56 protein-coding genes and 2 tRNA genes (1 of these 58 running past the window's edge) are annotated in these 56,420 nt (G+C 62.8%); 6 read left to right on the top strand and 52 right to left on the bottom strand.

Going from position 1 to position 56,420, the window contains the following annotated elements; translation table 11 throughout:
• Positions 1-43: 43 nt before the first annotated feature.
• The 3 genes from PMM47T1_RS26180 to gltX all read right to left on the bottom strand — a co-directional run bounded on the left by PMM47T1_RS26180 (position 44) and on the right by gltX (position 2,020).
• Positions 44-119 (bottom strand) — tRNA-Glu (locus tag PMM47T1_RS26180).
• A gap of 71 nt (positions 120-190) precedes the next feature.
• Positions 191-266 (bottom strand) — tRNA-Ala (locus PMM47T1_RS26185).
• A gap of 275 nt (positions 267-541) precedes the next feature.
• On the bottom strand, positions 542-2,020 hold the full coding sequence (gene gltX / locus PMM47T1_RS26190) for a glutamate--tRNA ligase (protein WP_008374815.1): 1,479 nt from the start codon (positions 2,018-2,020) through the stop codon (positions 542-544).
• A gap of 175 nt (positions 2,021-2,195) precedes the next feature.
• Between gltX and PMM47T1_RS26195 the strand changes: the two genes are divergently transcribed.
• Both PMM47T1_RS26195 and PMM47T1_RS26200 read left to right on the top strand, forming a co-directional pair.
• Positions 2,196-3,233 (top strand): HlyD family secretion protein, encoded by a 1,038-nt coding sequence (locus PMM47T1_RS26195; protein WP_008374817.1) that lies wholly within the window; start codon positions 2,196-2,198, stop codon positions 3,231-3,233.
• A gap of 49 nt (positions 3,234-3,282) precedes the next feature.
• On the top strand, positions 3,283-4,773 hold the full coding sequence (locus PMM47T1_RS26200) for an MDR family MFS transporter (protein ID WP_177323408.1): 1,491 nt from the start codon (positions 3,283-3,285) through the stop codon (positions 4,771-4,773).
• Positions 4,774-4,842: 69 nt separating this feature from the next.
• On the opposite strand, the gene PMM47T1_RS26205 is transcribed toward PMM47T1_RS26200, so the two are convergent.
• The 49 genes from PMM47T1_RS26205 to pseB all read right to left on the bottom strand — a co-directional run bounded on the left by PMM47T1_RS26205 (position 4,843) and on the right by pseB (position 52,834).
• Positions 4,843-5,235, bottom strand: a complete 393-nt coding sequence (locus PMM47T1_RS26205; RefSeq protein ID WP_008374823.1) for a DUF2802 domain-containing protein — start codon at positions 5,233-5,235, stop codon at positions 4,843-4,845.
• Positions 5,236-5,715, bottom strand: coding sequence for a chemotaxis protein CheW (locus tag PMM47T1_RS26210; protein ID WP_008374825.1), 480 nt, complete (start codon positions 5,713-5,715; stop codon positions 5,236-5,238).
• A 70-nt stretch (positions 5,716-5,785) separates the two neighbouring features.
• Positions 5,786-6,643, bottom strand: coding sequence for a CheW domain-containing protein (locus PMM47T1_RS26215; protein WP_008374829.1), 858 nt, complete (start codon positions 6,641-6,643; stop codon positions 5,786-5,788).
• Complete coding sequence (locus tag PMM47T1_RS26220) at positions 6,643-7,434, bottom strand: ParA family protein (protein WP_008374830.1); 792 nt, start codon at positions 7,432-7,434, stop codon at positions 6,643-6,645. Before PMM47T1_RS26220 ends, PMM47T1_RS26215 begins: the two co-directional genes overlap by 1 nt.
• 55 nt (positions 7,435-7,489) lie before the next feature.
• Positions 7,490-8,377 carry a flagellar motor protein MotD gene (motD, locus tag PMM47T1_RS26225; protein WP_008374832.1) on the bottom strand — a complete coding sequence of 296 codons (888 nt, stop codon included), beginning with the start codon at positions 8,375-8,377 and terminating at the stop codon, positions 7,490-7,492.
• Between the two features lie 10 nt (positions 8,378-8,387).
• Positions 8,388-9,128 (bottom strand): flagellar motor protein, encoded by a 741-nt coding sequence (locus tag PMM47T1_RS26230; RefSeq protein WP_008374834.1) that lies wholly within the window; start codon positions 9,126-9,128, stop codon positions 8,388-8,390.
• Positions 9,128-10,279 (bottom strand): protein-glutamate methylesterase/protein-glutamine glutaminase, encoded by a 1,152-nt coding sequence (locus PMM47T1_RS26235; protein WP_008374836.1) that lies wholly within the window; start codon positions 10,277-10,279, stop codon positions 9,128-9,130. Before PMM47T1_RS26235 ends, PMM47T1_RS26230 begins: the two co-directional genes overlap by 1 nt.
• Positions 10,280-10,326: 47 nt before the next feature.
• Positions 10,327-12,552 (bottom strand): chemotaxis protein CheA, encoded by a 2,226-nt coding sequence (locus tag PMM47T1_RS26240; RefSeq protein ID WP_008374838.1) that lies wholly within the window; start codon positions 12,550-12,552, stop codon positions 10,327-10,329.
• A 12-nt stretch (positions 12,553-12,564) separates the two neighbouring features.
• Positions 12,565-13,353 (bottom strand): protein phosphatase CheZ, encoded by a 789-nt coding sequence (locus PMM47T1_RS26245; protein ID WP_008374840.1) that lies wholly within the window; start codon positions 13,351-13,353, stop codon positions 12,565-12,567.
• A 19-nt stretch (positions 13,354-13,372) separates the two neighbouring features.
• Positions 13,373-13,747: a chemotaxis response regulator CheY gene (locus PMM47T1_RS26250; RefSeq protein WP_177323407.1), complete on the bottom strand. Its 375-nt coding sequence runs from the start codon at positions 13,745-13,747 to the stop codon at positions 13,373-13,375.
• 264 nt (positions 13,748-14,011) lie between these two features.
• Complete coding sequence (gene fliA, locus PMM47T1_RS26255) at positions 14,012-14,761, bottom strand: RNA polymerase sigma factor FliA (protein ID WP_238536662.1); 750 nt, start codon at positions 14,759-14,761, stop codon at positions 14,012-14,014.
• Complete coding sequence (fleN, locus tag PMM47T1_RS26260) at positions 14,755-15,588, bottom strand: flagellar synthesis regulator FleN (RefSeq protein WP_008374846.1); 834 nt, start codon at positions 15,586-15,588, stop codon at positions 14,755-14,757. Before fleN ends, fliA begins: the two co-directional genes overlap by 7 nt.
• Positions 15,589-15,710: 122 nt before the next feature.
• Complete coding sequence (flhF, locus tag PMM47T1_RS26265) at positions 15,711-17,027, bottom strand: flagellar biosynthesis protein FlhF (protein ID WP_008374848.1); 1,317 nt, start codon at positions 17,025-17,027, stop codon at positions 15,711-15,713.
• An 11-nt stretch (positions 17,028-17,038) separates the two neighbouring features.
• On the bottom strand, positions 17,039-19,168 hold the full coding sequence (gene flhA / locus PMM47T1_RS26270; RefSeq protein ID WP_008374851.1) for a flagellar biosynthesis protein FlhA: 2,130 nt from the start codon (positions 19,166-19,168) through the stop codon (positions 17,039-17,041).
• Between the two features lie 258 nt (positions 19,169-19,426).
• On the bottom strand, positions 19,427-20,563 hold the full coding sequence (flhB, locus tag PMM47T1_RS26275; RefSeq protein ID WP_008374853.1) for a flagellar biosynthesis protein FlhB: 1,137 nt from the start codon (positions 20,561-20,563) through the stop codon (positions 19,427-19,429).
• A gap of 1 nt (position 20,564) precedes the next feature.
• Positions 20,565-21,350, bottom strand: coding sequence for a flagellar biosynthetic protein FliR (fliR, locus tag PMM47T1_RS26280; protein ID WP_008374855.1), 786 nt, complete (start codon positions 21,348-21,350; stop codon positions 20,565-20,567).
• Complete coding sequence (fliQ, locus tag PMM47T1_RS26285; RefSeq protein ID WP_008374857.1) at positions 21,347-21,616, bottom strand: flagellar biosynthesis protein FliQ; 270 nt, start codon at positions 21,614-21,616, stop codon at positions 21,347-21,349. Before fliQ ends, fliR begins: the two co-directional genes overlap by 4 nt.
• Before the next feature lie 21 nt (positions 21,617-21,637).
• Positions 21,638-22,390: a flagellar type III secretion system pore protein FliP gene (gene fliP, locus PMM47T1_RS26290; protein WP_008374859.1), complete on the bottom strand. Its 753-nt coding sequence runs from the start codon at positions 22,388-22,390 to the stop codon at positions 21,638-21,640.
• Positions 22,390-22,860 (bottom strand): flagellar biosynthetic protein FliO, encoded by a 471-nt coding sequence (gene fliO / locus PMM47T1_RS26295; RefSeq protein ID WP_008374863.1) that lies wholly within the window; start codon positions 22,858-22,860, stop codon positions 22,390-22,392. Before fliO ends, fliP begins: the two co-directional genes overlap by 1 nt.
• On the bottom strand, positions 22,861-23,322 hold the full coding sequence (gene fliN, locus PMM47T1_RS26300; protein ID WP_008374866.1) for a flagellar motor switch protein FliN: 462 nt from the start codon (positions 23,320-23,322) through the stop codon (positions 22,861-22,863).
• Positions 23,323-23,375: 53 nt separating this feature from the next.
• On the bottom strand, positions 23,376-24,344 hold the full coding sequence (fliM, locus tag PMM47T1_RS26305) for a flagellar motor switch protein FliM (RefSeq protein WP_008374868.1): 969 nt from the start codon (positions 24,342-24,344) through the stop codon (positions 23,376-23,378).
• Positions 24,345-24,353: 9 nt separating this feature from the next.
• Complete coding sequence (fliL, locus tag PMM47T1_RS26310) at positions 24,354-24,860, bottom strand: flagellar basal body-associated protein FliL (protein ID WP_008374871.1); 507 nt, start codon at positions 24,858-24,860, stop codon at positions 24,354-24,356.
• Between the two features lie 165 nt (positions 24,861-25,025).
• The gene (locus PMM47T1_RS26315; RefSeq protein WP_008374873.1) at positions 25,026-26,471 is read right to left on the bottom strand and encodes a flagellar hook-length control protein FliK; all 1,446 of its coding nucleotides are present in this window, start codon (positions 26,469-26,471) and stop codon (positions 25,026-25,028) included.
• Between the two features lie 161 nt (positions 26,472-26,632).
• Positions 26,633-26,977: an Hpt domain-containing protein gene (locus tag PMM47T1_RS26320; RefSeq protein WP_008374875.1), complete on the bottom strand. Its 345-nt coding sequence runs from the start codon at positions 26,975-26,977 to the stop codon at positions 26,633-26,635.
• A gap of 26 nt (positions 26,978-27,003) precedes the next feature.
• A complete protein-coding gene (locus PMM47T1_RS26325) occupies positions 27,004-28,716 on the bottom strand; it encodes a fused response regulator/phosphatase (RefSeq protein WP_008374877.1) in 1,713 nt (570 codons plus the stop codon).
• A complete protein-coding gene (locus tag PMM47T1_RS26330) occupies positions 28,713-29,018 on the bottom strand; it encodes an STAS domain-containing protein (RefSeq protein ID WP_008374879.1) in 306 nt (101 codons plus the stop codon). The genes PMM47T1_RS26325 and PMM47T1_RS26330 overlap by 4 nt, the downstream gene beginning before the upstream one ends.
• 88 nt (positions 29,019-29,106) lie before the next feature.
• Complete coding sequence (fliJ, locus tag PMM47T1_RS26335; RefSeq protein ID WP_008374881.1) at positions 29,107-29,556, bottom strand: flagellar export protein FliJ; 450 nt, start codon at positions 29,554-29,556, stop codon at positions 29,107-29,109.
• Between the two features lie 6 nt (positions 29,557-29,562).
• Complete coding sequence (gene fliI / locus PMM47T1_RS26340; protein ID WP_008374883.1) at positions 29,563-30,921, bottom strand: flagellar protein export ATPase FliI; 1,359 nt, start codon at positions 30,919-30,921, stop codon at positions 29,563-29,565.
• Positions 30,911-31,675 (bottom strand): flagellar assembly protein FliH, encoded by a 765-nt coding sequence (gene fliH, locus PMM47T1_RS26345; RefSeq protein WP_008374885.1) that lies wholly within the window; start codon positions 31,673-31,675, stop codon positions 30,911-30,913. Before fliH ends, fliI begins: the two co-directional genes overlap by 11 nt.
• Before the next feature lie 159 nt (positions 31,676-31,834).
• Positions 31,835-32,854, bottom strand: a complete 1,020-nt coding sequence (gene fliG, locus PMM47T1_RS26350; RefSeq protein WP_008374887.1) for a flagellar motor switch protein FliG — start codon at positions 32,852-32,854, stop codon at positions 31,835-31,837.
• Positions 32,847-34,634, bottom strand: a complete 1,788-nt coding sequence (gene fliF, locus PMM47T1_RS26355; protein WP_008374888.1) for a flagellar basal-body MS-ring/collar protein FliF — start codon at positions 34,632-34,634, stop codon at positions 32,847-32,849. Before fliF ends, fliG begins: the two co-directional genes overlap by 8 nt.
• Before the next feature lie 15 nt (positions 34,635-34,649).
• Positions 34,650-34,979 carry a flagellar hook-basal body complex protein FliE gene (gene fliE, locus PMM47T1_RS26360; protein WP_008374890.1) on the bottom strand — a complete coding sequence of 110 codons (330 nt, stop codon included), beginning with the start codon at positions 34,977-34,979 and terminating at the stop codon, positions 34,650-34,652.
• Positions 34,980-35,192: 213 nt separating this feature from the next.
• On the bottom strand, positions 35,193-36,596 hold the full coding sequence (locus tag PMM47T1_RS26365; protein WP_008374892.1) for a sigma-54-dependent transcriptional regulator: 1,404 nt from the start codon (positions 36,594-36,596) through the stop codon (positions 35,193-35,195).
• A gap of 5 nt (positions 36,597-36,601) precedes the next feature.
• Complete coding sequence (locus PMM47T1_RS26370; protein WP_238536661.1) at positions 36,602-37,792, bottom strand: sensor histidine kinase; 1,191 nt, start codon at positions 37,790-37,792, stop codon at positions 36,602-36,604.
• A 251-nt stretch (positions 37,793-38,043) separates the two neighbouring features.
• Positions 38,044-39,519, bottom strand: a complete 1,476-nt coding sequence (locus PMM47T1_RS26375; protein ID WP_008374897.1) for a sigma-54 dependent transcriptional regulator — start codon at positions 39,517-39,519, stop codon at positions 38,044-38,046.
• A 168-nt stretch (positions 39,520-39,687) separates the two neighbouring features.
• Positions 39,688-39,981, bottom strand: coding sequence for a flagellar protein FliT (gene fliT / locus PMM47T1_RS26380; protein ID WP_043301558.1), 294 nt, complete (start codon positions 39,979-39,981; stop codon positions 39,688-39,690).
• A 25-nt stretch (positions 39,982-40,006) separates the two neighbouring features.
• Positions 40,007-40,402, bottom strand: a complete 396-nt coding sequence (fliS, locus tag PMM47T1_RS26385; RefSeq protein ID WP_008374902.1) for a flagellar export chaperone FliS — start codon at positions 40,400-40,402, stop codon at positions 40,007-40,009.
• A gap of 156 nt (positions 40,403-40,558) precedes the next feature.
• Complete coding sequence (gene fliD / locus PMM47T1_RS26390) at positions 40,559-42,043, bottom strand: flagellar filament capping protein FliD (RefSeq protein WP_008374905.1); 1,485 nt, start codon at positions 42,041-42,043, stop codon at positions 40,559-40,561.
• A 95-nt stretch (positions 42,044-42,138) separates the two neighbouring features.
• The gene (locus PMM47T1_RS26395) at positions 42,139-42,519 is read right to left on the bottom strand and encodes a flagellar protein FlaG (protein ID WP_008374907.1); all 381 of its coding nucleotides are present in this window, start codon (positions 42,517-42,519) and stop codon (positions 42,139-42,141) included.
• A gap of 73 nt (positions 42,520-42,592) precedes the next feature.
• On the bottom strand, positions 42,593-43,441 hold the full coding sequence (locus tag PMM47T1_RS26400) for a flagellin domain-containing protein (RefSeq protein WP_008374909.1): 849 nt from the start codon (positions 43,439-43,441) through the stop codon (positions 42,593-42,595).
• Positions 43,442-43,686: 245 nt separating this feature from the next.
• Complete coding sequence (locus PMM47T1_RS26405) at positions 43,687-43,956, bottom strand: hypothetical protein (protein WP_008374911.1); 270 nt, start codon at positions 43,954-43,956, stop codon at positions 43,687-43,689.
• The gene (locus PMM47T1_RS26410; RefSeq protein ID WP_008374913.1) at positions 43,953-45,245 is read right to left on the bottom strand and encodes a motility associated factor glycosyltransferase family protein; all 1,293 of its coding nucleotides are present in this window, start codon (positions 45,243-45,245) and stop codon (positions 43,953-43,955) included. Before PMM47T1_RS26410 ends, PMM47T1_RS26405 begins: the two co-directional genes overlap by 4 nt.
• Positions 45,246-45,304: 59 nt before the next feature.
• Positions 45,305-46,501, bottom strand: a complete 1,197-nt coding sequence (locus tag PMM47T1_RS26415; protein ID WP_050990464.1) for a CgeB family protein — start codon at positions 46,499-46,501, stop codon at positions 45,305-45,307.
• 202 nt (positions 46,502-46,703) lie between these two features.
• Positions 46,704-47,627: a ketoacyl-ACP synthase III gene (locus tag PMM47T1_RS26420; RefSeq protein WP_008374917.1), complete on the bottom strand. Its 924-nt coding sequence runs from the start codon at positions 47,625-47,627 to the stop codon at positions 46,704-46,706.
• A 249-nt stretch (positions 47,628-47,876) separates the two neighbouring features.
• Complete coding sequence (gene pseI / locus PMM47T1_RS26425; protein ID WP_008374919.1) at positions 47,877-48,929, bottom strand: pseudaminic acid synthase; 1,053 nt, start codon at positions 48,927-48,929, stop codon at positions 47,877-47,879.
• 5 nt (positions 48,930-48,934) lie between these two features.
• On the bottom strand, positions 48,935-49,981 hold the full coding sequence (gene pseG / locus PMM47T1_RS26430; protein ID WP_008374921.1) for a UDP-2,4-diacetamido-2,4,6-trideoxy-beta-L-altropyranose hydrolase: 1,047 nt from the start codon (positions 49,979-49,981) through the stop codon (positions 48,935-48,937).
• Entirely contained in the window at positions 49,978-50,679 is a 702-nt protein-coding gene (gene pseF / locus PMM47T1_RS26435) for a pseudaminic acid cytidylyltransferase (RefSeq protein ID WP_008374923.1), read from the bottom strand. The genes pseG and pseF overlap by 4 nt, the downstream gene beginning before the upstream one ends.
• The gene (pseC, locus tag PMM47T1_RS26440) at positions 50,676-51,836 is read right to left on the bottom strand and encodes a UDP-4-amino-4,6-dideoxy-N-acetyl-beta-L-altrosamine transaminase (protein ID WP_008374926.1); all 1,161 of its coding nucleotides are present in this window, start codon (positions 51,834-51,836) and stop codon (positions 50,676-50,678) included. Before pseC ends, pseF begins: the two co-directional genes overlap by 4 nt.
• Positions 51,833-52,834 (bottom strand): UDP-N-acetylglucosamine 4,6-dehydratase (inverting), encoded by a 1,002-nt coding sequence (pseB, locus tag PMM47T1_RS26445; RefSeq protein WP_008374929.1) that lies wholly within the window; start codon positions 52,832-52,834, stop codon positions 51,833-51,835. The genes pseC and pseB overlap by 4 nt, the downstream gene beginning before the upstream one ends.
• 317 nt (positions 52,835-53,151) lie before the next feature.
• Between pseB and vioA the strand changes: the two genes are divergently transcribed.
• The 4 genes in view from vioA to PMM47T1_RS26465 are tightly spaced (at most 33 nt apart) and all read left to right on the top strand, a layout consistent with a single transcriptional unit that may run on beyond the window.
• Positions 53,152-54,282, top strand: a complete 1,131-nt coding sequence (gene vioA / locus PMM47T1_RS26450) for a dTDP-4-amino-4,6-dideoxy-D-glucose aminotransferase VioA (protein ID WP_008374931.1) — start codon at positions 53,152-53,154, stop codon at positions 54,280-54,282.
• A complete protein-coding gene (locus PMM47T1_RS26455) occupies positions 54,279-55,562 on the top strand; it encodes an ATP-grasp domain-containing protein (protein WP_008374934.1) in 1,284 nt (427 codons plus the stop codon). The genes vioA and PMM47T1_RS26455 overlap by 4 nt, the downstream gene beginning before the upstream one ends.
• Before the next feature lie 10 nt (positions 55,563-55,572).
• Positions 55,573-56,037, top strand: a complete 465-nt coding sequence (locus PMM47T1_RS26460; RefSeq protein WP_008374936.1) for an adenylyltransferase/cytidyltransferase family protein — start codon at positions 55,573-55,575, stop codon at positions 56,035-56,037.
• A 33-nt stretch (positions 56,038-56,070) separates the two neighbouring features.
• On the top strand, positions 56,071-56,420 hold the 5' end (the start) of the coding sequence (locus PMM47T1_RS26465) for a CDP-glycerol glycerophosphotransferase family protein (protein ID WP_008374939.1). The gene runs 898 nt beyond the window's last position; 350 of the gene's 1,248 nt are visible here — the first part of the coding sequence; its start codon is at positions 56,071-56,073; its stop codon lies off the right edge, out of view.

The following is a 56,420-nucleotide window of genomic DNA, read 5'->3' on the forward strand; positions in this document are numbered from 1 at the left end:
CGTCTTGCGACGGAGCAACCGGTGAAAGCTGCTTCTGCGATACTGGCGTCCCCTAGGGGACTCGAACCCCTGTTACCGCCGTGAAAGGGCGGTGTCCTAGGCCACTAGACGAAGGGGACAAAACCTTCTTACCTTGATCAGTCTGGATCTGATCTGACCGAAGTCAAACAACGACTTCAGGCCTGGAAATTGGTGGAGCTAAACGGGATCGAACCGTTGACCTCTTGCATGCCATGCAAGCGCTCTCCCAGCTGAGCTATAGCCCCACAATCTTCAGCGCTTCGCATTTCTGCGTGTTGCTGTGTGGACGGGGCGCATATTAAGACCGGATCAAAAGGCTGTCAAACTTATTTTTGAAAAAATTCAAAAGATTTTTCCAGCAATACAACCACTTACCGACGAAACGGGCGCCCTGCCCCGAATTTGCTGGGCCAATCAACTCAATACCACGACAAACATCGTTGTGGGAGCGGGCTCTACCCGCGAAGCAGACACCGCGGTGTTCTTTTCACGGGCAGAGCGCGCTCCCACAAAAGCCCGGTCAGGCGATTGTGGCCAGCAGCTTTTCCCATTCCTTGTTTTCTTTCTTCGACACGCCACCCAGCAGGTCCAGCGCCTGGCGCAGGCGGAAGCGGGTCAGGTCAGGGCCAAGGATTTCCATGGCGTCTAGCACCGACACCGAACTGGCCTGGCCGGTGATGGCGGCGAACATCAGCGGCATGGCGTCGCGCAGCTTCAGCTCCAGCGACTCGACCACGGCCTGGATGGTGGCGGTGATGCGGTCTTTTTCCCAGGCACGCAGCGACTCCAGTTTCCACAGGATCAACTGCATCACCTGGCGCACCTGGTCAGCGCTGAGCTTCTTGTGCTCGAACAGCTTGGCGTCCAGTTGCAGGCCACCGGCGAAGAAGAAACCGCCCAGGGGGGCGATCTGGCTGAAGGTCTCGACGCGACCTTGCACGTGTGGCGCGATCTTCATCATGTAGTCGGCGTTGAACGCCCACTTCTGCACGCGGGTGGCAAAGTCTTCCACCGGCAATTCGCGCAGCCATTGGCCGTTGAGCCAGGAGAGCTTCTCGATGTCGAAGATCGGACCGCCCAGGGACACGCGCGACAGGTCGAAATGCTCGACCATCTCCGCCAGGGAGAACTTTTCGCGCTCGTCCGGCATGGACCAGCCCATGCGGCCCAGGTAGTTGAGCATGGCCTCGGGCATGAAGCCCATGCGCTCGTAGAACGTCACCGAGGTAGGGTTCTTGCGCTTGGACAGTTTGCTCTTGTCGGGGTTGCGCAGCAGCGGCATGTAGCACAGCTTGGGCTGTTCCCACCCGAAGTATTCGTACAGTTTCATCAGCTTGGGCGCGGACGGCAGCCACTCTTCGCCACGCAGCACGTGGGTGATGCCCATCAGGTGGTCGTCCACCACGTTGGCCAGGAAGTAGGTAGGCAGGCCGTCGGTTTTCATCAGGACTTGCATGTCCATGCGGTCCCAAGGGATTTCCACGTCGCCACGCAGCATGTCCGGCACCACGCACACGCCTTCACTCGGCACCTTCATGCGGATCACGTGCGGCTCGCCGGCGGCGAGGCGGCTGGCCACTTCTTCAGCCGACAGCAGCAGGGCGCGGCCGTCATAGCGTGGGGTTTCGCCGCGTGCCTGCTGTTCGGCACGCATCTGGTCCAGCTCTTCGGCGGTGCAGAAGCACGGGAAGGCGTGGCCCAGGTCGACCAGTTGCTGGGCGTACTGCTTGTAGATGTCGCCGCGCTCGCTCTGCCGGTACGGGCCGTGCGGGCCGCCTACATCCGGGCCTTCGCTCCACTCGATGCCCAGCCAGCGCAGGGCGTCGAAAATCTGCTGTTCGGACTCGCGGGTCGAACGCAACTGGTCGGTGTCTTCGATGCGCAGGATGAACTCGCCGCCATGCTGCTTGGCAAAGCAATAGTTGAACAGGGCAATGTAGGCCGTGCCGACATGGGGGTCGCCGGTGGGCGATGGCGCGATACGCGTACGAACGGTCATGAAAGGTCTCGAGCAGAGTGAATCAAAGGGCGGATGTTAGCAGGCCCACCACGTCATTCTCCAGCAATGCGCCACATTACCAGCCATCAACGGCATGATTGCCGCTTGCCGGTGGGCCGCCAAGGCCAGATCATCCAGGCCTGGCACCCTGCCCCACCCTTTCGACGGATCGACCATGCCTGCGCCGCTCAAACGCCGACTGCTTGTTTTTGCCACCCTTGTCCTGCTGATTGCCGCCGCTTTCCTTGCCCACTGGTGGTTCAAGGGCCGTTTTTACGAGACCACCGACAACGCCTACGTGCAGGGTGAGATCACCCGCGTGTCCAGCCAGTTGGGTGCGCGCATCGACCAGGTGCTGGTGCAGGACAACCAGCACGTGAAACAGGGCGACCTGCTGGTGACCCTGGAGGCCGCCGACTTCCAGTTCGCCGTGGAGCGCGCCCAGGCCACCCTGGACACGCGCCAGGCAGAGCGCCTGCAAGCCCAGAGCAAACTCACCCAGCAGGCCAGCCTGATCGCCGCCGGCGAGGCGCAAGTGGCCGCCAGCCAGGCCACCCTGGGGCGCTCGCAGATCGACCTGAACCGCGCCCAGGCCCTGCGCGGCCCGGGCTATGTGTCCGAAGAACGGGTGACCACGCTGTCGGCCGACACCCGCGTGGCCCACTCCCAGGTCAGCAAGGCCCAAGCCGACGTGCAAGGCCAGCGCCAGCAGGTCAACGCCCTGAACGCCGAGATCAAGCGCCTTGACGCGCAGGTCGCCACGGCCCGCACCGACCTGGCCCAGGCCGAGGTAAACCTGGCGCGCAGCCAGATCCACGCGCCCATCAGCGGCATGATCGGCCAACGCGCCGCGCGCACTGGGCAATACGTGCAGGCTGGCGCCTACCTGCTGTCCATCGTGCCGGACGAGGCCATCTGGGTGCAGGCCAACTTCAAGGAAACCCAGATCGGCCACATGCAGCCCGGCCAGGCGGTGAAGCTGACCTTCGACAGTTTTCCCGACCAGCCCATCGATGGCCGTGTCGACAGCCTGTTCGCCGCCTCCGGCGCGCAATTCAGCCTGCTGCCCCCGGACAATGCCACCGGCAACTTCACCAAGGTGGTGCAGCGTATCCCGGTGAAGCTGACGTTCAGCCCGGAGAACCCCTTGCACGGCAAGATCCGCCCGGGCATGTCAGTCACTGCCAGCGTCAATATCGTCGATGGCCGGTGACCAACTGCTACGCCCGGTGGGTGAACCCAGCCGGCGCGACTGGATAGCGGTGATGAGCGTGATGCTCGGCGCCTTCATGGCCGTGCTCGACATCCAGATCACCAACTCCTCGCTCAAGGATATCCAGGGCGCCCTGTCCGCCACCCTGGAGGAAGGCTCTTGGATCTCCACCTCGTACTTGGTGGCCGAGATCATCATGATCCCCCTCACCGCCTGGCTGGTGCAGTTGCTCTCGGCCCGGCGCCTGGCAGTGTGGGTGTCATTGGGCTTTTTGGCGTCATCCTTGCTGTGTTCCATGGCCTGGAACCTGGAGAGCATGATCGTGTTCCGGGCCATGCAGGGTTTCACCGGCGGCGCGCTGATCCCCCTGGCGTTCACCCTCACCCTGATCAAGCTGCCCGACCACCACCGCGCCAAGGGCATGGCCATGTTCGCCATGACCGCCACCTTCGCCCCCTCCATCGGCCCTACCCTGGGTGGCTGGCTGACGGAGAACTTCGGCTGGGAGTACATCTTCTACATCAACGTACCGCCCGGGCTGATCATGATTGGCGGGCTGCTGTACGGCCTGGAGAAGAAAGCCCCGCACTGGGAACTGCTGAAAAGCACCGACTACGCCGGCATCCTCACCCTGGGCCTGGGCCTGGGGTGCCTGCAAGTGTTCCTGGAAGAGGGCCACCGCCAGGGCTGGCTGGAGTCCACCGAGATCGTGATTCTGGCCGTCACTGCCTTGCTGAGCCTGACCACCTTCGTGATTTTGCAGGTGTCGCGACCCAACCCGCTGATCAACCTGGGCATTCTGCGCAACCGTAATTTCGGCCTGTCCAGCATCGCCAGCCTGGGCATGGGCGTGGGGCTGTACGGCTCAATCTACCTGCTGCCGCTGTACCTGGCCCAGGTGCAGAACTACAACGCCCTGCAAATTGGCGAAGTGATCATGTGGATGGGCCTGCCGCAACTGGTGCTGATCCCGCTGGTGCCGCAACTGATGAAGATCATCTCGCCAAAGATCCTCTGCACCCTGGGCTTCGGGCTGTTCGGCCTGGCGAGTTTTTCCAGCGGCGTGCTCAACCCCGACTTTGCCGGCACCCAGTTCAACCAGATCCAGATCATCCGCGCCCTGGGCCAGCCGCTGATCATGGTGACCATCTCGCTGATTGCCACGGCCTACCTGCAACCCCAGGACGCAGGCTCGGCGTCGAGCCTGTTCAACATCCTGCGCAACCTGGGCGGCGCCATTGGTATCGCGTTACTGGCCACATTGCTGGACGCGCGCACCAAGGTGTATTTCGATTATTTGCGCGAAGCCGTGGTGCCGGGCAATCCGCAGGTGGCGCAACGGCTGGGGCAGTTGAGCGAACGCCTGGGCAGCGATACGGCGGCGTTAGGCAAGATGAGCGAGATCGTGCACCAGCAGGCGCTGATAATGGCCTACAACGATGCGTTTCATTGGGTAGGGTTGGGGCTGGGGATTGCCATGGTGGCGGTGATGCTGACGAAGGCGTTGCCCAAGGGCATCACGGCCGCAGCCGCCCATTAAGCACCACGCCTGCCAGGCCGTGGCGCCAGGTTCGCGGGCACGGCCCGCTCCCGCAGCGCGACACGGCTGCTAACCGCGGTGCAGCTTGCTCATCAGCTCCGCCTCGGCCTGGGTCAGGCCGCAGGACTGGGTGAGCTCGTCGACGCTGGCACCCATGCCCACCAGGCGCGCCGCCTGGGCGAAGGACAGGCTGGAGGGGTCACGCTGCTCCAGCATGGACAACTTGTCGGGCAAAGGCGCAACCACGGCGCGCAGCTCGTGCAGGTCTTCACCCATGCGCACGGTGCCGTTCTGGTAGTCCTCGACGCGCCGCGCCAGGTCCTTGATGCGCTGGTCGCGAATGGCATCGCCGGCCGCCTGCTGGGCGGCGATTTCACGCTGCCCGCGGATGTTGGCCAGCAATACCGCGAGCGTGGCCACCCACAGAATGGCCAGAACGATGACGCCTACCTCTAAAATCAATCAGATGCTCTCCAGCTCGGACCATTCTTCCTCGGACATCATCTTGTCCAGCTCGACCAGAATCAGCAGTTCGCCATTCTTGTTGCACACGCCCTGGATGAACTTGGCCGATTCTTCGTTACCCACGTTCGGTGCAGTTTCCACTTCCGACTGACGCAGGTAAACCACTTCCGCAACGCTGTCCACCAGAATCCCGACCACTTGCTTGTCGGCTTCGATGATCACAATGCGGGTGTTATCGCTGACATCGGACGGCATCAAGCCGAAGCGCTGACGGGTGTCGATCACGGTCACCACGTTGCCGCGCAGGTTGATGATGCCCAGCACGTAGCTTGGCGCACCCGGGACCGGGGCAATTTCGGTGTAGCGCAGTACTTCCTGTACTTGCATCACGTTGATGCCATACGACTCATTATCCAGGCGAAAGGTTACCCACTGCAGAATAGGATCTTCGGAACCTTGTGCAGACGACTTCTTCATACCCCTAACCTCTCGAAAACCGTGATGACGGTGTGTGTGCAGTACAGAGGCGCCGGCGCGGCGCCGCCTATCATTTAAGTTGTTGCATGTGTTTCACGGCGCCGCTGGCAATCAGTTCGGCCAGGGCCGACACGTCCAGCAGCGCGCACATGTGCTCGATCACCGTGCCCGCCAGCCATGGCCGCTGGCCGCGCTGGCTGCGCCACTTGATCTCGCTGGGGTCCAGGCGCAGCGAACGGCTGACCTGATGCACCGCCAGCCCCCACTCGTAGCCCTGCACCGAAATAACGTATTGCAGGCCCTGCTGAAAATCATCGCGGTAGCGGTCGGGCATTACCCAGCGCGCCGTATCCAGCACCTTAAGGTTGCCGCCCTGGCTGGGCAGAATCCCCAGAAACCAGTTGGGCTGGCCAAACAGCGGCGTCAGCTCGTGACCGGCCAGCGCGTAGATCGACCCCAGGCACACCAGCGGCACCGCCAGGGTCAAACCGGCGACGTCGAACAACAGGCACTCGAACGGCTCGGCCGCCCAGCTGGGCCGGCCATCTTCACTGCCTGGCGGCACGGCGCCCGGTGGCGACGGGCGGTGTACCTCAACCACAGGTTCAACCGGTGTTGCCACTACTTCGGCCACCGGCGGGAAAACTGGAGCCGCAGCCTCGACCACTGGCGCCAACGGCGCAGGTTTTGGCACAACCGGGGCCGGCGGCGCAACTACCTCAGGCGCTACGGGCGCTGGCGCCGGGGCGGCCACAGCCTTGGGTTCGGGGCGCGCATCGCGCACCTGTTCCTCAAGCACCGCGGCCTGGAATTCATCAAGGACCTGGTTGCTGGCTTCCAGTTCTTCGGTGGCGTCCTGCAGCAGCCCATCCAGATAGGACTGCAGGGCAACCTGCGGCTTGGTGGCGATGTTCACCGGACGGTTCATCACGCCACCTGCTGCGCGACAAGTTGCTGCGCCAGCAGGTGCTTGAGCAAGTGCCGGTACGCCACCACGCCGCGGCTCTTGGCGTCGAACTGCGAAGGCGTCTGGCCTTTGCTGCTGGCGTCACGCAGGCGCGTGTCCACCGGAATGTAGCCCTGCCAGATGTGCTCGGGGTACGCATCCTTGAGCACCCGCAGGGTACCCATGGACGCCTGGGTGCGCCGGTCAAACAGGGTAGGCACGATGCTGAACGGCAGCGGCTGCTTGCGCGAGCGGTTGATCATGGCCAGGGTGCCAACCATGCGCTCCAGGCCCTTCACCGCCAGGTATTCGGTTTGCACCGGAATCACCAGCTGCTGGCTGGCCGCCAGGGCGTTGACCATCAGCACGCCCAGCAACGGAGGGCTGTCGATAATGGCGTAATCGAAATCCTGCCACAGCTGCGCCAGAGTTTTGGCGATTACCAGGCCCAGGCCGCTCTGCCCGGGTGACTGACGCTCAAGGGTGGCGAGCGCCGTGCTCGACGGCAGCAGGGCGATTTTGTCGTCACTGGTGGGCAGCAACAGCTGCCCCGGCAAGCCCTGCGGCACCTGGCCCTTGTTCAGGAACAGGTCGTAGCAGCTGTGCTCCAGGGCATCGGGGTTGTGCCCGAAGTAACTGGTCATGGAACCGTGGGGGTCAAGGTCGACCACAACCACGCGCTTGCCCGCCTCGGCCAGCAGGCCGGCCAGGGCGATGGAGGTGGTGGTCTTGCCGACTCCACCTTTTTGGTTGGCTACTGCCCAGACTCTCATGGGATTGCTTCCTCCCGGCACGGCAGCGTTTGCCTACCGAGACATGCGACTCAAGTTATAAGGCCGGCGACGGGGAATTGACAGCATTACCCCTTACCGACTGCGATACGGGCGACGGTGCAGTTTGTGTGCCAGCACGACGCAACGCCGCGTCCGGCGTCACATTCGCGCTGCCCGCGCCGGTAATGCTGCGCCGCACGTCGAGGTTGCGGGAAATCACCAGGACCACCCGACGGTTGTGGGCCCGCCCGTCGGCCGTGGCATTGGTGTCGATGGGCTGGAACTCGCCGTAGCCCACGGACGCCATGCGGCTGGGGTTGATGCCCTCCATGGCCAGCATGCGCACGATGCTCGACGCTCGCGCCGACGACAACTCCCAGTTGGTGGGGTACTGCGCGGTGCGGATCGGCTGGTCGTCGGTAAATCCTTCCACATGGATGGGGTTGCCGAACGGCTTGATGATGTTGGCCACCTTCTCGATGATGGTGAACGCCTTGTCACTGGGTATCGCGTCACCGCTGCCAAACAGCAGGCCGGACTTGAGCTCGATCTCGATCCACAGCTCGTTGCCGCGAACGGTCAGCTGGTTGGACTTGATCAGGTCGCCAAAGCCGTCGCGCACCTGGTCGGCGATACTCTTGAGGGGGTCGTCGGCGGCGCTGGCGATGCCCGCGTCGGGCTGTTCGCTGTCGGTCACCACCGGCTCCGAGGGGCGCATGGTCAGCGGCCGCTCGTCGCCGATGGGAATGGGCTTGAGGCTGCGCTGGGGGTCGTTGAACACCCCCACCAGCGCCTGGGACAGTACCTTGTACTTGCCTTCGTTGATCGACGAGATCGAGTACATCACCACGAAAAACGCGAACAGCAACGTAATGAAGTCCGCGTAGGACACCAGCCAGCGTTCGTGATTTTCGTGCTCTTCGGTATGACGACGGCGGGCCATGGCTATTCCCTCACTCCATGAAGCCTTGCAGCTTGAGCTCGATGGACCGTGGGTTCTCACCCTCGGCAATGGACAGGATGCCTTCGAGCAGCATTTCACGGTAACGCGACTGGCGAATGGCAATGGCCTTGAGCTTGTTGGCAATGGGCAGCAGGATCAGGTTGGCCGTGGCCACGCCGTAAATGGTGGCGACAAACGCCACGGCAATGCCGTTACCCAACTGCGACGGATCAGCCAGGTTGCCCATCACGTGAATCAGGCCCATCACCGCACCAATGATACCGATGGTGGGCGCATAGCCGCCCATGCTCTCGAACACCTTGGCGGCCTGGATATCGCGGGCCTCCTGGGTGAGGAAATCCACTTCCAGAATACTGCGGATGGCTTCCGGCTCGGCGCCGTCAACCAGCAGTTGCAGGCCCTTGCGCGAGTAACTGTCGGGCTCGGTGTCGGCCACCGACTCCAGGCCCAGCAGGCCTTCCTTGCGAGCGGTGAGGCTCCAGTTGACCACGCGGTCGATGCCGCCGGCCAAATCGATGCGCGGCGGAAACAGAATCCAGATGGCGATTTGCATGGCGCGCTTGAACGCGCTCATGGGCGACTGCAACAGGCAAGCCGCCAACGTGCCGCCAATCACGATCAGTGCCGCCGGGCCGTTGAGCAGCGCCGACAGGTGGCCGCCTTCCAGAAAGTTGCCGCCGATGATGGCGATGAAGGCCAGCAACAGGCCCAGTAAGCTGAGAACGTCCATCAGACACAGGCCTCGACCAGGTGCCGACCGATATCGTCCAGGCCGTAGACGGCGTCGGCGAGGTTGGCTTTGACGATGGCCATGGGCATGCCATAGATCACGCAGCTGGCTTCATCCTGTGCCCACACGTGAGCGCCGCCCTGCTTGAGCAGGCGCGCACCTTCGCGGCCGTCGGCGCCCATGCCGGTCAGTACCACGGCCAGCACCTTGTCACCGTAGGACTTGGCGGCCGAACCGAAGGTGATGTCCACGCACGGCTTGTAGTTGAGGCGCTCGTCCCCGGGCAGGATTTTCACCGCGCCGCGGCCGTCCACCATCATCTGCTTGCCGCCGGGGGCCAGCAGTGCCAGGCCGGGCCGCAGCACGTCGCCGTCCTCGGCTTCCTTGACGCTGATGCGGCACAGCTTGTCCAGGCGCTCGGCAAAGGCCTTGGTAAAGGCCGCCGGCATGTGCTGGATCAGCACGATGGGCGCCGGGAAGTTGGCGGGCAACTGGGTGAGCACCCGTTGCAGGGCCACCGGGCCGCCGGTAGACGTACCAATGGCCACCAGTTTGTAGTTCTTGCGCTTGGGTGCTGGCGACGACGGCGCGCCGGCCGCCGAAGCCGGTGCATGACTGCCCATCGGTGCGCGCGCGGGTGCCGGGCGTACCGGGGCCGCATGGCTGTGGCCCAGGCTGCTGGCGGGTGCTGCGGCCGGTGCCGGGGTGGGCGCAGGCGCTGCAGCCGGGGCACTGTAGCTGCTGAAACGACGGTTGCTGCGCGAAATGGTGTGCACCTTCTCGCACAGCATCTGCTTGACCTTCTCGGGGTTGCGCGAGATGTCTTCGAAATTCTTCGGCAGGTAATCCACCGCCCCCGCGTCCAGCGCATCCAGGGTAACCCGGGCGCCTTCGTGAGTGAGCGAGGAGAACATCAATACTGGGGTGGGGCAGCGCTGCATTATGTGCCGCACAGCGGTGATGCCATCCATCATGGGCATTTCATAGTCCATGGTGATGACGTCAGGCTTGAGCGACAGCGCCTGGTCAATCGCTTCCTTGCCATTGGTGGCGGTACCCACTACCTGGATAGCGGGGTCCGACGAAAGAATTTCCGAGACGCGGCGGCGGAAGAAACCGGAATCATCCACCACCAGGACCTTGACTGCCATAAACACTCCATTAGGGGGCGGGCGCACCTTGCGCCCTGCCCCCAGAATCAAATACGCCGCGCTGCGTAGCGCTTGAGCATGCTCGGAACATCGAGAATCAAGGCAATACGACCGTCACCGGTAATGGTGGCGCCCGACATGCCCGGCGTACCCTGGAGCATCTTGCCCAGCGGCTTGATGACAACCTCTTCCTGGCCCACCAGTTGATCGACCACGAAGCCGATGCGCTGGGTGCCGACCGACAGGATCACCACATGGCCCTCGCGCTGTTCCTCATGCGCTGCCGAACTCACCAGCCAGCGCTTGAGGTAGAACAGTGGCAAGGCCTTGTCGCGCACGATCACCACTTCCTGGCCGTCGACCACGTTGGTGCGCGACAGGTCCAGGTGGAAGATCTCGTTGACGTTCACCAGCGGGAAGGCGAAGGCCTGGTTGCCCAGCATCACCATCAGCGTCGGCATGATCGCCAGGGTCAACGGCACCTTGATGACGATCTTCGAACCCTGGCCCTTGGCCGAGTAGATGTTGATCGAGCCGTTGAGCTGGGAGATCTTGGTCTTCACCACGTCCATGCCCACGCCGCGGCCGGACACGTCGGAAATCTCGGTCTTGGTGGAGAAGCCCGGGGCGAAGATCAGGTTGTAGCAGTCGGTCTCGCTCAGGCGGTCGGCGGCGTCCTTGTCCATCAGGCCCTTTTCCACGGCCTTGGCACGCAGCACGTTGGGGTCCATGCCCTTGCCGTCATCGCTGATGGACAAGAGAATGTGGTCGCCTTCCTGCTCGGCCGACAGCACCACCTTGCCGTTGCGCGACTTGCCGGTGGCTTCGCGCTCTTCCGGGGTTTCGATGCCGTGGTCGACTGCGTTGCGCACCAAGTGCACTAGCGGGTCGGCCAGGGCCTCCACCAGGTTCTTGTCCAGGTCGGTCTCTTCGCCGATCAGCTCCAGGTTGATCTCTTTCTTGAGCTGGCGTGCCAAGTCGCGGACCTGCCGAGGGAAGCGCCCGAAGACCTTCTTGATCGGCTGCATGCGGGTCTTCATGACCGCGGTCTGCAGGTCGGCGGTGACCACGTCGAGGTTGGACACGGCCTTCTGCATGGCCTCGTCGCCGCTGTTGGCACCCAGGCGCACCAGGCGGTTACGCACCAGCACCAGTTCGCCAACCATGTTCATGATTTCGTCCAGGCGCGCGGTGTCGACCCGCACGGTGGTTTCCGCTTCGCTGGCCGCATGCTTTTCCGGGGCGGGCGCAGCAGCACGAGCCGGTGCGGCAGCGGCAGGCGCGGCCTTGGCCGGTACGGGCGCGGCAGCCGGTTTGGCCACAGGCTTGGCAACAACCGGGGCAGCCACGGTAGCAGCGGTTGCCGCCGCAGCTTCGGTGAACTTGCCTTTGCCGTGCAGCTCGTCGAGCAGCGACTCGAACTCGTCGTCGGTGATCAGGTCTTCACCGCCGGCTTTCGGCGCCTGGGCTGCAGGCGCCTGGGGCTCGGCAGGCTTGGCATCGCCAGCCAGCGCGTCAGGGACAAAACTGCCCTTGCCGTGCAACTGGTCCAGCAAGGCTTCGAATTCGTCGTCGGTGATTTCGTCGCTGGCAACACCGGCGGTAGCCGGCGTGCTGGCCGGTGCCACGGCGTCAGGCGCGAACTGGCCCTTGCCATGCAACTGGTCGAGCAGCGATTCGAATTCGTCGTCGGTGATTTCATCGCTGGCCGCAGCCGAGGCCTGGGCAGCGGGTGCCTGGGCGGCAGGGGCTTCGGCTTGTGCCTTGACGGCACTGAGCGAGTCCAGCAGCTGTTCGAACTCACTGTCGGTGATGTCACCCGAGTCAGCCACTTCCTCAACCGGAGCGGGCGCTTCGACCGCCGCCGGGGCTTCTTCGGGCCCAGCCGGTTCTGCCAGGCGCGACAGCGCTGCAAGCAGTTCAGGCGTGGCCGGGGTGATGTCGGTACGCTCACGGACCTCGGTGAACATGCCGTTCACCGCGTCCAGCGCTTCGAGCACCACGTCCATCAGTTCCGAGTCAACGCGACGCTCACCCTTGCGCAGGATGTCGAACACGTTCTCGGCGATGTGACAGCACTCCACCAGCTCGTTGAGCTGGAGGAAGCCGGCGCCCCCTTTTACAGTGTGAAATCCGCGAAAAATTGCATTGAGCAAATCACCGTCATCGGGCCGGCTTTCCAGCTCGACCAATTGTTCGGAGAGTTGCTCAAGAATTTCACCGGCTTCTACCAGGAAATCCTGGAGGATTTCTTCGTCGGCGCCGAAGCTCATTTAACGTGCCCCTTAAAAACCAAGACTGGATAGCAGATCGTCGACATCGTCCTGACCGGACACAACGTCTTCACGCTTATCGGCATGAATCTGCGGACCTTCACCCCGAGTTGGATGTTTTTCTTGATCTTTTTCCGCACGAAGCTCTTCGCGGTCGTGTTCGATGCCCGCGAAGCGGTCTACCTGGCTGGCCATGAGCACCAGTTTGAGCAGGTTGCTTTCAACTTCGGTGACCAGTTGGGTCACACGCTTGATCACCTGACCGGTGAGGTCCTGGTAATCCTGCGCCAGCAGAATGTCGTTCAGCGCACCGGACACTTTGCGGGTGCCCTGCTCGCTTTGCGTCAAAAAGCCGTCGACGCGGCGTGCCAGCTCGCGGAATTCCGCGGCGCCGACTTCCTTGCGCATGAAGCGCTGCCAGTCAGCGCTGAGGGCTTTCGCCTCGGTGCTGAGCTCGTTGAGTACCGGCGTGCTTTGCTCCACCAGGTCCATGGTGCGGTTGGCTGCACCCTCGGTAAGCCTGACCACGTAGGACAGGCGCTCGGTGGCATCGGTGATCTGAGACACTTCCTCGGCTTGCGGCATGTGCGGGTCAATCTGGAAACTGACGATCGCACTGTGCAATTCGCGGGTGAGCTTGCCGACTTCCTGGTACAGGCCACGATCACGGGTCTGGTTCAGCTCATGGATCAGTTGCACGGCGTCGCCGAACTTGCCTCTTTCAAGGCTTTCGACCAACTCCCGGGCATGTTTCTTCAGCGTCGACTCAAAGTCGCCCAAAGATGAGTTTGTAGGCTCCATAGCACCCCCGTGGCGGACATCAGCTATTGACGCGCTCGAAAATCTTTTCGATTTTCTCTTTCAGCACTTGTGCCGTGAATGGCTTGACCACGTAGCCGTTGACGCCGGCCTGGGCCGCTTCGATGATTTGCTCGCGCTTGGCTTCGGCGGTCACCATCAGCACCGGCAGGTGCTTGAGGCGTTCGTCGGCACGCACCTGGCGCAGCAGGTCGATGCCGGACATGCCTGGCATGTTCCAGTCGGTCACCAGGAAGTCGAAGCTGCCGCTGTGCAGCATCGGCAACGCGGTGGTGCCGTCATCGGCTTCCTGGGTGTTGGTAAACCCCAGGTCGCGCAACAGGTTCTTGATGATCCGCCGCATCGTCGAAAAGTCGTCAACGATGAGGATTTTCATGTTCTTGTCCAATTAGACCTCCAAGCAGTCTTAAACGCATCCGGTCCCCGGACACGCATTCAATCAAATCTGGCTAGTGCACTACATGACGTGCGGCAAGGAAAATACCCATGCCGCATCCCCAAATCCAGCCCGGCATCACCGTTATCTGCTTTCGTGGGAGCGGGCCCTGCCCGCGAAACGTCCACCGCGGTGTCTGCTTCGCGGGCAGAGCCCGCTCCCACAAAAGGTAATGGCAGTGATACCCGAACCTTGAAAACCCTTTTATGCGCGTGCGCGCCACTCACCCAGCCGGCTGCGCAGACGTGCCGCGCACTGGCTGTGCAACTGACTGACCCGCGACTCGCTGACCCCCAGCACTTCGCCGATCTCCTTGAGGTTCAGCTCCTCGTCGTAATAGAGGGCCAGCACCAGGCGCTCACGCTCCGGCAGGTTGGCAATGGCATCGGCCAGGGCCTTCTGGAAGCGCTCGTCCTCCAGGTCGCGCGAGGGCTCCAGGCCCGCGCTGGCGCCATCCTCGTGAAGACCTTCGTGCTCGCCGTCCTGCAACAGGTCGTCGAAGCTGAACAGGCGACTGCCCAGGGTATCGTTCAAAATCGCGTAGTAATCGTCCAGACTCAACTGGAGTTCGGCCGCAACCTCATGATCTTTAGCGTCACGACCGGTTTTCGCTTCAATTGCGCGAATGGCGTCACTGACCATGCGGGTATTGCGGTGCACCGAACGGGGTGCCCAGTCGCCCTTGCGGACCTCGTCGAGCATGGCACCGCGGATGCGGATACCGGCGTAAGTCTCGAAGCTGGCGCCCTTGGTTGAGTCGTATTTGGTCGACACTTCCAGCAGGCCGATCATGCCGGCCTGGATCAGGTCTTCCACCTGCACGCTGGCCGGCAGGCGCGCCAGCAAGTGGTAGGCGATACGTTTGACCAGCGGCGCATAGCGCTCGATCAGCTCGTACTGCTGGGACTCGCGGGAGGCCTTGCTGTACATCCGATAGCCGCTGGCGCTCATGATACGGGACCTGCACTGGTCTGCTGCACCAGGCGTTCGACGAAGAACTCCAGGTGCCCGCGTGGGTTGGCTGGCAACGGCCAGGTATCGACCTTCTGCGCAATGGCCTTGAACGCCAGCGCGCATTTGGAACGCGGGAACGCCTCGTACACCGCGCGCTGCTTCTGCACGGCCTTGCGCACGCATTCGTCATACGGCACGGCGCCCACGTATTGCAGGGCCACGTCGAGGAAACGGTCGGTCACCTTGGTCAGCTTGGCGAACAGGTTGCGCCCTTCCTGCGGGCTCTGGGCCATGTTGGCCAGCACGCGGAAGCGGTTCATGCCGTAGTCGCGGTTCAGCAACTTGATCAGGGCGTAGGCGTCGGTGATGGAGGTGGGCTCGTCGCACACCACCAGCAGGACTTCCTGGGCGGCGCGCACGAAGCTGACCACCGAATCACCGATACCTGCGGCCGTGTCGATCACCAGCACGTCGAGGTTGTCGCCAATGTCGCTGAAGGCCTGTATCAGGCCGGCGTGTTGAGCTGGCGTGAGGTGCACCATGCTCTGGGTACCGGAGGCGGCCGGCACGATGCGGATGCCACCGGGGCCCTGGAGCAATACGTCGCGCAGCTCACAGCGCCCCTCGATGACATCAGCCAGGGTTCGTTTGGGTGTCAGGCCCAGCAGGACGTCGACGTTCGCCAGCCCCAGATCGGCGTCCAGCAGCATGACACGACGGCCAAGCTCAGCCAGAGCCAGAGACAAGTTCACTGACACGTTAGTCTTGCCGACGCCACCTTTGCCGCCGGTCACCGCGATCACCTGTACGGGATGCATGCTGCCCATGTTCGTTCTTTACCTTGTCTTACTTGACCGAGGCCACATGACTGGCTGCGCTTTCAACAACATGAAAAATGCCCGGCAGACCAACGATGTAGATAAATTGCAACGACTTCAAAACATTCACCTCAGCCAACACGTTTGCTCGGGCTGTGGTAGAGATCAGCGAACATATCGGCCATGGCCTCTTCGCTGGGCTCATCCTGCATTTGCACGTTCACCGCGCGGCTCACCAACTGGTGCCGTCGTGGCAGGTGCAGATCGTCCGGAATGCGTGGCCCGTCGGTGAGATAAGCCACTGGTAGTTCATGACCAATCGCCAGGCTCAGCACTTCGCCGAGGCTTGCCGATTCGTCCAATTTCGTCAGGATACAACCTGCCAGCCCACAGCGCTTGTAACTATGGTAAGCGGCAGACAACACTTGTTTCTGGCTGGTAGTGGCCAGCACCAGGTAATTGCGCGACTTGATGCCACGACCGCCCAGGCTTTCCAGTTGCAGGCGCAGGGCCGGATCGCTGGCTTGGAGGCCGGCGGTATCGATCAGCACCACGCGCTTGCGCAACAGCGGCTCCAGCGCCTGGGCCAGGGACTGGCCCGGGTCGACGTGGGTTACCGGCACGTTGAGGATGCGCCCCAGGGTCTTGAGTTGCTCCTGGGCACCAATGCGAAAGCTGTCCATGCTCACCAGCGCGATGTTCTGCGCGCCGTACTTGAGCACGTAACGGGCGGCCAGCTTGGCCAGGGTGGTGGTCTTGCCCATGCCGGCTGGGCCGACCATGGCGATCACACCGCCCTCCTCCAGTGGCTCCACTTGCGGCGTGACGATCATGCGCGCCAGGTGCGCCAGCAGCATGCGCCAGGCCTGGCGTGGTTCATTGATCTCGCCCACCATGTCCAGCAGCTCGCGCGACAGCGGGCCCGACAGGCCGATGCGTTGCAGGCGGCGCCAGAGGTTGGCCTGGGCCGGCTTGCTGCCCTGCAGTTGGGTCCAGGCCAGCGAGCCGAGCTGGACTTCCAGCAGCTCGCGCAGGCCGTTGAGCTCCGAACGCATGGACTCGAACAGGCGCTGGTCTACCGGCGCGGCGGCAGGCGGGGCCTGCGGGCGTGGCGGTTCCTGAAGCGTGGGCTCCACCAGCGGCTCGGCCGCGGTCAGCGGCAGGCCGGCAAACAGTTGCCGATTGGTGACCGCGTCGCTTTCGCCACGGGTGGTCAGTTCGGCCTGGGCGTTGACGATGCGCGACTGTGTCTTGCGCAGCTCATCTTCAAGCTCCATGTTCGGCACGCGCGGTGCCAGCGCCGACAACTTGTAGTCCAGCGCGGCAGTGAGCTCGACACCGCCGGCAATCCGACGGTTGCCGATGATCGCGGCATCGGCGCCCAGCTCGTCACGGACCAATTTCATGGCCTGACGCATATCGGCGGCGAAAAAACGCTTAACTTGCATAACCCACTACCTCAGCCGTTGGGCCCTACTGTCGCAACGATGGTCACTTGCTTGTTGTCAGGAATTTCCTGATACGCCAAGACATGTAAATTTGGTACTGCCAGCCGGCCGAAGCGCGAGAGCATCGCGCGGATCGGGCCTGCTACCAGGAGGATCACCGGTTGCCCGGCCATTTCCTGGCGTTGCGCCGCATCGATCAGGGAACGTTGCAGCTTCTCGGCCATGCTTGGCTCCAACAGAACGCCTTCTTCCTGACCTTGACCGGCCTTCTGCAAACTATTGAGCAATATCTGTTCCAACCTTGGCTCCAGGGTGATAACAGGCAGCTCGGAGTCAAGCCCTACAATGCTTTGCACGATTGCGCGGCTCAAACCAACCCGCACGGCCTGGACCAAAGCGGCAGTATCTTGACTCTTCACGGCATTGTTGGCGATGGCTTCGGCAATGCTGCGAATGTCGCGCACCGGCACCTGTTCGGCCAACAGCGCCTGCAATACCTTGAGCAGGTTGGACAGCGACAGCACACCTGGCACCAGTTCTTCAGCAAGCTTAGGCGAGCCTTTGGCCAGTACCGACAGCAATTGCTGGACTTCTTCGTGGCCAATCAGCTCGTGAGCATGCTTGGACAGGATCTGGTTCAAATGCGTGGCCACCACGGTACTGGCGTCCACCACGGTGTAGCCCAGTGACTGCGCCTGGGGGCGGTTGCTCAATTCGATCCACACCGCGTCCAGGCCAAAAGCCGGATCCTTGGCGGTAATACCGTTCAGGGTGCCAAAGACCTGCCCCGGGTTGATCGCCAGCTCGCGGTCCGGGTAGATCTCGGCTTCGGCCAGGATCACGCCCATCAGCGTCAGGCGGTAGGCGCTGGGCGCCAGGTCCAGGTTGTCGCGAATGTGCACGGTGGGCATCAGGAAGCCCAGGTCCTGGGACAGCTTCTTGCGCACGCCCTTGATCCGCGCCAGCAACTGACCGCCCTGGTTGCGGTCCACCAGTGGAATCAGGCGGTAGCCCACTTCCAGGCCGATCATGTCGATAGGGGTCACGTCATCCCAACCCAGCTCCTTGGTGTCCTGGGAGCGGGTGGGCGACGGCAGCAGGTCCTGTTGACGCTGAACCTCGGCCGCAGCAGCCACCTTGATCTCGTTCTGCTTTTTCCACACCAGGTAGCTTGCACCACCAGCCAACATGGCCAGGAACAGGAAGGACACATGGGGCATGCCCGGCACCAGGCCCATGATGGTCATCAGGCCGGCCGAAACACCCAGCGCCTTGGGCGAGGCGAACATCTGCCGGTTGATCTGCTTGCCCATGTCTTCGGAGCCCGAAGCACGGGTCACCATGATGGCGGCTGCGGTGGACAGCAGCAGTGATGGCAACTGTGCCACTAATCCGTCACCGATGGTCAACAGGGCGTAAACCTTACCGGCGTCGGCGAAGCTCAAGCCGTGCTGGAAGATACCAATGGCCATGCCGCCCAGCAGGTTGATGAACAGAATCAACAGGCCAGCGATGGCGTCACCGCGCACGAATTTGCTGGCACCGTCCATGGAACCGTAGAACTCGGCTTCCTGAGCCACTTCCAGGCGGCGCAGCTTGGCCTGGGTCTGGTCGATCAGGCCGGCATTGAGGTCGGCGTCGATGGCCATCTGTTTGCCGGGCATGGCGTCCAGGGTGAAACGCGCGCTCACCTCAGAGATACGCCCGGCACCCTTGGTCACCACCACGAAGTTGATGATCATGAGGATGGCGAACACTACCGCACCGACCACGTAGTTACCGCCGATCACCACTTCACCGAAGGCCTGGATCACCTTGCCTGCGGCCTGGTGGCCGTCATGGCCGTGCAGCATCACCACGCGGGTGGACGCCACGTTCAGCGCCAGGCGCAGCAGCGTGGCCACCAGCAGGATGGTGGGGAACACCGCGAAATCCAGCGGCCGCAGGGCGTATACGCACACCAGCAGCACCACGATCGACAAGGCGATGTTGAAGGTGAAGAACACGTCGAGCAGGAACGGCGGGACCGGCAACATCATCATTGCCAGCATGATCAACAGCAACAGCGGCACACCCAGACTGCCCCGGCCGAGGCCGACCAGGTTGCTGCGCGCGGTGTTGATTAACTGAGTGCGATCCACCGATAGTCCCCGTGATCTCAAGCAAACTTTTGACGCCTGATGGCGTTGTGGGTATGCCTGTGCAAGAACCTTTCCAACTTTTGCCGACGCCAGGAAATTCGCGGCTCCCTCCCCCCGTAGGCTGCCGCCCGCCCGTAGCTGCCGCCAGGCTGCGAAGGCGTGCAACGCACGCCCGCGATCACCTGGACACCGCTGAAGGCCCTGCGAACCTTGTCGCAGCCTGCGGCTGCTCCGAGGTTGTGTCAGGCGCGGCGACGGTCAGTTGTCGCGACGCAGGTCCGGCGGTATCGGCAGGTCCTTGAGCGGGTTGGGCCGCTTGCCGCGCCCGGCGCGGTATTGGCGGATCTGGTAGACGTAGGCCAGCACCTGGGCCACGGCCAGGTAGAGCCCCGCGGGAATTTGTTGCTCAAGCTCGGTGGAGTAGTAGATGGAGCGCGCCAGCGCCGGCGATTCGAGGATCTGGATGTTGTGCTCGTTGCCGATCTCGCGGATCTTCAAGGCAATGAAGTCGCTACCCTTGGCCAGCAGCATCGGCGCATTGCCCTTCTCCGGGTCGTACTTGAGCGCCACGGCATAGTGGGTGGGGTTGGTGATGATCACGTCGGCAGTGGGAATGGCTGACATCATGCGCCGCTGGGACATCTCGCGCTGCAATTGGCGAATGCGCTGCTTGACCTCCGGCCGGCCCTCGCTGTCCTTGTGCTCGTCGCGCACCTCCTGTTTGGTCATCAGCAGTTTCTGGCGCGCCTGGTACATCTGGATCGGCACGTCCACCGCAGCAATGATCAGCAGCCCCATGGACATCCACAGCGCATTCCAACCCACCAGTTGCACACAGTGGATAATCGCCATTTCCAGCGGCTCATGGGCGATGCTCAGCAGGTCGTTGCGGTCCTTGTTCAGCACGAACAACGCCACCAGCAGCACCACGAAGAACTTGGCCAGGGCCTTGAGCAGCTCGGTGAGAGCGTGCATGGAGAACATGCGCTTGATGCCGCTGATGGGGTTCATGCGACTGAATTTCGGCGCCATGGAGCCCGGCGAGAACAGCCAGCCGCCCAGGGAGATGGGCGCCACGAACGAGACGATCAGCAGCACCAGCAGAATCGGCTGCACGGCGTCGATGGCCATCTTGCCCGAGGCCAGCAACAGTACGCCCATCTGGCTCTGGTCCATGAGGGTTTCGCGGCTGATGGTGAAGTTGATGCGCATCAACTCCATCATCGTCTGCGCCAGGTGGCCGCCGTAGGCCAGCAGCGCGCCGCAGCCGCCAATCATCACCGCCAGGGTGTTCAGCTCCTTGGATCGCGCCACCTCACCGCGTTCGCGGGCCTCACGGAGCTTTTTGTCCGTGGGGTCTTCTGTCTTGTCCTGACCACTCTCGCTTTCGGCCATGTCAGCGTGCCCGTGCCAGTTCGCGCAGCCACTGCAAGGCCTCGGAGGCCATCGGCTGGTATTGATTGAGAATGTCCGCCAGGCTGAGCCACAGAATCACCATGCCCATCACCAGCGTCAACGGAAAACCAATGGAAAAAATGTTCAGTTGCGGCGCGGCGCGAGTCATCACCCCGAACGCCACGTTGACCACCAGCAGCGCGGTGATGGCCGGCAATACCAGAATCACTGCCGCCGCCAGCACCCAACTCATGTGCATGATCAGCTCCCAGAACTGACTCACCAGCACACCGCCGCCCACCGGCAAGGTGGTGAAGCTTTCCACCAACACCTCGAATGCCACCAGGTGGCCGTTCATGGCCAGGAACAGCAGGGTCACCAGCATGGTGAAGAACTGCCCCACCACCGCCGTCTGCACGCCGTTGACCGGGTCGTTCATGGACGCGAAGCCCATGCCCATCTGGATGGCCAGGATTTGCCCGGCAATCAAAAACGCCTGGAACAGCATCTGCAGGGAGAAGCCCAGCAACGAGCCGATGATGATCTGCTCGCCCACCAGCATCAGGCTGGGCAGCGTCAAGGAATCGACCACCGGCATGGGCGGCAGCGATGGCGCGATCACCACGGTAATGGCCAGCGCCAGGTACAGGCGCACGCGCTTGGGCACCATGGTGGTACCAAATACCGGCATGGCCATCAGCATGGAACCCACGCGAAACAGCGGCAGCACGAAGCTGGCGACCCAGGCGCCGATCTGCGCGTCGGTCAGGTGCAGGAGCGGGTTCATCCAATCAACTGCGGGATGCTGGTGTACAGGTTGGTGATGTACTCCATGAACGTGCGCACCAGCCAGGGGCCAACGATGATCAGGGTAATCAGCATCACCAGCAGGCGCGGCAGAAAGCTCAGGGTCTGTTCGTTGATTTGCGTGGCCGCCTGGAACATGGCCACGATCAACCCCACCACCAGGCTTGGCACCACCAGGATGCCGACCATCATGGTGGTCAGCCACAGGGCATTGCGAAACAGGTCGACAGCCACTTCAGGGGTCATGACGAATCTCCGTGCGGGGTCTCAGACGCCGCCAAAACTGCTGGCCAGGGTACCAATGATCAGGGCCCAGCCATCCACCAGCACAAACAGCATGATCTTGAACGGCAGCGAGATGATCAGCGGCGACAGCATCATCATGCCCATGGCCATCAGCACACTGGCAACCACCAGGTCGATGATCAGGAACGGGATGAAGATCATGAAGCCGATCTGGAACGCCGTCTTCAGCTCCGAGGTGACGAATGCCGGCACCACGATGGTCAACGGTGCCTGGTCGGGGCTGGCAATGTCGGTGCGGCGCGACAGGCGCATGAACAGGTCCAGGTCACTCTGGCGGGTTTGCGCCAGCATGAAATCCTTGACCGGCCCTTCGGCCTTCATCACCGCGTCCTGGGCGCTCATCTTCTCGGCCAGGTAAGGCTGCAGGGCCTGCTGGTTAACCTTGTCGAACACCGGCGCCATGATGAACATGGTCAGGAACAGCGCCATGCCCGTGAGCAATTGGTTGGACGGTGTCTGCTGCAGGCCCAGGGCCTGGCGCAGAATGGAGAACACGATGATGATGCGGGTGAAGCTGGTCATCAGCATGACGAACGCCGGAATAAAGCTCAGCGCCGTCATGATCAGCAGGATCTGCAGGCTGACCGAATACTCCTGCTGGCCGTTGGCGCCAGTGCCCAGGGTGATCGCCGGGATCGACAACGGGTCGGCCGCCAGCGCCATCGGCGCGGCCACCACCAGTGCCAGGGTCAACAAAAAGCGCAACGCGCCCATCAGTGCTTATCCTTCTGGTCCTTGCCCAGCAACTCCATCAGGCGCTGGGCGAAGTCTGGCGAGGCCGGCTTGGTTTTCGCCGGCATCTGGATGGGCTGTTGCATGACGTGCAGCGGGGCAATGCGCCCCGGGCTCAGCCCCAGCAGAATCTGTTCGTTGCCCACCTGCACCAGCACCAGCCGGTCACGCGGGCCCAGGGCGCGCGAGCCCAGCAGCTCGATCACCTGGCCGCCGTGGGGGGTGGCCTGCTGAACTCGGCGCAGCACCCACGCCAAGGCGAAGATCAGGCCAATCACCAGCAGCAGGCCCAGCATCAGCTGAGTCAACTGCCCGGCCATGCCGCCGCCGCTCAGTGCCGAGCCCACCACCGGCGCCGTGGCAGCCGGGGTCGCCAAGGTACCAGGCGCGGTGACCGTGGCGGCGAACGCCGGCAACGGCAATGCCAGCAACAACGTCAGCAAACGGCCCATTCAGCGCAGCTTCTTGATACGTTCGCTGGGGCTGATCACGTCGGTCAGGCGGATGCCGAACTTTTCGTTGACCACCACCACCTCGCCATGGGCGATCAGCGTACCGTTGACCAGCACGTCCAGCGGCTCGCCGGCCAGGCGGTCCAGCTCGATCACCGAGCCTTGGTTGAGTTGCAACAGGTTGCGGATGTTGATGTCGGTAGCGCCCACTTCCATGGAAATGGTCACGGGGATATCGAGGATCACGTCCAGGTTCGGACCGTCCAGGCTCACCGGGCCGTTAGGCTTGGGCGAGCTGCCGAATTCTTCCATGGGCAGGCGCGAACCCGAGGCACCGCCATCGGCTGCCAGCAGGGCATCGATGTCGCTTTGCCCGGCGTCGCCGGATTCACCCAGGGCCGCAGCCCATTCGTCAGCCAGGGCCTGGTCTTCCGGGGAAGTCATTTCGTGTTCGTCAGCCATCAGATGTCCTCGACGGTCAATAAATTCAGGGTTAATACCTTATCGACAACGCCTCAGCGACGTTCGATCGGCTCAATCACTTGCAGCGCCAGGTTGCCCTTGTGGGAACCAAGCTTGGCCTTGAAAGACGGCACGCCGTTGGCGCGCAGAATCAATTCGTCGGGCAATTCCACCGGGATAACGTCCCCCGGTTGCATGTGCAGGATGTCGCGCAGGCGCAGCTGGCGGCGGGCCACGGTCGCACCAATGGGCACGCTCACGTCCAGCACGTCTTCACGCAGGGCCTTGCTCCAACGTTCGTCCTGGTCATCCAGGTCGGACTGGAAGCCGGCGTCGAGCATTTCGCGCACCGGCTCGATCATCGAGTACGGCATGGTCACGTGCAGGTCGCCGCCACCGCCGTCCAGTTCGATGTGGAACGTGGAGACCACCACCGCCTCGCTGGGGCCTACGATGTTGGCCATGGCCGGGTTCACTTCGGAGTTGATGTACTCGAAGTTGACTTCCATGATGGCCTGCCAGGCTTCCTTCAAGTCGATGAAGGCCTGGTCCAGCACCATGCGCACCACGCGCAGCTCGGTGGGGGTGAATTCACGCCCCTCGATCTTCGCGTGGCGGCCGTCGCCGCCAAAGAAGTTATCCACCAGCTTGAACACCAGCTTGGCGTCCAGAATGAACAGGCCAGTGCCGCGCAATGGTTTGATCTTCACCAGGTTGAGGCTGGTGGGCACGTACAGCGAGTGCACGTATTCACCGAACTTCATCACTTGCACGCCACCCACCGCCACGTCCGCCGAGCGGCGCAGCAGGTTGAACATGCTGATGCGGGTGTAACGGGCGAAACGCTCGTTGATCATTTCCAGCGTAGGCATGCGGCCACGGACGATGCGGTCCTGGCTGGTCAGGTCATAACTTTTGACGCTGCCCGGCTCACCATTGCTTTCGGTTTGCACCAGACCATCGTCCACGCCATGCAGCAGCGCGTCGATTTCATCCTGGGACAGCAGGTCTTGCACGGCCATGTCGTGTTCCTACTGCAATACGAAGTTAGTGAAAAGCAGCTGGTCGATGACCGGCTTGCCGACTTCTTTCTGCGCCACTGCCTGCACGGCGGCCGTGGCTTTCTGGCGCAGCATTTCCTCACCAACCGGGGTGGCCAGGGTGGCGAAGTCTTCGCCCGAGAACATCATGACCAGGTTGTTGCGGATCACCGGCATGTGCACCAGCAGCGCATCCAGGTCGGCCTTGTCACGCGCCTGCATGGTCAGGCTGACCTGCATGTAGCGGTCGCGGCCGTCCTGCTTGAAGTTGACAACGAACGCAGGCGTCAGCGGCTCGTACAGGGCGGGCTGCTTGCCTGCCGGGGCTGCGGCGGCCGCTTCGGCCGGCTTGGCCTCGGCGCCCTTGTGCAGGAAGAACCAGGTGGCGCCTATGGACGCACCAATCACCAGCAGCAGGACCAGGACAAGAAGAATGATCATCTTGAGTTTGCCTTTGCCTTTTACCGCAGGGTCTTTCTCTGCTTCGCTCTTCGCCATGCCAATAATCCGTCACTAATCGGGGGGTTAACACTCACCTGCACAGGCAGGAGCAAGTGTTATGCCAGAGTTGTCAGGATTTTCACAATGCGATGAAACGCAACCACCACCGTCGGGGAGCTGGCGTGCCAGTGAGCTTTTGGGGCCCCCGGCACGCGGCGGGGGTCAGGCGTAATAGTCGATGGCGCTGGTGCCGACGATGACTTGCTGAACGGTGGGCTCGGCCGCCAGTGGCGAGGCCGCGGCCACGCCGTCCAGGCTGTCGCTGCCGCGAGTGCCGCGCGCGGTGCGCTGGCCCTGCTGTGCCTGATCCTGGGAGGACTGTCGCGACTGGTCGGAAACATTGACGTCGAGCTGGCCCATGCCCTGTTCGGCGAACATGTCCTTGAGCTTGCCCTGCTGGCTTTCCAGCGCTTCGCGCACGTGCAGGTGGGCGCTGGTGAAGGTCACTGCGGTCTGCTGGTCGGGGGTCATGTCGACGCGAATGCTCAGACGACCCAGCTCCGCCGGCGTCAACTGGATGTCGGCCGACTTGAGGTTCTGGCTGGACAGGTACATTACCCGGTTCACCACGCCCTCGGTCCAGCCGCTCTGGTTCATGGCCAACTGCGTGGTCGGGGCCTGCACGGGGGCAGGCGTGGCCGCGACGGTCTTGGCGGTGGGGGCATCGGTCATGGCCGCCAGCCGATTGGCGAAGTCATCGATGCGCGTGTCGGCCGTGGCGCCCTTGACGTTCTTCAGGCCGTCGTCGATCTGGCTGTCGAACGCCTTGTCGCCGGTGCCGTCACTCGAACCCTTCTGCTGCACCACCATGGCCGCCAGGCCGGTGGCGAAGCTCTGGTCGGCATCGGAGTTGACGGCGCCCTGGGTACTGGCGTCGTTGTCGGTCTGGGCGTGGGCCGAGGTAGTGCCCTGGGCCTTGGCATTCTGTTCCAGCGCCAGGCGCAGGGTGGGCATGTTGGCCAGCGGGTCGTCCTTGGACGGGTCGAAGCTGTCGCTGTCGGTGGTGCTGGCCGTGGCACCCTGGGCCGGTACCTGGGTTTGCAGCAACGCAGCGGTTTGCGCCGGGTCCACCACGGGCGTTGGCTGGGCCTGCGCCTGGGTGGGGTCGGGCGTGGCGGCCACGGGGGTGGTCGGGTCCGGCGTGGTGACTGCTACCACAGGCGTATCGGTGGCGGTGCTGGTGGTGGCGTCGCTAACCGAGTCATCGTCCTGGTCGTCGTCCTTGCCCTTGCCCTTGTCTGCCTTGTCTGCCTTGTCGGTGTTATCGGTTTTACCCGCCTTGTCGCTCTTGTCCGCCTTGGCGGTTTTATGGGCAGGCAAATTCTTGCCGCTATCGGCAACGGCCGGCTTGGAAGCGGCAGTGTCCTTGTCAGTGGCGGTCTTGCTCTTGGCCTGGCTGGCGGTGGCGTCCTGCTTGCTGGCCGCCTGCTGATGATCAACCGTGGCCACTTTGGTGGGGGTAGCCTGGGATTGCTTGGCGTACACCTTGGCAAAGTCGGCAGACGCGTCCTTGGCGGGCTCGGCGGCTTTGCTCAGGGTGGCCAAGGTACTGGCCTGAGTGCTCGCCGCACTGCTGATCTGCAAGAGAGGGTTTGACGCGACTGACATTGACAGGTCTCCACTGCACTGAATCGGGGGTACAGGTGCAAAGGAGATAGCAAGAGTCGGGCCAGCTTTGTAAGCGCGTAGACACGATTCTGTGGGAGCGGGTTTGCCAGCAAGCCTTCATCGCCCTCAAAAGCTTGCGGGCAAGCCAGCGCCCGCACCTGTCAGCAGGGGAAGCGTTGACGCTCGTCGCGGTAGAGGCGGCGCACTTCGGCGAATTCGTGGTCGATGCGGTTGACCAAGTCTTCAATGCCGTTGAGTGGCGGATGCTTGACGCGCTCTTCCAACTGGTGGCAAAGGTCAGCCAGCTGGTTGGCGCCCATGTTGCTGCTGCTGCCCTTGAAACTGTGGGCAGCCAGGCCCAACTGCTTGGGGTCGGTGGCCTTGTGAAGTTCATTCAGCCGCGCCTCGGAGTCAGTCAGAAAGGTATCCAGCAACAGCGGATACTCCTCCTCCATGACCTCCTGCAGCGCGCTCAGCACGTCGTAGTCCAGATGTTGATTAGACACTTGTTCGCTCCTTGATCAAGCCGGGATTATGCCAGAGCCTCCCAGGAAAATTCCACGCAGGCACTGCGGCCGTCTTCCGACCACTGGGCACTGTGGCTCAGTTGCCTGATCAGCTTCAGCCCCCGGCCGGAAAGGCCTTTTTCCTCGGCGGGGCGCGTCATGACCTGACGGGCGTCAAAGCCGTGGCCGCTGTCCTCCACATCAATGATCAGCCGCCCGCCACTGCCTTGCGGCTGGACCAGAAAGTGCAGGCGCACATAGCCGTCCTTCAGCTGGTTGAGGCGAGTATTGCGCTGCTCGTAATATTTCGCAAATCCCTCGGCATCGCGCTTGAGGGTGGAGTCCAGCCCCAGCACGCCATGCTCCAGGGCGTTGGAGTACAGTTCCGACAATACGCTGTACAGCGCCCCGCTCTGCGCTCGCAGGCCATGGATTTCCTGGAGCAATTGCAGCAGGTAAGGCAACGGGTTGAAACGCTTCAGGGTGTCGGCGCGCAGTTCCAGGCTCATGGACCAGTTCAGCGGGCTGGAGGCGCCGCTGTCGGAATACACCGTGGCCGGCTGCTCCAGGGAATCGGGCTCGACCATTTCCACCTGGACCATGCTGACGTCGTCGCGCGATTCACCGCGAAAGGTCTTCAACGCCGCCTGAATGTCCTCGAACAACAGGTCGGGGTTCTTGTTCAGCTCGAACACCCGCTGCAACCGCTCCACACCAAACAACTGGTCGTCGGCATTGGCGGTGTCGATCACGCCGTCGGACAGCAGGAACAGCCGGTCACCCGGTTGCAGCGCAAACACTTCGGTCTTGTCCTGGAAAGTCGCCCGTGACAACACGCCCAGCGGCAGATGACGAGAGCGCAGGGGCACATGCTCGCCGGTGTCCAGGCGATGCAGGTAACCGTCCGGCATGCCGCCATTCCACACCTCTACGATGCGCCGCTGAAAATTGAGGTTGAGCAGGGTCGCGCAGCAAAACATGTCCACCGGCAGGATGCGCTTGAGCTTGGCGTTCATCTCCCGCAGGATTTCCGGCAGGCCGTAGCCCTTGGCGGTCATGCCATAGAACACTTCTGCCAGGGGCATGGCGCCCACGGCAGCGGGCAAGCCATGGCCGGTGAAATCGCCCAGCAGCATGTGCATGCCGCCCGACGGCGTGAACGCTGCCAGCAGCAGGTCGCCATTGAACAATGCGTAGGGGGATTGCATGTAGCGGATGTTGGGCGAGCTGAGGCAGCCCGAATGCGCCACCTGGTCGAACACCGCCTTGGCCACGCGCTGCTCGTTGAGCAGGTAGCCGTGGTGGCGGGTGATCAGGTCGCGCTGCTCCAGCACTGTGGCTTGCAGCCGACGCAGGCGGTCCATGGCCTTGATCTTGGCGGCCAGGATCACCTGGTTGTAGGGCTTTGCCAGAAAGTCGTCGCCCCCCGCCTCCAGGCAGCGCACCAGGGCTTGCTCTTCAGTCATGGAAGTGAGGAAAATGATCGGCACCAGCGCTTCGCCGGCCAGCTCCTTGATTTGCCGCGCCGCCTCGAAACCGTCCACCACCGGCATCATGGCGTCCAGCAGCACCAGTTGCGGGCGGCGCTGGGCAAAGACTTCGACTGCTTCCTGCCCATCGCTGGCGGTCAACACGCGATGGCCCTGGCGCCGTACAATGCTGGACAGCAACATGCGATCAGTCATGTTGTCGTCGGCAATCAGTACGGTCAGCGGTTCACTGGCCTCGAGCATGGTCATTCGATCTTGAACAATTTGTCGAAATTGGAAATCGCAAGGATTTTCTTCACGTCGCTGTTGCTGTTGACCAGCCGTACCTTGGCCGCATCGCCGCCGGCGTGGTCACGTAGCAGCAACAGCATGCCCAGTGCCGAGCTGTCGAGGTAGGTGGTATTCTTGAGGTCGATTATGTAGGCCTTGGGCTTTTCGTTGCCACGCTCGTAGGCGTCACGAAATGACTGGTGGGAGCCAAAGTCGAACCGACCAACAATGCTGATGGTCAGCTCTTTTCCCTGGGCAGAGTATTCAGCTTTTACGGCCATGTACAAAATTCCTTTAAATTAGCCAGCTCCGTACAAGGTTTAGCATCGTGGACGGCCACCGGCAACCTGCGCCTTGACAAATAACTGGCTAGAAGCCGGCCTGACGCGGCAAACGCTGGGACAGTTCATCGAGCAGCTTCTGCTCGCGCCTGTCCTCCAACTGCCGGGCTTCGTCGATATAACGCTGCACCAGCTTGCGCAGGCCTTCTACCCGCGCGTACGCCTGCTGCCAGGTAACCCGGGCGTTCTCGAGGTTTTTCTGGTGCCAGGCCAGGCTCTGCTTCTGTTGGGCAACGGCGGTTTCCAATTGGTTCAAAAACCGCTGGTAGTTCATTAGCCACTGGCCGGAAACGCCCTTGCTGCCGTAGGTATGCCACTGGGCCTGATAGTCTTCGCGGTAGCGGTCAAGCTCCGCCAGCTTGCCTTCGGAGATGCGCACCTGACCCTGAAAATGCCCCAGCCGCTGGGCGGCGGTGCGCTCGGTCTTTTCGGCCATGTCTACCACCGGGGCCAGGCGTGCTGCGCGACTGATCGCCATGGCCTATCAGCTCTGCGCCACGGGTTTGAACACGGCCGCCAGGCGTTCGCCGCTGGCTTCCAGGCTTTCGTTGTCGTCCAGCCCCTGGCGCAGGTAGCGTACCAGGGTGGGGTGCAGGTTGATGGCCAGGTCCGTCTCGCGGTCGCCGCCAGGCACATAGGCGCCGACGCTGATCAAGTCGCGGCTTTGCTGGTAGCGCGACCACAGCTGCTTGAACTGCTGGGCCTGGGCCATGTGCTGCGGGCTGACCACGCTGGGCATGACCCGGCTGATGGACGCTTCGATGTCGATGGCCGGGTAGTGCCCCTCCTCCGCCAGGCGCCGGGACAGCACGATGTGGCCGTCAAGCACACCCCGCGCCGAGTCGGCGATGGGGTCCTGCTGGTCGTCGCCTTCCGACAGCACCGTGTAAAAGGCGGTGATGGAGCCACCACCGGCCTCGGCGTTGCCGGCGCGCTCCACCAGCTTGGGCAGCTTGGCGAACACGGACGGCGGGTAACCCTTGGTAGCCGGCGGCTCGCCGATAGCCAGGGCGATTTCCCGCTGGGCCTGGGCGAAACGGGTCAGGGAGTCCATCAGCAACAGGACGTTCTTGCCCTTGTCGCGGAAATATTCGGCAATACGTGTGCAATACATGGCGGCGCGCAGGCGCATCAGCGGCGCTTCGTCAGCCGGCGAGGCGACGACCACGGAACGCTTGAGGCCTTCTTCGCCCAGAATGTTCTCGATGAATTCCTTCACCTCGCGGCCCCGCTCGCCAATCAGGCCTACCACAATGATGTCGGCCTCGGTGAAGCGGGTCATCATGCCCAGCAGCACACTCTTGCCCACCCCGGTACCGGCGAACAGGCCCAGGCGCTGGCCGCGGCCTACCGTCAACAAACCGTTGATGCTGCGAATGCCTACGTCCAGTGGCTGGCTGATAGGGTCGCGCTTGAGCGGGTTGATGGTGGGGCCGTCCATGGGCACCCAGTCTTCGGCCTTCATGCCGCCCTTGCCGTCCAGGGCACGGCCGGCACCGTCAAGAATACGCCCCAGCATGCTCATGCCCATGGGCAGGCGGCCGGTGTCGGCCAGCGGTACCACGCGGGCGCCCGGGGCAATGCCGGCAACACTGCCCACTGGCATCAGGAATATTTTGGTGCCGGAGAAGCCCATGACCTCGGCTTCCACCTGCACTGGGTGATGACTGTCGTCGTTGATCACCACGCAGCGGCTGCCCATGGCGGCGCGCAGGCCTTCGGCTTCCAGGGTCAGGCCCACCATGCGCAGCAGGCGCCCTTCCAGCACGGGCTGCGCCGGCAGGCTGACCACCGACGCGTAGCCGCTCAGGCGCTTGGCAAAACTGGTGCGGTCAAGGCGCATCTGGGCCATCCAGCTCGACGCTGACATCGGCTTCGGCGGGGTGCAGCGCTTGTTCATGCAACTGGTCGAACAGCTGCGCCAGGGCTTGGGTAATGCGCGTCTCGATGCTGGCGTCGATACGGCTGTGCTCGGACTCTACGCGGCAGCCGCCGGGCAACAGGGCCTCGTCTTCAACGATGCGCCAGGTTTCTTCGTGACGCTCGCGCAGGGCCTTGATCTGGTCGAAGTCCTGGGGGTTGATGAAAATCCGCACGTTGCCGGCGCCCATGGGCAGCAACTTCAACGATTCACGCAACACGTGTTCGATCTGGCTGGAGTCGGTGCTCAGCTCGCGCTGGATCACCTGGCGGGTGATGTGCCCCACCAACTCCACCAGCGATTTTTCAATCTGACTGTCCTGCTCGGCGATGGGCGCCATCAGGTGCTCCATCAGCTGTTCCAGGCTTTGCAGCTTGGCCGACAGGGCCACTTCGGCCTCTTGGCGCACCTTGAGGGTGGTGCTGTGGAAACCTTCCTTCTCGCCCGTGGCGAAGCCTTCGTTGTAGGCCTCCTGGCGGATGCTTTCCAGCTCTTCCAACGTCAGCGGCTGGACTTCCTCCAGCGGCACTTCCTCGATTTCTTCAACCAGGGGCTCGGGTTCCGGCTCGGGCTCGGGCACTTCGGGGTCGAAGCTGGGGATGGCCCACAGGTCGAAACCTTGCAGATCCTTGGCGCGGATCAAATCGCTTGGGTGTTCTTCAGAGGGGCGGGACATTGATTATTCCTGATGGCGCCAGAATGCTTGAGGTCGGCGGTGGCCTCTTCGCGGGCAGAGCCCGCTCCCACACTGGCCGATGTGGCCTGACCCTATGTGGGAGCGGGCTCTGCCCGCGAAGAGGCCCGCCCGGTCAACGTGAGACCACGAAACGGCAGCTTAGATCATTTCCTCGCCGCCCTTGCCGCCCAGCACAATCTCGCCGGCCTCGGCCATGCGACGGGCAATGGTAAGGATTTCCTTCTGCGCCGTTTCCACGTCGCTGACCCGTACCGGCCCCTTGGCTTCCAGGTCGTCGCGCAGCAACTCGGCGGCACGCTTGGACATGTTCTTGAAGATCTTTTCCTTGACGTTCTCGTCCGAGCCCTTGAGGGCCAGCACCAGTACGTCGGAGGACACTTCGCGCAGCAACGCCTGGATACCGCGGTCGTCCACGTCGGCCAGGTTGTTGAACACGAACATGAGGTCTTCGATCTGACCGGACAGGTCTTCGTCGACTTCGCGAATAGAGTCCATGAGCGCACCTTCCACCGAACTGTCGAGGAAGTTCATGATGTCGGCCGCACGCTTGATACCACCCAGGGTAGTACGCGAAGCGTTGGAGTTGCCCGAGAACTGCTTCTCGAGGATCTGGTTCAATTCTTTCAGCGCCGCCGGTTGCACGGTGTTGAGCGACGATACCCGCAGGATGATGTCCAGGCGCACCTTGTGGTCGAAATGGCCCAGCACCTCGCCAGCCTGGTCGGGGTCCAGGTACGCCACCACGATCGCCTGGATCTGCGGGTGTTCGTAACGGATCACGTCGGCCACAGCGCGCGGTTCCATCCACTTCAGGCTGTCCAGGCCGCTGGTGTTGCCACCCAGCAGGATGCGGTCGATCAGGCCGTTGGCCTTGTCTTCACCCAGGGCGCTGGTGAGCATCTTGCGGATATAGGTGTCCGAACCCACGCCAAGGCTGGTCTGGTCGCCGACGATCTCGACGAACTCGCTCATTACCTGTTCGACCTGCTCGCGGTGCACGTTGCGCATCTGCGCCATCGCCACGCCCACGCGCTGAACTTCCTTGGGCCCCATGTGCCGCAGCACCTGGGCGGCATCGGTCTCGCCCAGGGACAGCAGGAGGATGGCCGCCTTGTCGACTTTGGTCAGTTTGGCGGCAAGCGCTTGATTGTTACTCATCGGCGTTAATCCACTCTTTCACGACCTGGGCCACGCGACCCGGGTCTTCGGCCACCAGACTCTTGATTGCGTTCAACTGAGCGTCATATCCCTCGCTCGGGCTAGGCAGCAGGATACTCTGCGGCCCACCCAGGGTGACACGATCGTTGGCCAGTTCGCCATCCAGACCGCCCATGCCACCCAGTTCCACGTCGCCGTCGGCGCCGACCAGCCCTTTGTTCTTGCCACCGCTGATGTTGTTGAGCACAGGGCGCAACACACCAAATACCAGCACCAGGATGAACAGCACACCCAGTACCTGCTTGACCACATCCCAGAACCACGGCTGCTGGTAGAAGGCAATTTCCGGTACCACTTCGCCACGGTCCGCCGAGAACGGCGCATTGATCACCGTCACGCTGTCGCCACGGCTGGCGTCAAAGCCAACGGCATCCTGCACCAGGCGGGTGAAGCGCGACAGGTCGTCGGCGCTCCACGGGTTGTGGCTGACCTCGCCCTTCGCGTCGGTCTTGACCTGGTCATCCACCACCACCGCCACCGACAGGCGGGTCAGGCGACCCTGCTGCTGCTTGGTGTGGCTGATGGAGCGGTCCAGTTCGAAGTTCTTGGTGGACTGGTTACGCTTGTCGGCCGGGTACGGCGCCAACATCGGCTGACCAGTGGCGGGGTCCATGATCTGTTGACCATTGGCGTCCAGCAACGGTTGGCCTGGCGGAATCGCTGCCGGGGCTGCCGGGGCTGCCGCGCCGCCGGTTTTCTGAGGCGCGCTGGCAGGCGAAGGCGGCTGGTTGCTCAGGGCACCCGGCACGCCCGAAGGGCCGCTGCCGCTGGAGCGCTGCTCGGTCACCGACTGCTCGCTGCGCAGGGCCGGTTGATCAGGGTTGAATTGTTCGCTGGTGGATTCCACGGCACTGAAGTCTACGTCTGCCGATACTTCAGCCTTGTAGCGATCGTTGCCCAGTACCGGTTCCAGAATGTTGTGCACACGCTGGGTGAGCATGCTTTCCATTTTGCGGCTGTAGTCGAACTGCTTGCCGGCCATGGTCAGCTCGGAGTCTTGCAGTTGCTCGGACAGCAGGTTGCCCTTCTGGTCCACCACGGCAACGCCGGACTTGTCCATTTCCGGCACGCTGGTGGCCACCAGGTTGACGATGGCCAACACTTGGCCTGCGTCCAGGGTACGGCCCGGGTACAGCTCTACCAATACCGACGCGGTGGGCTTGCGGTCATCGCGCACGAACACCGAGCTTTTCGGAATGGCCAGGTGCACACGGGCACCCTTGACGTTGTTCAGGCTGGAGATGGTGCGGGCCAGCTCGCCTTCAAGGCCTTGACGGTAACGCGCGGTTTCCATGAACTGGCTGGTGCCGAGCGCCTGTTCCTTGTCCATGATTTCATAGCCGACGTTGCCGTCGCTAGGCGCCACGCCGGCAGCCGCCAGCTTCATCCGCGCACGGCCGATGTCGTCAGCCTTCACCAACAGTGCGCCGGAGTTCGGCTCAACGGTGTAAGGGATGTCGGCCGCGTTCAGGGTCTCCATCACTTGCTTGGTGTCCATGCCGGCAAGACTGCCGTACAGAGGACGGTAATCAGGTTGCTGCGACCACAGCACCACGGCAAAACCAATCGCCACGCTGGCAGCCAGGCCGACCAACAGGCCCACCTGACGCAACATGGTCATCTTGGAAATATTTTCCAGGAATGACAGGCCAAACAGCGGCGCTTTGCCACCGGCTGCGCCGCTCTTGGCGGGTACGTTATCCACGACTGCGTCTGCCATGTCTCAATCTCGCCCTTAAACCGGCATCTGCATGATGTCTTGGTACGCCTGAACCAGCTTGTTGCGTACCTGAGTCAGCGCCTGAAACGACACGCTGGCTTTCTGCGACGCCACCATCACGTCGGTGATGTCGACACCGCTCTTGCCGATTTCGAAGGCGTTGGCCAACTGATCCGACGCCTGCTGGGTGTCGCTGACCTTGTTGACCGCATTGCCGAGCAAGTCGGCAAAGCTGCTAGTGCCCGCCGCTTCCGGGGCGGCAGCAGTCTTGCTGGCACCCATGGCGTCAGCCTGCATGGTGCGCATGTCCATAATCAGACGGTTGAATTCAATACCTTGGCTCATGGATCACTCTCTCCGACGGCCCGCAATTTTTTGACACTGTTACAACGGATACAAAGGAGGTAGCAACAAGGGTGCCAGCTCCGGACCTGCATCACAAAAACCTTACACAACAATGCGCGAGCTGGCTTGCCAGCGGGCTTGTGATGGTTCAAAAGCTCGCTGGCAAGCCAGGCCCCACAGATCAGGTTGTGGCCGTTGTTTTAATTTCGATAATCAACTGGCGTACAGGCTGGCTTCCACGTCCATGCCGGCGTCGCGCATCTGCGCCAGTTTGTAGCGCAAGGTGCGCGGGCTGATGCCCAGGCGTTCGGCAGCTTCCTTGCGGCGGCCGCGCTCGGTGCGCAGGGTGTCGATGATCAGCTGGAATTCCCGGCGACGCAGGTCGTCGCCCAGGCCGCCAGCCGCTTCGGCGGGCAGCGCCGTCAAGGACTCGACAGCCACCGGCGCGCTGCGCACGATGGACAGTGCCGGCAACGGCGCCGCACCCACGGGGCCTGCCAGGCAGAAGTCCTCGGCCTGGATCAGCCCACCTTGTTGCAGAATCAGCGCACGCTGAATGGCATTGTCCAGCTCACGTACGTTGCCTGGCCACGGGTAGCCGACCAGGCACGCCTGGGCTGCCGGCGCCAGCCGCACGGCAGCATGCTTCATTTTATTGACGTGCTTGGCCAGCAAACGGTCGGCCAGCGGCAGAATGTCGGCGGTGCGCTCGCGCAACGGGCGCCAGGCCAGCGGGAACACCGACAGGCGATAGTACAAGTCTTCACGGAAACGCCCCGCCGCCACTTCCCCGGCCAGGTCACGGTTGGTGGTGGCCACCACGCGAATGTCCAGGGCAATCGGTTTGCGCGCCCCTACCCGCTCCACTTCACGCTCCTGCAACACCCGCAGCAACTTGGCCTGCAAGCCCAGGGGCATTTCCGAAATTTCGTCGAGCAGCAAAGTACCGCCATCGGCCTGCTCGAACTTGCCGGCCTGGGCCGCGATGGCACCGGTGAACGAACCCTTTTCATGGCCGAACAGCGTGGCTTCGAGCATGTTGTCGGGAATGGCCGCACAGTTGATGGCAATGAACGGCTGGCTGGCCCGATTGGACTGCTGGTGAATGTAGCGCGCCAGCACTTCCTTGCCAGTGCCCGACTCGCCGGAAATCAGCACGGTGGAGTCGCTGCGCGCCACGCGCGCGGCCAGCTCCAACAATTTCGCGCTGGCAGGCTCAACCGCCACCGGCCCTTCGCTCTCGGTAGCGCCCAGGCAACCCAGGGCATGACGCGCCACCAGATCCAGCAGCGCCTTGGGCACAAACGGTTTTACCAGGTAATCGGCGGCACCGGCGCGCATGGCTTCCACGGCGCGGTCCACCGCTGCATGGGCAGTCATCAATAGCACCGGCAACTGCGGCTGGCGGCTGCGCAATTGGCACAGCAACTGGTGACCGTCCATGCCCGGCATGTTGACGTCACTGATGACCATGCCGAACACCTCGCTGGCCACGGCCAGCAACGCGTCTTCAGCGGTACCTACGGCGCGGTAGTCGTAGCCGCCCAATTCCAGGGTATCGCCCAGCGCCTCGCGCAGGGCCCGATCATCCTCGACCAGCAGTACCTTGATGGCCATCAGCGTTACTCCTGCACCGCACGGGTATGGATCAGTGGCAACGTCACCACTGCACAGGTACCGCGCCCCAGCCGCGAACGAATCGCCAACTCGCCCTGGTGGGCGCGGGAAACGGCCTTGACCACCGCCAGGCCGAGGCCGGTGCCGGTGGTCTTGGTGGTGAAAAATGGCTCGCCCAGGCGCGCCAGCACGGCGGGCACGATGCCGCTGCCGTTGTCGCTGATGGCCAGGCGCAGCTGGTGATCGCGGGCATACAAGTGAATTTTCAGGTGCACCTGGCCCGGGCTGGACTGTATCGAGTTCTCGATCAGGTTGAGCAAGGCGCCCACCAGCGTGTCGCGGTTGCACAGCAACTCACCCACCGGGCAATCGAACTGCCAGCGCACCGCCAGGTCTTGAAGATGGGTGTGGGCGGCGGACTGCAAGGCTTCAAACAGCGCGCGCGGGGTCAGGCGGTCGCTCAGCGGCAGCTCGCCCCGGGCGAACACGAGCATGTCGCGAACCTGGTGTTCCAGCTCATGCAGGCGCTCCTTGAGGCGCCCGGCAAAGCGCTGCTGGGTTTCCACCGGCAAGGCTTGCTCCGTCAAATGACTGGCATACAACAATGCCGCCGACAGTGGCGTACGAATCTGATGGGCCAGGGAAGCCACCATGCGGCCCAGGGACGAGAGGCGCTCGTGACGAGCCAGTTGATCTTGCAGGCGGCGGGTTTCCGTCAAGTCCGTGAGCAACACCAGTTGCCCGGGCTCAGAACCCAACGAACGAGTGGCGATAGACAGGCGGCGGCCGTCCTTGAGGGAGATTTCATGGCCATCGTCCTCGCGCGGGGCGAAGCAGCGGGCAATCACCTGGCGCCACAGCACGCCATCCAGCGGCTCGCCAAGCAACTGGCGCGCCGCCGGGTTGGCTTCGCACACCACGCCGTGGGCATCGATGACGATCACGCCGCCCGGCAGCAGGTCGAGCAAGTGCTGCAGGCGGTTCGCCAGGCGTTCCTTCTCGGCCAGCTCGGCCATGCGCTGGGCGCTGACCACGGCCAGCTCACCCTTGAGCTCGGCCACGCGGGCCTCGAGCATGCTGTAGGAATCGCTGAGCTGGGTCGACATCTGGTTGAACAGTGCAAACGCCTGCTCAAGGCCCAGCCGGCTGGTCTGTTCAACAGAGGGCTGACCCTCGAGTTCAGGGGCAGTGGTCATGGGGGCGGCCTGTGGCATCGTGATCTCTCGCGTGGCATACCGTCATAAACGGGTATCGTGCCAGCTATGTAGCAATCGTCGTGCCGAATCATTTTGTGCGCGCCATCACAGCGCCAGAGATTGGCATCGACCCTGATACAAATCAAGGAAAGCCAGCGTAGACAAGGGGTTACAAGAGAGGGGGAAATGCGAAAAAAGATACAAAGCAGTTCGACCGGCGCGTCCGTGCGCCAGCCTGGGGAACTCAAGCGTCAATCATCTGTCTGGTCGTCGCCTTCACGCCGGCTCATGCCGTACTTGCGCATCTTCTCTACCAGGGTGGTACGGCGGATACGCAGGCGCTCGGCGGCACGCGCCACGATACCGTTGGCATCGTCCAACGCTTGCTGAATCAGCCCCTGCTCCAGGCCACCGAGGTAGTCCTTGAGGTCCAGGCCTTCGGGCGGCAGCATGGCGCCAGTGGTGAAGTCCGGCGTATGGCCATTGATGGCCACGCGTTCCTCCAGGTCACTGCGCAGGCTGTCGACCAGTTGCTCGTCTTCGTCGTCCACGTAGCGGAATTTCTTCGGCAGCTCGGCAACTCCGATCACCCCGTACGGATGCATGATTGCCATGCGCTCCACCAGGTTGGCCAGTTCGCGAACGTTGCCCGGCCAGCCATGACGGCACAGCGACATGATGGCCGCAGAGTTAAAGCGAATGGAACCGCGCTTTTCATGCTCCATGCGCGAGATCAGTTCGTTCATCAACAGCGGGATGTCTTCCACGCGCTCACGCAGTGGCGCCATCTCGATGGGGAACACGTTCAGGCGGTAATAGAGGTCTTCACGGAAGGTGCCGACCTCGATCATGCTTTCCAGGTTTTTGTGCGTGGCGGCAATGATGCGCACGTCAATGCTCTGGGTCTTGTTGCTGCCCACGCGCTCGAAGGTGCGCTCTTGCAGCACACGCAGCAACTTGACCTGCATGGGCAGCGGCATGTCGCCGATTTCGTCGAGGAACAGGGTACCGCCGTTGGCCAGCTCGAAACGACCGGCACGGCTGGTGATGGCACCGGTGAAGGCGCCCTTCTCATGGCCGAACAGTTCGCTTTCCAGCAACTCGGCCGGGATAGCGCCGCAGTTGACCGGCACGAAGGGCGCGTCACGGCGCTTGGAATGGTAGTGCAGGTTGCGCGCCACCACTTCCTTGCCGGTGCCCGATTCGCCCAGGATCAATACACTGGCGTCGGTGTCGGCCACCTGCTGCATCATCTGGCGTACGTGCTGGATGGCACGGCTGGTGCCTACCAGGCTGCGGAACAGGTTGGGCTCGCGTTGACGACCGCGCTCGCGGGCCTGGTCGTACATTTCGCGATAGACCTGGGCGCGGTGCAGTGAATCCAGGAGCTTGCTGTAGCTGGGCGGCATTTCCAGGGTGGAAAGCACGCGCCGGCGCAAGTCGTCCGGCAGGTCGCCAGGGGCTGCGTCACCTAAAAGCAGCACCGGAAGGAACTCATCCCACCCGGCAATGGTCTTAAGCAAGCCTTGAAGGGTACCGGGGGCGTTGACAGTCCCTACCAGGACGCAAAGCACTTCCCGATTCGACGACAACGAGTCGACAACCTGGCGCCAGTCGGAACTGGTGCAGGGCAAATTTTCTTCGCCGAGAAAATTTAGAATCACCGCCAGATCCCGGCGGCGAACGCTATCGTCATCGATTAGCAGAATTTTGGTTTCACGCCACATGCAATAGCAACTTCCCTAGTCAACTCGATGCCCGCAATGGGCAAGCTAGACGTTCATTTGGTCGGTAACAACCTATAGACGCCTGAAGAAAGTAAACAGCTACTAGTTAAGTCAAAAAAGCGAATACAGTCAAATTTATGGCGCATTACTTCTGATCAACCGAGCAAATTAACGGAACAGATGGTAAACCTTTGCAGCGTTGTGCGCATGTTTCAGTTGTGACATCTCGTCGACTATTGCCTTGCGCTCGCCCTTGCTGGCTTCCAGCAACTGCCGATACACGGCCAGCAGCCCTTCCAATTTGCTCCGAAGTTCGTCCTCGTTGGGCTGGTCTTCCACCGCCAGGGCGTCGACGCAGGCGCGGCACTGGCGATCCAGCTCGCGAATGGCTTCCCAATCGCGCGCCGCCAGGGCGTCGCTCAGGGCCAGACTGGTGTGTTCAATACGTTGCAGTGCGCTCATGTCGACTTCCTCGGACATTTTGGCCTTACTCGACGGTTGCGATGGCATCCCAGCCACTCTTGACGGTAATCAGCAGCTTGGCAACCTCATCGATCATTTCCGAATCGTTCTTGCGGTTGGCTTCGCCCAGGCGCTGCATCATGTAAGCATACAGGGCATCCAGGTCTTGCAGGGAAGCCGGGTCGCCACCGCTTTTTTCGGGATCGAGGCCGGTACGCAGGCCGCCGATGATTTCAATGGCCTTGCTCAACATGAGGCCCTTTTGCGCGATCTGGCCGCGGCTGAGCGCGCCCTTGGCTTGTGCCAGGCGATCGAGACCACCCTCCATGAGCATCTGCACCAGGCGGTGCGGGCTCGCTTCGGAGGTCTGCGCCACAGAACTGACCTTCTGATATTGGCGAAGGGCTTTCATGGGATTCATGTTGCTTCCTCGTTACACGTCAACAGTGATGTGTGTTGCATGACCATTGTGTCGACTGGCCTGCAAAAAACTTTAGGGCGCCGTGGCGGCGGGCTGAAACGACAAGGCCCGGATCGCCTGTGACGGCGGTTCCGGGCCCGGTGCAGCATGGCGTGATCAGCTCGACGACTTGGTGTTCAAGGCGTTCAGGGTGGTCATGACGCTAGTGCTGGTGGCGTTCAGCTGGGCCACCAGGGTGTCCATCTGGGTGTACTTGGCCGTCAGCGTGGTGGTCAGAGCATCCATGCGGGTGTTCAGGTCCGTTTGCTGGTCGTTCAAGTCTGTGGTGGTGGCCGCATAAGCCTTGATCCGGGTTGCCAGGATGCCGCCAGTTTCAGTGTACGGCGTGATCACCGACGTCAGGCGGCTCAGCAACCCATCAGTACCCACGAACAGACCGGCAACGTTGCCAGCGTTAGTGGTCATGGCGGTATCCCACTTGGTGCTATCCATCAGCAGGGTGCCATCTTCCTGCGTGGTGATACCCAACTGCGAAAGAACGCTCAAGCTGCCGCTAGTGGTACTGGTCTTGGTCAACTGCCCCTGGATCGAAGCCAGCAACGAGCGAATACCCGAGTCACCGGTCAGCGCGCCGGCAGTGGTAGTGGCCGAGGTGCTGGTACTGTCGGTTGCGCCAGTGGCGGTTACTGCGGTTTGCGCAGTCACGGCCAGCATCAGGGCGTTGTAGGCGCTGACGAACGAGGTGACGGACGTCTTCATGTCGTCGGTGCTGGAACCAACGGTGATAGTGCTGGTGGCAGGCGTGACAGTACCGTCACTGGCCGTGGTACCACCACCGGCCAGGGTGATGGTCACGCCGCTGATCGCCCCGGTCAGGGTATTGCTGGAGCTCTTCATATCATCCAGGCCATCGATCGAATAGATCGCGTCCTGAGGCAGGTTGCCCAGGTAACCGGCACCGCTGCTGGAGCCCGCCACGGTACCGTCTACCGCCAGCGCATCGATACCACTCACGGACAGACCCGTGTTGGCACCCGTGTTGGTGGACGACAGCACCAGGCGCGAAGCACCGGTGGAGTCGGTCACCAGGTTGGCGGTGACGCCGTTGGATTGCAGCTGCGTGTTGATCGCATCGCGCACGCCGGACAAGGTGGTGTTGGCCGCCAGCGAGACACTGTAGGAGGTACCGTTGGCCTGGGCGATGGTCAGCGTGGTGGCCGCGGTGTTCATCACCGTGGTCGCGCCGCCACTGACCGCCGCAGTGGTAACCTTAGAACCGGTCGCCAACTGGGTCACGGTCAGGTCATAGGTACCGGCCGCCGCAGTGTTGCTGGAGGTTGCGGTCGCCACCGACGTATTCGAGGAGGTCGCCGCCAGGCCGATGAACGAGTTGGTGTCGTTCAGTGCCGCCATCGCAGTGGTAAAGGTTGTCAACGCAGTACTGACGGTACTGACCGCAGAGCTCAATGCAGCGGTAGTCGAAAGCTGCGCAGTGATCTGGTCTTGCTTCGGCGCCTTTTGAGCGTTTACCAGGGCCTCGACGATGGAGGCAGTGTCAATACCCGAACCGACGCCGCTGACGGTGATGCCACCCGAACTGCTGACTGAGGTCGTGCTCGTGGTGCTGGAAGTAGTGGTCATTGGTTGAACTCCCGTTCCGGCGGCTGTCGGCTTTTTGACAAAACGCCTATCGTAAGCTGATTTCTACAAATTCAAACAAATCTCGTGCCAACGGCTCAGACTTGCGTGTCGAACAGCATACTGTTGCCGTCCTTGAGACTTTGCGCCAATTTCAAGGCGGTTTCGGAAGGAATCTGCCGAACCACTTCACCCGTTTCGGTGGCGATGACCTTGACCACCACTTGGTGGGTTGTATCGTCAATGGAGAACTGTAGGTTGCGCTGATTGGCGTCAACGAAAGCCTGCATGTCCTTCACTGCTTTGTCCAATTCTGCCCGCTCCGGCTTTTTGCCGGCGTCGGTGCTGGTGCTGCTGGTCTTGCCATCGGTCGCGGTGGCGGTGGTCGCCGCTGCGGTGGCTGGCGCGGCTGCGCTGCTGGCCGCCGTCTGCGTCGCAACCTGGGGGTAAGACGCGTTCAACTTGACGCTCATGTCCATGTCCGTCACCTCGAAAATGTGAAAAAACGAAAGGGCACTCGTGAGCACCCTTCCGTTCAACTAGCCGTTGCTATTACTGAAGCAGTTTCAGTACAGCGGATGGCAGTTGGTTGGCTTGCGACAGGATCGCGGTGGAAGCCGACTGCAGAGTTTGTTGCTTGGTCAGTTCAGCAGTTTCAGCAGCGAAGTCAGCATCCTGAATGGTCGAACGCGAAGCGGTGGCGTTCGAAACGATGTTGTTCAGGTTGGAGATGGTGCTGGCGAAACGGTTTTGCTTGGCACCCAGGTCAGCACGAGCGCTGTTGATGGTGGACAGGGCGGCGTCGATAGCGGAGATCGAGGCGTCGATCGCGCTGTGAGCCACGTCGTTGCTGGTACCCGAGATCGAAGTCGACGACAGACCCAGGCCGCTGGCCGAGAAGTTGCCGGTCAGGGACAGGGTGATGTGCTGGTCGGAACCAGTCATCGCGCCAACCTGGAATTCCAGGGTCGAAGCCGAACCGTCCAGCAGTTTCATGCCGGTGCCGAAAGTGGTCGACGTCGAGATACGAGTCAGTTCCTGGCTCATCTGCGAGTATTCGGCGTTCAGCGAGGTACGGTCAGCGGTGCTGTTGGAGTCGTTTCGCGACTGGACGGCCAGTTCACGCATACGTTGCAGAATGTTGGTCGACTCTTGCAGAGCGCCTTCAGCGGTCTGAGCGATCGAGATACCGTCGTTGGCGTTTTTGGTCGCCATGGTCAGGCCGTTGATCTGAGTGGTCAGACGGCTGGCGATTTGCAGGCCAGCGGCGTCGTCTTTGGCGCTGTTGATTTTCAGGCCGGAAGACAGGCGAGTCATAGCGGTGGACAGGGAGCTGGCGGCGTTGTTCAGGTTGTTCTGAACGGTCAGCGAAGCGATGTTAGTGTTTACAGTCAAAGCCATGACGAAATTCCTCGATGGGTGGGTGCAGCGGCTTCCGGCCCTGGCAACCGCCGGGTGTGGCCTAGAGAACCTTCGTAATAGTTATCGTCGTGATGGGAAGTTGCTTGAGGGCTTTTTTCGAAAAAAAACGCCATCAGTACGCCACCCCTTGTAAACCGGGCCTTGCAGGCCACCTGACGACGCCTTTACCGGCACCCGCCCACGTATCGCTTGTGACACACATCACATTTTTCGGCGCTTTGCGCTCAGGACTCCCCACCCTGCCGCATCAGCTCCAGCAACTCATACTCAAGGTAATCCGCCACCCCCAACCAATCCTGGCCTTCCTGACACGCCAGGACCTGGCCGAGCACCGCGCCCCACTGCTGTTGCAGGGCCGCAGGCGTGCGATCAAACAGCGGCATCAGGCCACCGAACAGCTCGACCATCACCAGCGCCGCCTCTACATCACGCCCCAGGCGGAACAGATGAGCGCAGGCCACGGCCGGTTCCCGGTATTGCGCGAAACCGCTCATTGGCACCACTCCGGATCGAATCGCGTGCCGGCAATCATTGCCCCGGCACGGCTTGTATTGAAGAACGGCACCTGCGGGTGGCCGGCGATAAAGCGCTCAAGCTCCACCAGGTAACTGCGAAAGTTGAGCTGGGTGCGCACACGCTGGCCGTGGCCGTCGAGCACCCAGTGTTTGGCCGCCTGCAGTTGCGGGCCCAGGTCGCCGTCGTTCCAACCAGCGTGGGTTTTGTCGCCTGGGAAGGCGAAATCGGCGCCGAACAGGGTCACGCGCCCTGCCCCCATTTTCACCGCCAAATCCACCGCCGGGTGGATGACGCTGCCACCCACGTACAGGCTGGCCTTGGGCAGTTGTTCGCGCAGCTGCGCATACACCGGGCTGGCGCAATAGCCCACGTGGCGCGGCCCTCGCCAGCTTTCCAGCAGCGTGCGCGCCAGCAAGGGCAGGTACACCAGGCCAACCTGCTCGGAGCCTGCGGCCGGCAGGTGTCGCTCGCTGATGCGCTGGTCAATGCTCACCACCAGGTCGGGGACGATGCCATGGGCCAATAGCGGCCGGTAGGCGGTGTCCACGCAGATGAAAAATGGCCGCACGGCCTGTTCGCGCACGCGCTTGAGGCCGGCGAAATGCTGTTCCAGGCTCGGCCCGGTGGCAATGACGAAGCAGTCCCGCCCCGGCTGGCTGCCGAACAGCTGCGCCACGTCGGGATCGCGCTGCAACAACGGCACAGCCTGTTCAAGGCGCTGGGCAATCTCGGGGTCTTGCGCGGTGAACTCGCGGTTGTTGAAGGCCAGGTGCACTTCGCTGATAAGGCGGTCGCGAATCCTGGCGTTGTAGTCATCCGCCAGCACCAGTTCGGCAGGCAAGGCGAAAAACGGCAGGCAGATCTCCGCGTGGTCGCCAGCCATGACCAGTTCAACCCGCGGGTCCTTGAGCCAGTCGCTCTGGTCGAGGATCTGCACCACCAGGGCAAACACCGCGCTGTTGAGAATATGCACGGTCAGGCGCTGCAAGGCGGGCCGTTGCAGCAACTGCATCTGCAAGTCGCCCAGCCCTGTGCCGTACACGTGCACGTGCTGCGCATCGGCTGGCAGGGTAGCAGCCTGCAACTGCGCTTCGGCGCTGCGGTCATGGCGGCTGGTCAGTTGCACACCACTGATGCTCAGCGTGGAGCCCAGGCCTTCGACCAGTTGCGCCGGTACTGACTCGGGGTTCTCCAGTTGCAGGCGGTCGAACAGCAACGGCCAGCGCGTCTGCAAAAGGTGCGCATTGCGCTGGGGAATGTCGGTCATGGTCTTGCGGGCCTCGTGTGCACAGCCAGTAAGCGTATCAGAAGGATTTGCAGCAGGTGTCAGGGGTACCAACGGCTCAACGATGCGGGCTGCCCGGCGCGCACGGTCTGCACCGTGGTGAACAGGTCGATCATGCGTAGCAGGAAAGTATGGTGTTCGCGCAATGTAGACAGCCCTTGCGCCGCGATCGCCTGGCGCTCTTGCTCGTGGTCGAGGTAATAGGCGCAGATCTCCAGCAAGTCCTGGGTGTCGCGGAAGATCACCAGGTCCTTACCGTTGGTGAATAGCTTGTGCAGGTCCTGCTTGTCGTTGGTGACAAGGAAGCCCCCACCGCTGAGCACATCAAACACGCGCATGGGCAGCCCGTATTCCACGAAGGAACGGCTCAGGTTGAGGTTGATTTTTGAGCGCTGGAATATTTTCGGCATCTGCTCGAAATGGTCGGCATGCCCGGCGTAGCAGCCAATCTGCCCCTGCCATTCGGCATTGCCGTACACGCGCAGCGCAAAGCGCGCTTCCAGTTGGCGAGCCAGTTCGATGCGCTCCCGCCAGGAGTGCTCGCGGCCCAGCAGATAGGCCAGTTTCTCGGCCTTGCTCAAGTAATGCTCGCCCGCCAGCGGGTAGCCCGACTCACTGGTAACCTTGGCAATCAGCGCCTCATCGATCTGCTCGTCCAGCTGGAAAAGCTCGGTGGGCCTGGCCAGCGAATCGATCAGTGCAGTGCAGCGCGCCCGGGTGCTTACCGACAGCTTGGGCTGGATGAGTGTCCCGTATTCGGTGGCGGTGAGATTGGCCACGAAGCTCACGTCACACGCCAACCCGGCGTCCTCGCCGCTTGGAGCAATCTGGGCGATGCGCTCGACGTTGGCGGCAACGGGCAAGTGATACACCTGCCCAACGCCCCGCCCCCTCAGCCGCAGCGCAATGGCAGCGTCGTAAAGGAAGGTGAAACTGTGCGGATTGTTGATGGCGCCGTCGTAGATCGGGTAGCACGGGGTGTCGATGACCCAAGCCAGGTAACAGACCTTCAGCAGCTCGCAGACTTCGCAAATGTAGCGGTTGAAATTGATGGTCAGCACATAGTCCGGCTGACGGGTCATCAGCGCCATGACATTGTCTTCGGTCACGGGCAAGCAGGTGACACGGAACCCGAGGGTACGCAGGGCATCGGCACAGTCGCGGGAAACCACGGGAGACTCGAAAACCACTACATGGGCGGCTGTGGCATCCGTCGGCTGGGGGTGTTCGGTATTCACGGCAACTTCCTGCAAGGTGGCCTGGTGCGACGTACACCAGGCGAACACCTACAGTATCGGCAGGTTGGTGAAGCTATTTAGCTAGATCCGCAGGAGCTGCCGATAGGCTGCGAAAAAGTTCGCAGGACCTTCGGCGGTGTGGTGCCGATCACAGGCCCGCTGCGCGCGCCTTCGCAGCCTGGCGGGGGGGGTGCAGGCTGTGTCAGCGATACAGAATCGCCGAGCCCCACGACAGGCCCACGCCGAAACCACTGATGGCCACGCGTTTCCACTTGGCGTCCATCACGTGTTTTTCCAGCAACAACGGCACGCTGGAGGAGACGGTGTTGCCGGTCTCGACCATGTCCTTGATGAACTTCTCCGGCTCTTCCTCGAAGCGCCGTGCCACGGCGTCGACGATGGCCGCGCTGCCCTGATGGATGCAGAAAGCGTCGATGTCGGCGGACTTCAGGCCCGACTCGTCCAGCAGTTCGTGCAGGTGCGCCGGCACTTTCAGCAGGGCGAAGTTGAACACCTGGCGGCCGTTCATGAAGAACACGCCGTCAGTGACCTTCAGGTGCGGTGCGCCCGAGCCGTCGGTGCCGAACTTGGCCTTGCCCAGTTGCCATACCGCGTCTTCACCCATCCAGGTGGCGGTGGCGGCATCACCAAACAGCATGGTGGTGTTGCGGTCTTCAGGGTCGACGATTTTCGAATACGGGTCGGCGGTGACCAGCAGGCCGTTTTTCAGGCCCGCAGCTTCCATGAAGCCCTTCATCGCGTAGATGCCGTACACGTAGCCCGAACAGCCCAGGGAAATGTCGAAGGCCGCGACGTTGGTCGGCAGGCCCAGCTTGTCCTGGACGATGGCCGCGGTGTGGGGCAGGCCCTCTTCGTCACCGTTCTGGGTGACCACGATCAGCGCGTCGATGGACTCGCGTTTCAGCTCGGGGTTATTCGCAAACAGCGCGTTGACCGCCTCGACGCACAGGTCGGAGGTTTCCTGGCCAGCGTCTTTGCGCGGCAGGAAAGCGGAGCCGATCTTGCCCAGGATGAACTCTTCGTCCTTGGCAAATTTGGCACCCTGGGCGTAGTTATCAAGGCCTTCGGCAGGCACGTAACTCGCTATGCTTTTTATGCCAATCATTATGGCTTCCCAATAATAAAGAGCTAAATATCACCGCTCGCATGATCGAGGGGCGCCAACAAAACCGGGATTCATATCGCCCGCAAAGGGGCGAAAACGGGCGATGCCGGGGCCATGCACCATGGCCGACCAGAGGCTCTGCGCCGTCATCACCCAACAACAGGTTACAGTGAAGATGCGCGTTATGACTCATAGGTCACGTTGATTCAACATGAATTCGTGTTTTTTGGCCATGCCTTAAGCGACTGTTCAGTCAATCATTGACCAGTCCAGCGCCATGCCGCGTGCCAGAGGGCGCCGGGCGGCGCGGCCAAGCACGGTGTCCAGGTGCCGTGGGGCCAGGCCCAGGCCCGGACGAATGGCACGCACGTTGTCGCGGGTCAGCGGCTCGCCAGCGGCCACGTCGCGCACCACGTACAGGGAGCGGCGGTACACCAGCGACTTCTGCTCGGCCGTGGTGGCGCCGTATTGCACATGGCCCAGGGCCTGCCACGCGCGCTCGGTCTCGGTGACCAGGCTGGCCAGTTCCGCAGGTTCCAGCGAGAAGTTGGCGTCCACGCCGCCGGCGCTGCGGTCCAGGGTGAAGTGTTTTTCCACCACGCTGGCGCCCAGGGCCACCGCCGCCACGGCCGCGCCCACGCCCATGGTGTGGTCGGACAAGCCCACTTCGCAGCCAAACAGCTCGCGCATGTGGGCGATGGTGCGCAGGTGGGTGTTGAGCGGCGACGCCGGGTAGGTGCTGGTGCACTTGAGCAGGATCAGCTCGCGGCAACCGGCGGCACGGGCGGCGCGCACGCTTTCGTCCAGCTCGGCCACGGTGGCCATGCCGGTGGAAATGATCAGCGGCTTGCCAGTGGAGGCGGCCTTGCGAATCAGCGGCAGGTCAGTGTTTTCGAAACTGGCGATCTTGTAGGCCGGCACGTCCAGGCTTTCCAGGAAGTCCACGGCGGTTTCGTCGAACGGCGAGGAAAACCCCAGCATGCCATGGCTTTTCGCCCGCTCGAAGATCGGCCCGTGCCATTCCCACGGCGTATGGGCCTGTTCATACAACGCGTACAGCGAGGTGTCGGCCCACAGGCTGTCGGGGTCGCTGATGCGAAATTCGCCCTGGTCGATGTCCAGGGTCATGGTGTCGGCGGTGTAGGTCTGCAGTTTCAACGCGTGGGCACCCGCGGCCGCGGCGGCGTCGACGATGGCCAGGGCACGCTCCAGCGACTGGTTGTGGTTGCCACTCATCTCGGCGATGACAAAGGGCGGCGAGTCGAGGCCGATGGCGCGGTGGCCGATTTTGAAGCTGGGCATCAGGGTTATCCTTGGGACGGAGCGGCGGCGAACAGGGCCCAGGCCACGCGCAGTGCCCCCAGGCCATCCACCAACTGACGGGATTGGTTGGCCAGGGCCTGGCGGCGCTCGGCGTCGTCGAGCAGGCCGATCACGGCCTGGCGCAGGGCCTGAGAGCTCAGTTCGGCGGCCTCGCCCACGTAAACGTGGGCACCGGCCAGCGCCATCAGCTCGGCATTGGCCTGCTGGTTGTGGGCCACGGCCACACACAAGGTGGGCAGGCCCATGGCCGCGCGCTCCCAGGTGGTACCGCCGCCGGCGCCGACAAACAGGTCGGCGGTGGCCATCAGCGCCGGGAAGTCTTCGACAAAACCGTGCAGCGTCCAGTTCGGGCGCGTGGCTGCGTAGGCCTGCAAATGCGCCCAGTCGGGGTTGCCCAGGCCGGCGATGAAATCCACTTCCAGTCCGGCCACGCCGTCCAATGCCGCCATGGCCTTGAGCGTATGGCCGTTAGGGTCGAAGCCGCCGAAGTTGACCAGTACACGCTGCACGCGCGGGCGGATAGACACCCGCAGGGCCTCGAAGGCCGGGGCCAGCAGGGCGTGACGCGGGCCGAAAAAGGTCTTGCAGCCCGGCGCCAGCAAACCGGCGTAGGCCTCGGCGCTGGCAGTGAGGTTCTGGTCCAGCAGCACGTCGGCGCTGTGCTCGCGGTTGGCCAGGTCGTCGATGGCCATGACCCGCGCAGCGATGGCGCGCGCGGCGGTTTCCCAGCGCGCGTCCAGGCCGTAGTGGTCGACAATCACCCAGTCGAAGCGGCCGGCGCCCTTCAGGGCATCGATATCGGCTTGCCAGGGCAATAATGCCTCAATGTCATTGCTGCCCGGCCCCGGCCGCATGGCGAAGGTGCCCATGCCCTGGGCCGCCAGGTTGACCAGGCGATGCCCGGGCAAGGTCAGGCTGGCGAAGGTCACCTGGGCACCCTGCTTGCGCAGGCAATGGGCCAGGGTCAGGCAGCGGGCCACATGGCCACTGCCGATGGACTGCGACGCGTCGGCACGGATCAGCACCTTCACAAGGTCAACTCCCCAGCCGCCTTGAGGGCGGCAAACAGGTATTCGGCGCGACGCCAGTCTTCTGGCGTATCGATGTCTTGCACCCGGTGGCGCGGCAGCACCACCGGCACGCTGTGCCCGGCAAACATGGGCAGCCCCTGCAACCAGGCGTCACGCCGGCCCCAATAGAACTGGCCGGCGTCGTGCCAGGCGGGGGCCAGGTCCTGAGAGCGCATGGGCACGAACTCCGGGTACAGCGGCGCAACGCCGCCCTGCCCGTCCAAGCGCAAGGCGCGCTGCACCGGGAAGGCGAAACTGCACACCGAGAAGGCAAAGCACTTGTCGCCATCGGCCTGCAAGGCCATCAGCCCCTGCAGCAGGTCCCAGGCTTGCAGCAGGGGCGCCGTGGCGTAGATGCAGCAGGCCAGGTCGTGGGCGCTGCCCAAGGCCTGCAAGGCGTGCTGGATGACGGCCGTGGTACCGGTGTGATGATCGGCCAGGTTCGCGGGCCGGCGAAACGGCACCTGGGCGCCGTGGGCGCGGGCCACCTCGGCGATTTCATCGTCGTCGGTGCTCACCACCACTTCATCGAACAGGCCGCTGGCCAGGGCCGTGCGGATGGACCAGGCGATAATGGGCTGGCCGTCGAACAGCTTGAGGTTCTTGCGCGGGATACGCTGGCTGCCACCACGGGCCGGAATGATCGCCACGGTGCTCATGGGCAAAGAATCCGGCGCAGCGCGGCGACTACCTGGTCCTGCTCGGCGTCGGTCATGGCCGCGAACAACGGCAGGCTGATGGCCTCGCCGTAGTAATGCTCGGCCTCGGGGAAGTCGCCCACGGCAAAGCCCTGCTCGCGGTAATAGGGTTGCAGGTGCACCGGGATGTAGTGCAGCTGCACGCCGATGCCCGCCGTGCGCAGGGCCTCGAACACCTCGCGGTGGCCCAGGGCGATGCGCGGCAGGTTCAGGCGCACCACGTACAGGTGCCAGGCCGACTCGGCCTCGGGCTGGGCGCTGGGCAGGTTCAGCGCGAAGTCGGCCAGCAACTGGTCGTACCGCGCCGCCAGTTGTCGGCGACGGGCGACAAAGCTGTCCAGCTTGCTCAACTGCGACAGGCCCAGGGCGGCTTGCAGGTCGGTCATGCGGTAATTGAAGCCCAACTCCACCTGCTGGTAGTACCAGGGGCCGTGGCTGGGCTCGTCCATGTCTACTGCATCGCGGGTCATGCCGTGGCTACGCAGGCGCTTGAGCCGCGCGGCCAGCCCCGGGCTGTTGGTCAGGACCATGCCGCCTTCGCCGGTGGTGATGATTTTTACCGGGTGAAAGCTGAACACGGTCATCTGCGCAAACTCGCCGCAGCCTACGGGCCGCCCGGCATAGCGGGCACCCACGGCATGGGCGGCGTCTTCGATCAGGCAAAAGCCGTAGCGCCGCGCCAGCTCGGCAATGGCTCGCAGGTCGCAGCTCTGGCCGGCAAAGGCCACTGCGACTACCACCTTGGGCAAGCGCCCCTGCTGTTCGGCCATGGCCAGTTTGTCCGCCAGTTTGCCGGCGTCCAGGTTCAGGGTGCGGGGGTCGATGTCGACAAAGTCGACCTGGGCGCCGCAGTAGCGGCCGCAATTGGCCGACGCCAGGAAGGTGTTGGGCGAGGTCCACAGCCAGTCGTCTTCGCCCAGGCCCGCCGCCAGGCAGGCGATGTGCAGGGCCGCCGTGGCGTTGCACACCGCCACCCCATGGCCGGCCTGGCAATACTGGGCCATGGCGGCCTCGAAGCGTTCCAGGGTCGGCCCCTGGGTCAACCAGTCCGATTGCAGCACTTCGACCACCGCGTCGATGTCGGCCGCGTCGATACTCTGGCGGCCGTAGGGAATCACGGCTGCAGCTCCGCGTGCAGCGCGGCGATCTGCGTCACGTCAAGGAACTGCGGGTTGCTGTCGGAGCGGTACTCGAAGTCCTCGCCCACCGCCCTGCCCTGCTCGCCCAGGCCATCCACGGCGAAATCGACGTGGGTGTGGTTGAAGCGAATCGACGGCTGGATGGTGTAGTGGTCGTCGAATTCCAGTGTGGCGCGGGCGTCGTCCAGCGGCACCATCAGTTCGTGCAGTTTTTCGCCTGGGCGGATGCCCACCAGGGTCTGCGGCAGCTCGGGCGCCATGGCGCTGGCCAGGTCGACGATACGAATGGACGGGATCTTGGGCACGAACACTTCACCGCCGTGCATGCGCGCAAAGCTTGCGAGGACAAACTGCACGCCGTGGTCCAGGGTGATCCAGAAGCGCGTCATGCGCGGGTCGGTGATCGGAAGCTCGCGGGCCTTTTCGCTGATCAGCTTGCTGAAAAACGGCACCACCGAGCCACGGGAACCGGCAACGTTGCCGTAGCGGACCACGGCGAAGCGGGTCTGCTGTTCGCCGGCAATGTTGTTGGCGGCCACGAACAGCTTGTCCGACAGCAGCTTGGTGGCGCCGTACAGGTTGATGGGGCTGGCGGCCTTGTCGGTGGACAGGGCAATGACCTTCTTCACGCCATTGTCGATGGCGGCGGCAATCACGTTCTCGGCGCCATTGACGTTGGTGCGAATGCATTCGGTGGGGTTGTATTCGGCCGCCGGCACCTGCTTGAGCGCCGCGGCGTGAATCACGTAGTCAATGCCGCGCATGGCCACGCGCAGGCGCTCTGCGTCGCGCACATCGCCCAGGAAGTAGCGCATGCAGGGCGCATTGAACACCTGCTGCATTTCGTACTGCTTGAGCTCGTCGCGGGAAAACACCACCACGCGCTTGGGCTGGTACTGCTCCAGCAGGCGACGAATGAAATTGCGACCGAAGGAACCGGTACCGCCGGTAATGAAGAGGGATTTGCCGTTGAACATGCACAGGGTTCCTTGGATCGGAGTGGCGCGCAGGGACAAAATTCTGACCCAGGCCACGGTTTCGGTGATCCGAGCAAAATGCAGGCCATGTCTCGACAGCGAACATACACCCCCTGTGGGAGCTGGCTTGCCAGCGAGCTTTTGAACGGCCGAAACGCTCGCTGGCAAGCCAGCTGCCACACACATCACATCGCATTGTTCAACCAAACACTATCATTTGGCAGAGAAATTGCTGGTACCCCGGTGTCGACGCCTGGTGCCCGTTTATTGACGGCTCCCCACGCGCGCAGGACCTTCCGTGGAGCGCCCGCACAATCATGTCCAAAGTCATTCCGGTTACCAGCCCGCTTTTGCCTCCCCTGGAGGAGTTCATCCCGTACCTGGAAGAAATCTGGCAGACGCGTCGGCTGACCAACGCAGGCCCCTTCCACCAACAGCTGGAACAGGCCTTGGCCGAGTACCTGGGCGTGGAACACCTGTGCCTGTTCGCCAACGGCACCCTGGCGCTGGTCACCGCGTTGCAGGCGTTGCGCATCACCGGCGAGGTCATTACCACGCCCTACTCGTTCGTGGCCACCACCCACTCGTTACTGTGGAATGACCTGAAGCCGGTGTTCGTCGACATCGACCCGGTAACCTGCAACTTGGACCCGGCCAGCATCGAGAAGGCCATTACCCCGGCCACCAGCGCGATCCTGCCCGTGCATTGCTATGGCACCCCCTGCGACGTGGACGCCATCCAGACCATCGCCGACAACTACGGCCTGAAAGTGATCTACGACGCCGCCCACAGCTTCGGCGTGCGGCAGAACGGCACCAGCGTGTTGCGCCACGGCGACCTGTCGATTCTCAGTTTCCACGCCACCAAGGTGTTCAACACCTTCGAAGGGGGCGCCATCGTGTGCCCGGACGCCAAGACCAAGAAACGCATCGACTACCTGAAGAACTTTGGCTTCGCTGACGAAGTCACCGTGGTAGCGCCCGGCATCAACGGCAAGATGAGCGAGATCAACGCCGCCTTCGGCATGCTGCAGCTACGCCATATCGATGACGCGCTGGCCCGCCGCAAGCTGATCGATCAGGCCTACCGCCACGGCCTGGAAGGCGTGCAAGGCATTCGCCTGATGCACCGCAGCAGCGACCTGACCGCCAACTACTCGTACTTCCCGATTTTCATCGAGGCCAGCTACCCGCTCAGCCGTGACCAGGTCTACGACCTGATGCGCGAGCACGACATTCTGGCCCGTCGCTACTTCTACCCGCTGATCAGCGAATTCCCCATGTACCGCGGCCTGCCGTCAGCGGCCGGCGAATTGCTGCCCGTTGCAGAAAAAACCTCACGTCAAGTGCTGTGCCTGCCGATATATCCTGATCTGGCACAAGAAGTGGTGAGCACCATTTGCCACTTGTTGCGCCATCACGCACAGCCAACGGGAGTGCCGCGATGAACGTTCGTCAGGTCCTGGTGTTTCCGGCCGGTACCGAAATCGGCCTGGAAATTTTCCACGCCTTGCAATACTGCAAGGAAGTGCAACTGCACGGTGCCGGGCAACCTATCAGTAACCCGGCGCAGCTGGTCTACCCAGACTACCACGCCTTGCCGAGCATCTACGAAGCCGACTGGCTGCCGCAGCTGGTGAAGCTGTGCAAGCAGTTGAAGATCGATTACATCTTCCCGGCCTACGACGACGCCATCATTGCCCTGCATGAGGTGGCCGACCAACTGCCGGCCGTCATCGTCGGTGCCAGCCCCCAGGTGTGCAAACTGACCCGGCGCAAATCCAGCACCTATGCGCGCCTGCGCAACACCGTGCAAGTACCGCAGGTGTTCCAGCGCGCCGAAGACGTGGCCAGCTTCCCGGTATTCGTCAAGCCCGACCGTGGCCAGGGCAGCCAGGGCATTGCCCGCTGCGATGACGCTGCGGCCCTGCAACGGGCCTGCGCCGCACTGCCCGACCCGCTGATTTGCCAGTACCTGCCCGGCGAAGAATTCACCGTTGACTGCTTCTCGGACCGCGAGCGCGGCCTGCTGTACGCCTCGGCCCGTCGCCGCCTGCGCATTCGTAACGGCATCGCCGTCAACAGCGTCACCGAAGAGCTGCCCCAGGCCCAGGCCATGGCCGCGCGCATCAGCGATGAACTGAACATGCGCGGCGCCTGGTTCTTCCAGGTCAAGCGCGCGGTCGACGGCGCCCTGACCCTGCTGGAAGTGGCGCCGCGCATCGCCGGCAGCATGTCCACCAACCGCGTGCGCGGGGTCAATTTCCCGTTGCTGAGCATCTACGAACAGGAACGCGCACCGCTGGGCATCCTCGCCTACGAAGGCTGCGTGGAAGTAGACCGTGCCCTGGGCAACCGCTACCGCCATGACGTGCAGTACTCCACCCTGTACGTGGACCTGGACGACACGCTGATTTTCCGCGAGCAGGTCAACACCCAGGTGGTGAGCCTGGTGTACCGCGCCCTGAACCTGGGCCGCAAGGTGAAGCTGATTACCCGCCACCGTCACGACCTGCCGGCCACCCTGGCGCGTTATCGCCTGGCCGGCCTGTTCGACGAGGTGATCCACATCACCGACGGCCAGCCCAAGTCGGCGTTCATTCGTGAACCCGACGCCATTCTGGTGGACGACAGCTATGCCGAGCGCCTGGACGTGTCGCGCAGCTGCGGCATCCACACGTTCGACTGCAGCATGATCGAAATGCTGCTGACCAGCCCAGACCAGTGAGGACGGCGCCATGACCACGGTAATCACCTACGGCACCTTCGACCTGTTCCACGTGGGCCACGTGCATTTGCTGCGCCGCCTCAAGGGCCTGGGCGACCGCCTGGTGGTGGGCTGTTCCACCGACGAGTTCAACCATCAGAAGGGCAAGAAATCCATCGCCCCCTATGCCCAGCGCGTCGAGATACTGAAATCGGTGCGCTACGTGGACCACGTGATCCCGGAAACCCACTGGGACCAGAAACGCGGCGACATCCTGCGCGAAGGCGCACACATTTTTGCCATCGGCGATGACTGGGCCGGCAAGTTCGACGACCTCAGCGACATTTGCCAGGTGGTCTACCTGCCGCGCACTCGTGATATTTCGTCCACCGAAATCCGCCGCCTGGCCCAGGCCCTGCACGCCGACCAGATGCTCGAACTGCAGCGCGCCGTGGACCAGTTGCAGCGCGTGGTCGACCAACTGCAATCTCGATAAACACACAAGCAACACCGGGCTATGGAGCGTTGAATGCGTAAACTGGTTGCGGACCTGGTGGTACTTCCGCTGTGGCGCCTGATTGACCGCTGTGTGAGCAAGAACCCGCAGCGCTGGGCGTTCTGCGTCCATCACCTGAAGTCCGATCAGTTCGTTGAAAACGCCCGGGCGGTGTTCGAGTCGGTCAAGGCCGACCCCAGCCTGGAAAAGATCGTGTTCACTCGCGGCGTGCCGGTGACCTTCACCCTGGAAGGCGCCGTGAATACCCGCGTGCTCGACCTGCAGAGCCTGGCCGGGCTGTTTGCCCTGTGGCGCTGCAAAGTGCTGCTGGTGACCCACTCGGTGTCCATGGACCTATCCATGCGCTGGCCGCCCAAGCGCTT

The sequence above is a fragment of the Pseudomonas sp. M47T1 genome (assembly GCF_000263855.1).
Taxonomy (GTDB): Bacteria; Pseudomonadota; Gammaproteobacteria; order Pseudomonadales; family Pseudomonadaceae; genus Aquipseudomonas.

What these genes read in the sequence shown, in the direction of transcription:
- gltX (WP_008374815.1), bottom strand. Translation starts at nt 2,020, where the DNA reads ATGACCGTTCGTACGCGTATCGCGCCATCGCCCACCGGCGACCCCCAT.
- PMM47T1_RS26195 (WP_008374817.1), top strand. Translation starts at nt 2,196, where the DNA reads ATGCCTGCGCCGCTCAAACGCCGACTGCTTGTTTTTGCCACCCTTGTC.
- PMM47T1_RS26210 (WP_008374825.1), bottom strand. Translation starts at nt 5,715, where the DNA reads ATGAAGAAGTCGTCTGCACAAGGTTCCGAAGATCCTATTCTGCAGTGG.
- PMM47T1_RS26215 (WP_008374829.1), bottom strand. Translation starts at nt 6,643, where the DNA reads ATGAACCGTCCGGTGAACATCGCCACCAAGCCGCAGGTTGCCCTGCAG.
- PMM47T1_RS26220 (WP_008374830.1), bottom strand. Translation starts at nt 7,434, where the DNA reads ATGAGAGTCTGGGCAGTAGCCAACCAAAAAGGTGGAGTCGGCAAGACC.
- motD (WP_008374832.1), bottom strand. Translation starts at nt 8,377, where the DNA reads ATGGCCCGCCGTCGTCATACCGAAGAGCACGAAAATCACGAACGCTGG.
- PMM47T1_RS26230 (WP_008374834.1), bottom strand. Translation starts at nt 9,128, where the DNA reads ATGGACGTTCTCAGCTTACTGGGCCTGTTGCTGGCCTTCATCGCCATC.
- PMM47T1_RS26235 (WP_008374836.1), bottom strand. Translation starts at nt 10,279, where the DNA reads ATGGCAGTCAAGGTCCTGGTGGTGGATGATTCCGGTTTCTTCCGCCGC.
- PMM47T1_RS26240 (WP_008374838.1), bottom strand. Translation starts at nt 12,552, where the DNA reads ATGAGCTTCGGCGCCGACGAAGAAATCCTCCAGGATTTCCTGGTAGAA.
- PMM47T1_RS26245 (WP_008374840.1), bottom strand. Translation starts at nt 13,353, where the DNA reads ATGGAGCCTACAAACTCATCTTTGGGCGACTTTGAGTCGACGCTGAAG.
- PMM47T1_RS26250 (WP_177323407.1), bottom strand. Translation starts at nt 13,747, where the DNA reads ATGAAAATCCTCATCGTTGACGACTTTTCGACGATGCGGCGGATCATC.
- fleN (WP_008374846.1), bottom strand. Translation starts at nt 15,588, where the DNA reads ATGGGCAGCATGCATCCCGTACAGGTGATCGCGGTGACCGGCGGCAAA.
- flhF (WP_008374848.1), bottom strand. Translation starts at nt 17,027, where the DNA reads ATGCAAGTTAAGCGTTTTTTCGCCGCCGATATGCGTCAGGCCATGAAA.
- flhB (WP_008374853.1), bottom strand. Translation starts at nt 20,563, where the DNA reads ATGGCCGAAAGCGAGAGTGGTCAGGACAAGACAGAAGACCCCACGGAC.
- fliR (WP_008374855.1), bottom strand. Translation starts at nt 21,350, where the DNA reads ATGAACCCGCTCCTGCACCTGACCGACGCGCAGATCGGCGCCTGGGTC.
- fliQ (WP_008374857.1), bottom strand. Translation starts at nt 21,616, where the DNA reads ATGACCCCTGAAGTGGCTGTCGACCTGTTTCGCAATGCCCTGTGGCTG.
- fliP (WP_008374859.1), bottom strand. Translation starts at nt 22,390, where the DNA reads ATGGGCGCGTTGCGCTTTTTGTTGACCCTGGCACTGGTGGTGGCCGCG.
- fliO (WP_008374863.1), bottom strand. Translation starts at nt 22,860, where the DNA reads ATGGGCCGTTTGCTGACGTTGTTGCTGGCATTGCCGTTGCCGGCGTTC.
- fliN (WP_008374866.1), bottom strand. Translation starts at nt 23,322, where the DNA reads ATGGCTGACGAACACGAAATGACTTCCCCGGAAGACCAGGCCCTGGCT.
- fliM (WP_008374868.1), bottom strand. Translation starts at nt 24,344, where the DNA reads ATGGCCGTGCAAGACCTGCTGTCCCAGGATGAAATCGACGCGCTGCTG.
- fliL (WP_008374871.1), bottom strand. Translation starts at nt 24,860, where the DNA reads ATGGCGAAGAGCGAAGCAGAGAAAGACCCTGCGGTAAAAGGCAAAGGC.
- PMM47T1_RS26315 (WP_008374873.1), bottom strand. Translation starts at nt 26,471, where the DNA reads ATGTCAGTCGCGTCAAACCCTCTCTTGCAGATCAGCAGTGCGGCGAGC.
- PMM47T1_RS26325 (WP_008374877.1), bottom strand. Translation starts at nt 28,716, where the DNA reads ATGACCATGCTCGAGGCCAGTGAACCGCTGACCGTACTGATTGCCGAC.
- PMM47T1_RS26330 (WP_008374879.1), bottom strand. Translation starts at nt 29,018, where the DNA reads ATGGCCGTAAAAGCTGAATACTCTGCCCAGGGAAAAGAGCTGACCATC.
- fliJ (WP_008374881.1), bottom strand. Translation starts at nt 29,556, where the DNA reads ATGGCGATCAGTCGCGCAGCACGCCTGGCCCCGGTGGTAGACATGGCC.
- fliI (WP_008374883.1), bottom strand. Translation starts at nt 30,921, where the DNA reads ATGCGCCTTGACCGCACCAGTTTTGCCAAGCGCCTGAGCGGCTACGCG.
- fliH (WP_008374885.1), bottom strand. Translation starts at nt 31,675, where the DNA reads ATGTCCCGCCCCTCTGAAGAACACCCAAGCGATTTGATCCGCGCCAAG.
- fliG (WP_008374887.1), bottom strand. Translation starts at nt 32,854, where the DNA reads ATGAGTAACAATCAAGCGCTTGCCGCCAAACTGACCAAAGTCGACAAG.
- fliF (WP_008374888.1), bottom strand. Translation starts at nt 34,634, where the DNA reads ATGGCAGACGCAGTCGTGGATAACGTACCCGCCAAGAGCGGCGCAGCC.
- fliE (WP_008374890.1), bottom strand. Translation starts at nt 34,979, where the DNA reads ATGAGCCAAGGTATTGAATTCAACCGTCTGATTATGGACATGCGCACC.
- PMM47T1_RS26365 (WP_008374892.1), bottom strand. Translation starts at nt 36,596, where the DNA reads ATGGCCATCAAGGTACTGCTGGTCGAGGATGATCGGGCCCTGCGCGAG.
- PMM47T1_RS26370 (WP_238536661.1), bottom strand. Translation starts at nt 37,792, where the DNA reads ATGACCACTGCCCCTGAACTCGAGGGTCAGCCCTCTGTTGAACAGACC.
- PMM47T1_RS26375 (WP_008374897.1), bottom strand. Translation starts at nt 39,519, where the DNA reads ATGTGGCGTGAAACCAAAATTCTGCTAATCGATGACGATAGCGTTCGC.
- fliT (WP_043301558.1), bottom strand. Translation starts at nt 39,981, where the DNA reads ATGAGCGCACTGCAACGTATTGAACACACCAGTCTGGCCCTGAGCGAC.
- fliS (WP_008374902.1), bottom strand. Translation starts at nt 40,402, where the DNA reads ATGAATCCCATGAAAGCCCTTCGCCAATATCAGAAGGTCAGTTCTGTG.
- fliD (WP_008374905.1), bottom strand. Translation starts at nt 42,043, where the DNA reads ATGACCACTACTTCCAGCACCACGAGCACGACCTCAGTCAGCAGTTCG.
- PMM47T1_RS26395 (WP_008374907.1), bottom strand. Translation starts at nt 42,519, where the DNA reads ATGGACATGAGCGTCAAGTTGAACGCGTCTTACCCCCAGGTTGCGACG.
- PMM47T1_RS26400 (WP_008374909.1), bottom strand. Translation starts at nt 43,441, where the DNA reads ATGGCTTTGACTGTAAACACTAACATCGCTTCGCTGACCGTTCAGAAC.
- PMM47T1_RS26405 (WP_008374911.1), bottom strand. Translation starts at nt 43,956, where the DNA reads ATGAGCGGTTTCGCGCAATACCGGGAACCGGCCGTGGCCTGCGCTCAT.
- PMM47T1_RS26410 (WP_008374913.1), bottom strand. Translation starts at nt 45,245, where the DNA reads ATGACCGACATTCCCCAGCGCAATGCGCACCTTTTGCAGACGCGCTGG.
- PMM47T1_RS26420 (WP_008374917.1), bottom strand. Translation starts at nt 47,627, where the DNA reads ATGATTGGCATAAAAAGCATAGCGAGTTACGTGCCTGCCGAAGGCCTT.
- pseI (WP_008374919.1), bottom strand. Translation starts at nt 48,929, where the DNA reads ATGCCCAGCTTCAAAATCGGCCACCGCGCCATCGGCCTCGACTCGCCG.
- pseF (WP_008374923.1), bottom strand. Translation starts at nt 50,679, where the DNA reads ATGAGCACCGTGGCGATCATTCCGGCCCGTGGTGGCAGCCAGCGTATC.
- pseB (WP_008374929.1), bottom strand. Translation starts at nt 52,834, where the DNA reads ATGTTCAACGGCAAATCCCTCTTCATTACCGGCGGTACCGGTTCCTTC.
- vioA (WP_008374931.1), top strand. Translation starts at nt 53,152, where the DNA reads ATGTCCAAAGTCATTCCGGTTACCAGCCCGCTTTTGCCTCCCCTGGAG.
- PMM47T1_RS26455 (WP_008374934.1), top strand. Translation starts at nt 54,279, where the DNA reads ATGAACGTTCGTCAGGTCCTGGTGTTTCCGGCCGGTACCGAAATCGGC.
- PMM47T1_RS26460 (WP_008374936.1), top strand. Translation starts at nt 55,573, where the DNA reads ATGACCACGGTAATCACCTACGGCACCTTCGACCTGTTCCACGTGGGC.